52 protein-coding genes, 3 tRNA genes and 1 other RNA gene (2 of these 56 only partly in view) are annotated in these 55,903 nt (G+C 67.0%); 32 read left to right on the forward strand and 24 right to left on the reverse strand.

The window, feature by feature from the left end:
• The 3 genes from JHL17_RS10730 to JHL17_RS10740 all read left to right on the forward strand — a co-directional run.
• A protein-coding gene (locus JHL17_RS10730) for a leucyl aminopeptidase (protein ID WP_200192872.1) crosses the window boundary here: on the forward strand, positions 1 to 399 show its end. The gene continues 1,110 nt to the left of window position 1, outside the view; only the last 399 of its 1,509 coding nucleotides appear in the window; its start codon lies off the left edge, out of view; its stop codon occupies positions 397 to 399.
• Positions 400 to 648: 249 nt separating this feature from the next.
• Positions 649 to 1,098, forward strand: coding sequence for a DNA polymerase III subunit chi (locus JHL17_RS10735; protein ID WP_200193163.1), 450 nt, complete (start codon positions 649 to 651; stop codon positions 1,096 to 1,098).
• Positions 1,099 to 1,235: 137 nt separating this feature from the next.
• On the forward strand, positions 1,236 to 2,453 hold the full coding sequence (locus tag JHL17_RS10740; protein WP_200192874.1) for an ATP-binding response regulator: 1,218 nt from the start codon (positions 1,236 to 1,238) through the stop codon (positions 2,451 to 2,453).
• A 27-nt stretch (positions 2,454 to 2,480) separates the two neighbouring features.
• On the opposite strand, the gene JHL17_RS10745 is transcribed toward JHL17_RS10740, so the two are convergent.
• Together JHL17_RS10745 and JHL17_RS10750 are read right to left on the reverse strand one after the other, a co-directional pair.
• Positions 2,481 to 3,248: a class II glutamine amidotransferase gene (locus JHL17_RS10745; protein ID WP_200192875.1), complete on the reverse strand. Its 768-nt coding sequence runs from the start codon at positions 3,246 to 3,248 to the stop codon at positions 2,481 to 2,483.
• Between the two features lie 163 nt (positions 3,249 to 3,411).
• Complete coding sequence (locus JHL17_RS10750; RefSeq protein ID WP_247893447.1) at positions 3,412 to 4,467, reverse strand: DUF2125 domain-containing protein; 1,056 nt, start codon at positions 4,465 to 4,467, stop codon at positions 3,412 to 3,414.
• A gap of 130 nt (positions 4,468 to 4,597) precedes the next feature.
• On the opposite strand from JHL17_RS10750, the gene JHL17_RS10755 reads away from it, so the two are divergent.
• Complete coding sequence (locus JHL17_RS10755; RefSeq protein WP_200192879.1) at positions 4,598 to 5,203, forward strand: gamma-glutamylcyclotransferase; 606 nt, start codon at positions 4,598 to 4,600, stop codon at positions 5,201 to 5,203.
• Positions 5,204 to 5,276: 73 nt separating this feature from the next.
• Entirely contained in the window at positions 5,277 to 7,256 is a 1,980-nt protein-coding gene (locus tag JHL17_RS10760) for a M1 family metallopeptidase (protein ID WP_200192881.1), read from the forward strand.
• Between the two features lie 57 nt (positions 7,257 to 7,313).
• Here the strand turns inward: JHL17_RS10760 and JHL17_RS10765 are convergent, their stop codons facing one another.
• The 4 genes from JHL17_RS10765 to pdeM all read right to left on the reverse strand — a co-directional run bounded on the left by JHL17_RS10765 (position 7,314) and on the right by pdeM (position 11,519).
• The gene (locus JHL17_RS10765) at positions 7,314 to 8,516 is read right to left on the reverse strand and encodes a GTP-binding protein (RefSeq protein ID WP_200192883.1); all 1,203 of its coding nucleotides are present in this window, start codon (positions 8,514 to 8,516) and stop codon (positions 7,314 to 7,316) included.
• The gene (locus JHL17_RS10770) at positions 8,486 to 8,956 is read right to left on the reverse strand and encodes a Fur family transcriptional regulator (protein ID WP_200192885.1); all 471 of its coding nucleotides are present in this window, start codon (positions 8,954 to 8,956) and stop codon (positions 8,486 to 8,488) included. The genes JHL17_RS10765 and JHL17_RS10770 overlap by 31 nt, the downstream gene beginning before the upstream one ends.
• A gap of 288 nt (positions 8,957 to 9,244) precedes the next feature.
• Complete coding sequence (locus tag JHL17_RS10775; protein ID WP_200192887.1) at positions 9,245 to 10,714, reverse strand: cryptochrome/photolyase family protein; 1,470 nt, start codon at positions 10,712 to 10,714, stop codon at positions 9,245 to 9,247.
• A 67-nt stretch (positions 10,715 to 10,781) separates the two neighbouring features.
• Entirely contained in the window at positions 10,782 to 11,519 is a 738-nt protein-coding gene (gene pdeM, locus JHL17_RS10780) for a ligase-associated DNA damage response endonuclease PdeM (RefSeq protein WP_200192889.1), read from the reverse strand.
• Positions 11,520 to 11,643: 124 nt separating this feature from the next.
• Between pdeM and JHL17_RS10785 the strand changes: the two genes are divergently transcribed.
• Complete coding sequence (locus JHL17_RS10785; RefSeq protein ID WP_200192891.1) at positions 11,644 to 12,027, forward strand: 2Fe-2S iron-sulfur cluster-binding protein; 384 nt, start codon at positions 11,644 to 11,646, stop codon at positions 12,025 to 12,027.
• 23 nt (positions 12,028 to 12,050) lie between these two features.
• On the opposite strand, the gene JHL17_RS10790 is transcribed toward JHL17_RS10785, so the two are convergent.
• From JHL17_RS10790 to rpsU, 3 genes are all read right to left on the reverse strand, one after another.
• Entirely contained in the window at positions 12,051 to 14,552 is a 2,502-nt protein-coding gene (locus JHL17_RS10790; RefSeq protein WP_200192893.1) for a ligase-associated DNA damage response DEXH box helicase, read from the reverse strand.
• A gap of 211 nt (positions 14,553 to 14,763) precedes the next feature.
• A complete protein-coding gene (gene panB / locus JHL17_RS10795) occupies positions 14,764 to 15,594 on the reverse strand; it encodes a 3-methyl-2-oxobutanoate hydroxymethyltransferase (RefSeq protein ID WP_200192895.1) in 831 nt (276 codons plus the stop codon).
• A gap of 206 nt (positions 15,595 to 15,800) precedes the next feature.
• Complete coding sequence (gene rpsU, locus JHL17_RS10800) at positions 15,801 to 16,004, reverse strand: 30S ribosomal protein S21 (protein ID WP_012974546.1); 204 nt, start codon at positions 16,002 to 16,004, stop codon at positions 15,801 to 15,803.
• A 193-nt stretch (positions 16,005 to 16,197) separates the two neighbouring features.
• Between rpsU and def the strand changes: the two genes are divergently transcribed.
• Both def and JHL17_RS10810 read left to right on the forward strand, forming a co-directional pair.
• Positions 16,198 to 16,749, forward strand: coding sequence for a peptide deformylase (gene def / locus JHL17_RS10805; RefSeq protein WP_200192896.1), 552 nt, complete (start codon positions 16,198 to 16,200; stop codon positions 16,747 to 16,749).
• Between the two features lie 24 nt (positions 16,750 to 16,773).
• Positions 16,774 to 17,469 carry a COQ9 family protein gene (locus JHL17_RS10810; protein ID WP_200192898.1) on the forward strand — a complete coding sequence of 232 codons (696 nt, stop codon included), beginning with the start codon at positions 16,774 to 16,776 and terminating at the stop codon, positions 17,467 to 17,469.
• A 168-nt stretch (positions 17,470 to 17,637) separates the two neighbouring features.
• On the opposite strand, the gene JHL17_RS10815 is transcribed toward JHL17_RS10810, so the two are convergent.
• The 3 genes from JHL17_RS10815 to ssrA form a co-directional block, all read right to left on the reverse strand.
• The gene (locus JHL17_RS10815; protein ID WP_200192900.1) at positions 17,638 to 18,000 is read right to left on the reverse strand and encodes a TfoX/Sxy family protein; all 363 of its coding nucleotides are present in this window, start codon (positions 17,998 to 18,000) and stop codon (positions 17,638 to 17,640) included.
• An 11-nt stretch (positions 18,001 to 18,011) separates the two neighbouring features.
• Positions 18,012 to 18,509 (reverse strand): SspB family protein, encoded by a 498-nt coding sequence (locus JHL17_RS10820; RefSeq protein WP_200192902.1) that lies wholly within the window; start codon positions 18,507 to 18,509, stop codon positions 18,012 to 18,014.
• Positions 18,510 to 18,586: 77 nt separating this feature from the next.
• Positions 18,587 to 18,947, reverse strand: a transfer-messenger RNA (tmRNA) gene (gene ssrA / locus JHL17_RS10825).
• Positions 18,948 to 19,067: 120 nt separating this feature from the next.
• On the opposite strand from ssrA, the gene thyX reads away from it, so the two are divergent.
• The gene (thyX, locus tag JHL17_RS10830; RefSeq protein ID WP_200192904.1) at positions 19,068 to 20,009 is read left to right on the forward strand and encodes an FAD-dependent thymidylate synthase; all 942 of its coding nucleotides are present in this window, start codon (positions 19,068 to 19,070) and stop codon (positions 20,007 to 20,009) included.
• A 16-nt stretch (positions 20,010 to 20,025) separates the two neighbouring features.
• On the forward strand, positions 20,026 to 20,460 hold the full coding sequence (locus JHL17_RS10835; protein WP_200192906.1) for a tetratricopeptide repeat protein: 435 nt from the start codon (positions 20,026 to 20,028) through the stop codon (positions 20,458 to 20,460).
• Positions 20,461 to 20,513: 53 nt separating this feature from the next.
• Here JHL17_RS10835 and ruvX read toward each other — a convergent pair whose 3' ends face one another.
• Positions 20,514 to 21,059, reverse strand: coding sequence for a Holliday junction resolvase RuvX (gene ruvX, locus JHL17_RS10840; protein WP_200192908.1), 546 nt, complete (start codon positions 21,057 to 21,059; stop codon positions 20,514 to 20,516).
• A gap of 103 nt (positions 21,060 to 21,162) precedes the next feature.
• Between ruvX and JHL17_RS10845 the strand changes: the two genes are divergently transcribed.
• The 4 genes from JHL17_RS10845 (at position 21,163) to gatA (ending at position 23,990) form a co-directional block, all read left to right on the forward strand.
• Positions 21,163 to 21,678, forward strand: coding sequence for a GNAT family N-acetyltransferase (locus JHL17_RS10845; protein WP_247893448.1), 516 nt, complete (start codon positions 21,163 to 21,165; stop codon positions 21,676 to 21,678).
• Positions 21,679 to 21,815: 137 nt separating this feature from the next.
• On the forward strand, positions 21,816 to 22,133 hold the full coding sequence (locus JHL17_RS10850) for a hypothetical protein (RefSeq protein WP_200192912.1): 318 nt from the start codon (positions 21,816 to 21,818) through the stop codon (positions 22,131 to 22,133).
• A gap of 88 nt (positions 22,134 to 22,221) precedes the next feature.
• Entirely contained in the window at positions 22,222 to 22,509 is a 288-nt protein-coding gene (gene gatC / locus JHL17_RS10855; protein ID WP_042691134.1) for an Asp-tRNA(Asn)/Glu-tRNA(Gln) amidotransferase subunit GatC, read from the forward strand.
• Positions 22,509 to 23,990, forward strand: a complete 1,482-nt coding sequence (gene gatA, locus JHL17_RS10860; RefSeq protein ID WP_200192914.1) for an Asp-tRNA(Asn)/Glu-tRNA(Gln) amidotransferase subunit GatA — start codon at positions 22,509 to 22,511, stop codon at positions 23,988 to 23,990. Before gatC ends, gatA begins: the two co-directional genes overlap by 1 nt.
• A gap of 78 nt (positions 23,991 to 24,068) precedes the next feature.
• Here gatA and JHL17_RS10865 read toward each other — a convergent pair whose 3' ends face one another.
• Both JHL17_RS10865 and JHL17_RS10870 read right to left on the reverse strand, forming a co-directional pair.
• On the reverse strand, positions 24,069 to 24,269 hold the full coding sequence (locus JHL17_RS10865) for a hypothetical protein (RefSeq protein WP_200192916.1): 201 nt from the start codon (positions 24,267 to 24,269) through the stop codon (positions 24,069 to 24,071).
• Positions 24,270 to 24,345: 76 nt separating this feature from the next.
• Positions 24,346 to 24,540, reverse strand: coding sequence for a hypothetical protein (locus tag JHL17_RS10870; protein ID WP_200192918.1), 195 nt, complete (start codon positions 24,538 to 24,540; stop codon positions 24,346 to 24,348).
• A 161-nt stretch (positions 24,541 to 24,701) separates the two neighbouring features.
• On the opposite strand from JHL17_RS10870, the gene JHL17_RS10875 reads away from it, so the two are divergent.
• Entirely contained in the window at positions 24,702 to 24,944 is a 243-nt protein-coding gene (locus JHL17_RS10875; RefSeq protein ID WP_200192920.1) for a hypothetical protein, read from the forward strand.
• A 22-nt stretch (positions 24,945 to 24,966) separates the two neighbouring features.
• Here the strand turns inward: JHL17_RS10875 and JHL17_RS10880 are convergent, their stop codons facing one another.
• The 7 genes from JHL17_RS10880 to JHL17_RS10910 form a co-directional block, all read right to left on the reverse strand.
• Positions 24,967 to 25,446 carry a hypothetical protein gene (locus tag JHL17_RS10880; protein ID WP_200192922.1) on the reverse strand — a complete coding sequence of 160 codons (480 nt, stop codon included), beginning with the start codon at positions 25,444 to 25,446 and terminating at the stop codon, positions 24,967 to 24,969.
• A 131-nt stretch (positions 25,447 to 25,577) separates the two neighbouring features.
• Complete coding sequence (locus JHL17_RS10885; RefSeq protein ID WP_200192924.1) at positions 25,578 to 26,585, reverse strand: hypothetical protein; 1,008 nt, start codon at positions 26,583 to 26,585, stop codon at positions 25,578 to 25,580.
• 79 nt (positions 26,586 to 26,664) lie between these two features.
• Positions 26,665 to 28,170, reverse strand: a complete 1,506-nt coding sequence (locus tag JHL17_RS10890) for a hypothetical protein (protein ID WP_200192926.1) — start codon at positions 28,168 to 28,170, stop codon at positions 26,665 to 26,667.
• A 6-nt stretch (positions 28,171 to 28,176) separates the two neighbouring features.
• Complete coding sequence (locus tag JHL17_RS10895; RefSeq protein WP_200192928.1) at positions 28,177 to 28,551, reverse strand: hypothetical protein; 375 nt, start codon at positions 28,549 to 28,551, stop codon at positions 28,177 to 28,179.
• A 433-nt stretch (positions 28,552 to 28,984) separates the two neighbouring features.
• Entirely contained in the window at positions 28,985 to 30,292 is a 1,308-nt protein-coding gene (locus JHL17_RS10900; RefSeq protein ID WP_200192930.1) for a hypothetical protein, read from the reverse strand.
• Between the two features lie 8 nt (positions 30,293 to 30,300).
• Positions 30,301 to 31,710, reverse strand: coding sequence for a type I glutamate--ammonia ligase (gene glnA, locus JHL17_RS10905; protein ID WP_200192932.1), 1,410 nt, complete (start codon positions 31,708 to 31,710; stop codon positions 30,301 to 30,303).
• A 293-nt stretch (positions 31,711 to 32,003) separates the two neighbouring features.
• Complete coding sequence (locus JHL17_RS10910) at positions 32,004 to 32,342, reverse strand: P-II family nitrogen regulator (RefSeq protein ID WP_012974531.1); 339 nt, start codon at positions 32,340 to 32,342, stop codon at positions 32,004 to 32,006.
• 379 nt (positions 32,343 to 32,721) lie between these two features.
• Between JHL17_RS10910 and JHL17_RS10915 the strand changes: the two genes are divergently transcribed.
• From JHL17_RS10915 to JHL17_RS10970, 12 genes are all read left to right on the forward strand, one after another.
• Positions 32,722 to 32,797, forward strand: a tRNA-His gene (locus JHL17_RS10915).
• A 208-nt stretch (positions 32,798 to 33,005) separates the two neighbouring features.
• Positions 33,006 to 34,469 (forward strand): NAD(P)H-hydrate dehydratase, encoded by a 1,464-nt coding sequence (locus JHL17_RS10920; protein ID WP_200192934.1) that lies wholly within the window; start codon positions 33,006 to 33,008, stop codon positions 34,467 to 34,469.
• A 91-nt stretch (positions 34,470 to 34,560) separates the two neighbouring features.
• The gene (locus JHL17_RS10925; protein ID WP_200192936.1) at positions 34,561 to 36,090 is read left to right on the forward strand and encodes a malonyl-CoA decarboxylase; all 1,530 of its coding nucleotides are present in this window, start codon (positions 34,561 to 34,563) and stop codon (positions 36,088 to 36,090) included.
• 138 nt (positions 36,091 to 36,228) lie between these two features.
• Positions 36,229 to 36,313, forward strand: a tRNA-Leu gene (locus JHL17_RS10930).
• 91 nt (positions 36,314 to 36,404) lie between these two features.
• Positions 36,405 to 37,748, forward strand: coding sequence for a trigger factor (gene tig / locus JHL17_RS10935; RefSeq protein ID WP_200192938.1), 1,344 nt, complete (start codon positions 36,405 to 36,407; stop codon positions 37,746 to 37,748).
• A 112-nt stretch (positions 37,749 to 37,860) separates the two neighbouring features.
• Positions 37,861 to 38,487, forward strand: a complete 627-nt coding sequence (gene clpP / locus JHL17_RS10940; protein ID WP_098739527.1) for an ATP-dependent Clp endopeptidase proteolytic subunit ClpP — start codon at positions 37,861 to 37,863, stop codon at positions 38,485 to 38,487.
• A gap of 256 nt (positions 38,488 to 38,743) precedes the next feature.
• Positions 38,744 to 40,006, forward strand: coding sequence for an ATP-dependent Clp protease ATP-binding subunit ClpX (gene clpX / locus JHL17_RS10945; RefSeq protein WP_200192940.1), 1,263 nt, complete (start codon positions 38,744 to 38,746; stop codon positions 40,004 to 40,006).
• Positions 40,007 to 40,360: 354 nt separating this feature from the next.
• Positions 40,361 to 42,355 (forward strand): methyl-accepting chemotaxis protein, encoded by a 1,995-nt coding sequence (locus JHL17_RS37870; RefSeq protein WP_200192942.1) that lies wholly within the window; start codon positions 40,361 to 40,363, stop codon positions 42,353 to 42,355.
• A 207-nt stretch (positions 42,356 to 42,562) separates the two neighbouring features.
• Positions 42,563 to 44,977: an endopeptidase La gene (lon, locus tag JHL17_RS10955; protein ID WP_200192944.1), complete on the forward strand. Its 2,415-nt coding sequence runs from the start codon at positions 42,563 to 42,565 to the stop codon at positions 44,975 to 44,977.
• 196 nt (positions 44,978 to 45,173) lie between these two features.
• Positions 45,174 to 45,446, forward strand: a complete 273-nt coding sequence (locus tag JHL17_RS10960) for an HU family DNA-binding protein (protein ID WP_012974523.1) — start codon at positions 45,174 to 45,176, stop codon at positions 45,444 to 45,446.
• A gap of 95 nt (positions 45,447 to 45,541) precedes the next feature.
• Positions 45,542 to 45,616, forward strand: a tRNA-Val gene (locus JHL17_RS10965).
• Positions 45,617 to 46,071: 455 nt separating this feature from the next.
• The gene (locus tag JHL17_RS10970; protein ID WP_200192946.1) at positions 46,072 to 47,166 is read left to right on the forward strand and encodes a hypothetical protein; all 1,095 of its coding nucleotides are present in this window, start codon (positions 46,072 to 46,074) and stop codon (positions 47,164 to 47,166) included.
• Between the two features lie 66 nt (positions 47,167 to 47,232).
• On the opposite strand, the gene JHL17_RS10975 is transcribed toward JHL17_RS10970, so the two are convergent.
• Positions 47,233 to 48,420: a hypothetical protein gene (locus tag JHL17_RS10975; RefSeq protein ID WP_200192948.1), complete on the reverse strand. Its 1,188-nt coding sequence runs from the start codon at positions 48,418 to 48,420 to the stop codon at positions 47,233 to 47,235.
• 132 nt (positions 48,421 to 48,552) lie between these two features.
• Positions 48,553 to 50,859, reverse strand: coding sequence for a DNA topoisomerase (locus tag JHL17_RS10980; protein ID WP_200192950.1), 2,307 nt, complete (start codon positions 50,857 to 50,859; stop codon positions 48,553 to 48,555).
• Between the two features lie 18 nt (positions 50,860 to 50,877).
• On the opposite strand from JHL17_RS10980, the gene JHL17_RS10985 reads away from it, so the two are divergent.
• From JHL17_RS10985 to rpsM, 5 genes are all read left to right on the forward strand, one after another.
• Positions 50,878 to 51,675 (forward strand): trypsin-like serine peptidase, encoded by a 798-nt coding sequence (locus JHL17_RS10985; protein WP_247893449.1) that lies wholly within the window; start codon positions 50,878 to 50,880, stop codon positions 51,673 to 51,675.
• A 98-nt stretch (positions 51,676 to 51,773) separates the two neighbouring features.
• On the forward strand, positions 51,774 to 52,121 hold the full coding sequence (locus JHL17_RS10990) for a RidA family protein (protein WP_200192954.1): 348 nt from the start codon (positions 51,774 to 51,776) through the stop codon (positions 52,119 to 52,121).
• A 229-nt stretch (positions 52,122 to 52,350) separates the two neighbouring features.
• Positions 52,351 to 54,492, forward strand: a complete 2,142-nt coding sequence (gene fusA, locus JHL17_RS10995) for an elongation factor G (RefSeq protein ID WP_200192956.1) — start codon at positions 52,351 to 52,353, stop codon at positions 54,490 to 54,492.
• Between the two features lie 344 nt (positions 54,493 to 54,836).
• Positions 54,837 to 55,313 carry a tetratricopeptide repeat protein gene (locus tag JHL17_RS11000; protein ID WP_247893450.1) on the forward strand — a complete coding sequence of 159 codons (477 nt, stop codon included), beginning with the start codon at positions 54,837 to 54,839 and terminating at the stop codon, positions 55,311 to 55,313.
• 222 nt (positions 55,314 to 55,535) lie between these two features.
• Positions 55,536 to 55,903: the 5' portion of a 30S ribosomal protein S13 gene (gene rpsM, locus JHL17_RS11005; protein ID WP_200192960.1), read on the forward strand. Its footprint extends 1 nt past the window's final position; the window shows 368 of its 369 coding nt (coding positions 1-368); the start codon lies at positions 55,536 to 55,538; only part of the stop codon is in view: it crosses the right edge, with 2 bases visible at positions 55,902 to 55,903.

Raw genomic sequence — 55,903 nt, forward strand, 5'->3', positions numbered from 1 at the left:
CTGATGATCGACCTCGCCACCCTGACCGGCGCCGTCATCGTCGCGCTGGGTCATGAGCATGCCGGCCTGTTCGCCAATGACGACGACCTCGCCATGAACCTGACGGCCGCCGGCCTGAAGGTGGGCCAGCCGGTGTGGCGCATGCCGCTGGGCGACGCCTACGACAAGGAGATCGAGTCGCCGGCCGCCGACATGAAGAACACCGGGTCGGGCGGCGGGGCCGGCAGCATCGTCGGCGCGCAGTTCCTGAAGCGCTTCGTCAACGAGGTGCCGTGGGCGCACATCGACATCGCCGGCGTGGCCTGGGCGAAGAAGGACGGAGCGACCGTGCCGAAGGGGGCCTCCGCCTTCGGCGTCCGTCTGCTCGACCGGTTCGTGGCGGAATTCCACGAGGCTTGAGATGTGCCGTTCCGAAGCGGCCCCTCTGCCCCCTCTCCCCCCCGCTCACGCGCAAACTTCGTTTGCGCTGACGCGACAGGCGGACCATAGGTCCGCCGAAAGCGGGGAGAGGGGCGGGGTGAGGGGGAAGCATGGCAGGATCGATGGGGTTGAGCGGAGGCTTCGCGTGCTTTGCAAGGCCACGCAGCGCATCCCCCTCACCCCAACCCTCTCCCCGGGGGGGAGAGGGAATGCGTGCTTGGTCCGGCCATGACCGAAGTCCGCTTCTACCACCTGCAACGGCGCACGATGGAGCAGGCGCTGCCCAAGATCCTGGAGAAGGTTCTTGAGCGGAACTGGCGTGCCGTCGTGCTGGCCGGCTCGGCCGAGCGGGTGGACATGCTGAACCAGCATCTGTGGACCTTCGATCCCGGCTCCTTCCTGCCGCACGGGGCGGCGCGCGACGGCTTCGCCGACCGTCAGCCGGTGTGGCTGACCGATGCCGACGAGAATCCGAACGGCGCCACCGTGCTGGTCACGGTGGACGGCTGCGTCAGCGACCGGATGGACGGTTTCGACCTCGTCTGCGACCTGTTCGACGGCAACGACGACGAAGCGGTGCTGGCCGCCCGCCAGCGCTGGAAGGCCTGCAAGGCGGCCGGGCACAGCCTGACCTATTGGCAGCAAACCGATCGCGGCGGCTGGGAAAAGCGGGCCTGACGGGCGGCCGGATCGGGTGGCTTGTCGCATCACGATCATTATGCTCAACCATCTCGACCGATAATTTCAATTGCATTCGATTCGTTCAGAGGCAACTCTGTTTGCCTACTCGCGCGGTTCAAAGGTGCATGCTCCCGATGAACAGGAGCCAGATCGACCCGGCGCTCGCCCAGCAGGTCAAGGACGCGAGCATCCTGATCGTGGACGACAATCCGTCCAACGTCGAACTGCTGCGGGAAATCCTGAGTCATGACGGCTACAGCCGGGTGCGCGGCGAAACCGATCCGCGCCGGGTGCCGGATCTCTGCGCGGCGGAGCCGTTCGACCTGCTGCTGATCGACATCCGCATGCCGCACATGAGCGGCTTCGACCTGATGGAACTGCTGAAGCCGATCTTCGGCGACGATCACGTTCCGATCCTGGTGCTGACCGCCCAGACCGACCAGGAAACCCGGCGCAAGTCGCTGGAACTGGGCGCCAACGACTTCCTGACCAAGCCCTTCATCGCCTGGGAGCTGCTGCACCGTGTCCGCAACATGGTGGAGATCCGCAAGCTCTACCGCCGCGCCGCGGAACAGAACCGCGAACTCGAGCGCCGGGTGTCGGAGCGCACCGCCGAACTGTCGGATGCCCTGGAGGCGGCGTGCAAGGCCGACCGTGCCAAGCTGGATTTCCTGGCGGTGATGAGCCACGAGCTGCGCACGCCGCTGAACTCCATCATCGGCTTCGCCGACGTGCTGGCGGGCGAGGGGATGGGCAAGCTGGGCCATCCCGACTACCTGGAATATGTGAAGCTGATCGAGGAAAGCGGCCGGTCGCTGCTGACCATGGTCAACAACATCCTGGACTACACGCGCGGCTCCACCGGCTCCATCGAGATCCAGGAAAGCGACGTCAACATCCCCCAGCTGCTGGCCGGCTGCAGCGACATGCTGGCGCCGAAAGCGGCGGCGAAGCGGCTGACGGTGGCCGTCCGTCCCTGTCCGCCCTTCCGCATGCGCATCGACCGACGCCGGCTGCGCGAGATGGTGCTGAACCTGCTGGACAATGCGGTGAAGTTCACCCAGCCCGCCGGCCATGTCGCGTTGACGGTGGAGGATCGCGGCAACTTCGTCGGCCTGACCGTGCGCGACGACGGTCCCGGCATTCCGACCGAACTGATCGGCCGCATCTTCAATCCCTTCACCCAGGCCGAACGCTCGCTGGTCCGCCGGCATGAGGGGGTCGGTCTGGGGCTGCCCATCGTCCGGCGCTTCGCCGAGCTGCATGGCGGCGGGGTGGAGGTCGACAGCGCGCCCGGACGGGGCACGGCGGTGACGATCCTGCTGCCGAAGGAGCGGTTGCTGGAGGGGTGAGGCGCACCCCTGCCGATGGCCCCCGCATCAGTGAAAGGTGAACATCTCCGGTGCCGCGCCGATGCGCGCCACCAGGCCGCCGCTGGGCGGCACGCGGCGCCATTGGTCGCGCTGGGCGTCGACCGGCTCCGACACCACGATCAGGCCATTGTCGCCGCGGCGCCAGTAGAGGCTGGGCGGCTTGTCGTCGGACGCCCAGCGTACCGCCCACACCCGCTCGCCGTCGGTCCAGGTGGCGGTGAAGCGCAACGGCGCGGTGATGTCCAGCGCCCGCATCTCGTCGCGGACGGCATGCAGCACGCGCTGGAAGGCGCCGACCGAATCGCGCTCCAGCCCTTGGCCCAGGGCGGCCAGGAAGATGGCCTCGCTGTCGGTGGTGCCGGTGCGCGTGCTGTACAGCTCGTCCGGGATCATCGCCTCCACCCGGCGGCGCAGGCGGGGCCAGTCGCCGATCTGTCCATTGTGCATGAACAGGAAGCGGCCGGCCTTGAACGGGTGGCAGTTGGCCCGGCTGACCGCGGTGCCGGTCGCCGCCCGCACATGGGCGAAGAACAGGTGGGAGCGGACATGGTTGCAGATCGACTGCAGGTTCTCGTCCGACCAGGCCGGCCGGATCTCGCAATAGCGGCCGGGTTCGGTCCGCTCGCTGTACCAGCCGACACCGAAACCGTCGCCGTTGGTCTCTGTCTTCGCCTCCGCGGCGTGCATCGACTGTTCGATCAGGGAATGGCAGGGCGTGCAGACCAGTGTTTCCAGGAACACTGGCTCGCCGCAATAGGCAAGAAACCGACACATCGACCGACGCACCATGGCAGCCGCGACAGGGACTGCGTCAATTTGACCCGATGCGCCGTGTGAAACAAGAGGGCCGGTTCACGGAACCGTCATGTCGCCCGGCACCTGTTGCATTTCCGCCGGTCGGCGCCGGGACCGTCCGACGCTTGTCACGGCAGGGGGATCACCAGACCAGCTTGGGCAGGGCGGCGACGCGCAGCGGGCCGACGAACAGGGCGCGGTCCTGCACGGTGACCGGGGCGGTGACCACCGGCTCGCCGTTCGGGCCGGTCGGGCGGGCCAGCATCGCCAGCACGGTTCTGGCGATGGCCGCCTCGTTCGGGCGCATCATCGGCTTCATCGCGTCCAGGATCGCCGGTGCGCCGCGGATTTCCGCGGTGAGCGCCGCCTGCGGCTGCAACTGGGCGTCCAGCGCCAGCGTGCCCGACAGCACCGCGCCCAGCGGTCCCCAATCCAGCGCCAGCCGATCGACCTCCACCGTGCCGCCGTCGCGGCTCCAGGCCGACAGGCTGGCGGGTTCCGGCCGGGGCGGGGTTCCCATGATGCGCAGGGTCAGTTCCGTCCGCTTCACCTCGCGGCCCAGCGTCGGCGGCATGCCGTCGGGCAGGGTCAGGCCGTCGGCGGTCAGCGTCAGGGTCAGGCCGGCGGTCGTGCGCTCGGCCGGCGGCCGGTCCGGTTGGGCGGCTCCGATATCCAGGGCGGCGACCGGCACCGGCTGGCCGGCGACCTGCGCGGTCAGGCCGGTGAATCGCAGCGCCAGTCGCTCCAGCGTCCCCGACAGCCGCATGACGAGGTCGCCGGTGCCCCCCTGGGGGGCCAGGATGTCGATCGGCGGCTGGCCGGGCTGGACGACGGACAGCCGCTGCTCGCCGGGAAAGGCCAGGGCGATGCGGGTCGGGTTCCAGGGGGCCGCCTCCGCCACCAGGCGGGCGCCCTGCCAGTCGGCACCGCGGGTCGCCAGATGCGGCGTCTGCAGCTCGGCCCGCAGGGTGAAGGGGAAGCCATGGATCGTCAGTCCGCCATGCTCCACCACCGCTCCGTTGGCGCGCTGGTCGGCGACCCAGCTTTCCAGCCCGTCCCGCACGGAGCGGGCCGCCTGCCACCACCACAGCGAATAGGCCAGGGCGGGCAGCAGCAGCGCCATCAGCACCAGGACGGTCGCGATCCGGCGCCCGGTCAGCAGGCGGCGCGGTGCGGAAGGGGTGGGGGTGGGTCGCATCGGTGGCATGTCCGTTCCATCTCCGTCCCGTTATAGCGACCCCGGTACCCGCATGCTAGGCTCGGCCGTCGCCGATTCGCTTCCGGTTTCTCCGGCGACGCCACCATCTCCAGTCCATCGACCGGCTTCCATGGCTCCCGATTCACCGCTTCCGCTTCCTGCCTGGACCGGCGACATCGCCGTCGAACCCGGTACCGACCTGTGGGTGTTCGGCTATGGCTCGCTGATGTGGAACCCCGGTTTCGCCTTCGCCGAGCGCCATGCGGCAACCCTGCCGGGATACCACCGCAGCTTCTGCGTCGCCTCCCACCGCTACCGCGGAACGCCGGAGCGGCCAGGGCTGGTGCTGGGGCTGGACCGCGGCGGCTCCTGCCGGGGCATCGTCTTCCGGGTGACCGCGGCGGAGGTGCCGTCCACGCTCGATTACCTGTGGGAACGGGAGATGGACAACCGGGTCTATCTGCCGAGGATGCTGCGCGTGCGCCTGCGCGACGGCCGGTCGGCGGCGGGGCTGGAGACGGTCGACGCCTGCTGCTTCGTCGTCGACCGCAGCCACCCGCAATATTGCCGGGGCCTGGACGAGACCGCGGTCGTTTGCCGCATCGCCGGCTGTTGCGGCCAGCGCGGCCCCAACATCGACTACCTCGCCAACACGGTGGAGCATTTGAAGCAGCTGGGGATCTGCGATTCCCGGCTGTCGGATCTGTATGATCGGGTGCGCGGCCATCCGGGGTGAGGAGGCTTCGTCGCCGGGCGCATGGGTCGCGTCACGCTGGCACCCCGCCGGTCGGGCGCCCATCTTGAGGGCCATGACGTTCCTGCGCATCCGGGCTGTTGCCCTGGCGGCAGCGGCGCTGGCCTTGGGCGTGGTCGTCCCGGCCGCCGCCGCGCCGCTGCATCACGACATCGAGCTGACGCTCGATCCCGCCGCCGGCCGGATGGAGGCGGTGGATCGGCTGGCATTGCCGGCCGGGCCGCAGTCGCTGCGGCTGGATCCGGCGCTGACGCTGCAGGAGGTCAGGGCCGGCGGCCGGATCGTTCCGGTGGACCGGCGCGGCGACCGGCTGCGGCTGGTGGTGCCGGAGGGGAACGGGCCGGAAGGAGGCGAGCCGCTGACCATCCGCTATGGCGGCCGGCTGCCCGGCTTCACCGCCGGCACCGGTCTTGCGCTGGATGGGGAGGGCGCCTTCCTGCCGGGTCTCGGCGGCTGGCTGCCCGATCCGGCATCGGCAGCCGATGAGCCGCCGACTCTGCCGCCGACTTGGCGCCTGTCGGTGTGGGTTCCGGCACCGTATGTCGCGGTCGCCACCGGGCGGCTGGTGGACGAGACGCGCGACGAAGCCGGCTATCGCGCGGTGTTCGAGGAAAGCCGCAGCGTTGAGGAGCCCTCCGTCTTCGCCGGCACCTGGATCGTCGAGGAGCGGATGGCGGGAGGATTGCGCCTGCGGCTCTACCGCCATCCGGAGCAGGAGGGGTTGGCCGACGGCTATCTCGGCCTGTCGGAGCAGGCGATCGCCGCCGGCGCCACCCGCATCGGCCGCTATCCCTTCGACGGCTTCAGCATCGTCTCGGTTCCGCCGCCGGTGGGGCTGGGCTTCCCCGGCCTGACCGCCATCGGCCGCGCGGTGCTGCCGCTGCCCTTCATCCGCAGCCAGTCGCTGACCCACGAGATCATGCACAACTGGTGGGGCAACGGGGTGCGGGTGGGCGAGGGCGGCAACTGGGCGGAGGGGCTGACCACCTACATGGCCGATTATGCCGCCGCGCGCGAACGCGGCGCCGATGCCGCCCGGGCGATGCGGCTGGACTGGCTGCGCGACTATGCCGCCCTGCCGGCCGAGCGCGACCGCCCGCTGACCGCGTTCCTGTCCAAGACGCACGACGCTTCGCAGATCGTCGGCTACGGCAAGGCGGCGATGCTGTTCCACATGCTGGAGGCGGAGGTCGGACGGAGCGCCTTCGACGCCGGCATCCGCCGCTTCTGGAGCGACCATGCCTTCGGCAACGCCGGCTGGTCGGACCTGCGGCATGCCTTCGAGGCATCGTCGGGCCGCGACCTGGGGGGGCTGTTCGCCCAATGGGTGGAGCGGCGTGGAGCACCGATGCTGACCCTGCTCGATGCCCGTGCCGACGCCGGCGGCGTATCGTTGACCCCGCGGCAGGACGCGGACGCGCCCTATGCCTTGACGGTGCCGGTGCGGCTGGAGACCGCGGCCGGGGTGGAGGAGCATGCCGTCCGCTTCGACGGCCGGCAGGCGACGCTGCGCGTGCCGGCCGCGGCGGCGGTGCGGGCGGTGTCGGTCGACCCCGGCTTCGACCTGTTCCGCCGCCTGGCGCCGGGAGAGGCGCCGCCGATCCTGCGCGACGTCACCCTGCGCCCCGGCGCGGAGCGGGTGATCGCCGCCGACGGCGACGCGGCGGAAGCGGCGCGGACATTGGCGGGCAGGCTGATGGACGGTGCGGCGCGGGAGGGCGGCGAAGGAAGCGCTCCCGTGCTGCTGGTGGGCACCGATGCGGCGGTGGCGCGGGAGTTGGCGACGCGCGGGCTCGGACCGGTGCCGGCGGAACTGGCCGGCCGCGGCAGTGCGCGGGTCTGGGTGTCGCGCGCGGCGGATGGGCGGACGGCCCTGGTGGTGGCGGCCGCGGATGCTGACGCCCTGCGCGCCCTTGTGCGGCCGCTGCCCCATTACGGGCGGCAGAGCTGGCTGGTGTTCGATGGGGCGAAGGCGGCGGACCGCGGGGTGTGGGCGGTCGGCGACAGTCCGTTGCGGCGTGACGTGGGTCGGTGAGCCGCCTCCGGCCCGACCGTCCCGCTCGGCAGGAGGTCGGGCCGGAGGCCGTTCATCTCACCCCTCGGTCTTTCCCTCTCCCCAGACCAACCCGTTGAACAGCGGCTCGATCACCGGCTGGCCGACGTCGCGGGTGATGAAGACCAGCTTGGTGCGATGGTCGTCGCTGGGCCAGTCCTCCAGCCGGACCGGCGGGTGGAACATGTGCTGGACGCCGTGGACCACCACCGGCAGTTCGCTTTCCTGCACGTTCAGCAGGCCCTTCACCCGCAGCAGGTTCTCGCCCGCCTGGGCGATCAGCGCCTCCATGAAGTCGACGAAGCCGTTCCAGGGAATCGGCCGGTCGATCACCATGCAGAAGGCGCGGATGTGGTCGTCATGGCGGTTGGCGTCGCGGTGATGGTGATGGCCGTCGTCGTGGTCATGGCCGCAGCCGGGGCCGCAATGGTCGCCATGGTCGTGATCGTGGCCGTGGTGGTCGTGATGCTCATGCCCATGGTCATGCCCGTGATCGTGATGCCCGTGCGCCTTGGCCTGTTCGTCGCGATAGGCCTCCTCGCGCAGCCAGCGGGCGACGTCGGGGCTCTTGGTTTCCGGATTGTACAGCCCGGCGTCGAACAGCTTGGCCGGATCGATCTCGCCATGGGCGGCGGGGATCATCGGCGCGGCCGGGTTGATGGCGGCGAGGCGCTGCATCAGGGCGGCGGTGGCGGCCGGGGTGGCGACGTCGGTCTTGGTCAGCACGATGCGGTCGGCCACGGCGGCCTGCTTCACGCTTTCCGGCTGGCGGTCGAGCTGGAGCGAGCCGTGCGCCGCGTCGACCGTGGCGATGACGCCGTCGAGGCGGAAGCGGGCGGCCAGCAGCGGGTCGGACATCAGCGTGTGGATGATCGGGGCGGGGTCGGCCAAGCCGGTCGTCTCCACCACCACGCGGTCGAAATCGGGGATCTCGCCCTTCACCCGTTTCAGGAACAGGTCGCGCAGCGTGTCGACCAGATCGCCGCGGATGGTGCAGCACAGGCAGCCGCTGTCCATCAGCACCATGTTCTCCGACGCCTTGGCGACCAGCAGATGGTCGAGTCCGACCTCGCCGAACTCGTTGATGACGATGGCGGTGCGCGCCATCGCCGGGTTGCGCAGCAATGCCTGCAGCAGCGTGGTCTTGCCGCTGCCGAGGAAGCCGGTCAGCACCGAGACGGGAAGGCGGGCGGGAGGGGCGGCGGGTGCGCTCAACGGGGAGTCTCCTGACAGGATTTGCACAGGCCGCGCACCTCGACGGTGGGGCGCTGGACACGGAAGCCGCGCTCGGCCGCCGCGGCGGTGATGGCGGTGCCGACGCCGGGATCGTCGATCTCGGCGGCGTCGCCGCAGGCCTCGCAGACCAGGAACTGGCCGGAATGGACATTTCCGGGCGCGGCGCAGCCGACATAGGCGTTCAGCGATTCGATACGGTGGACCAGCCCCTGTTCGACCAGGAACTCCAGCGCGCGGTAGACGGTCAGCGGGGCCGCCGCCTTGCCGTCCTGCTGGCTGAGATCCTCCAGGATCGCATAGGCGCCGCGCGGCCGGTGGCTGGACCACACCAGCTCCAGCACGCGGCGGCGGAGCGCGGTCAGCCGCGCGCCCCGTTCGGCGCACAGCGCGTCCGCACGGGTGAGGGCATCGGCGATGCAGTGCGTGTGGTCGTGGAGCGAAGACATGGGTGTTACTTTATAACGCTTCGGCCGCCGATGCAACGCGGCACGGAAAAAGCGGCCCCGGGGGTGCCGGGGCCGCCTTGCCGAGTGGCGGTTGTTCTTTTTGGGGCCGGGCCTTTTGTAAGGCCGGGACGTCCGTCGACTGCGGGGGAGCGGTCTTGCGTCCTTATGGCTCTGACCCGAGAGAGGCTGGACGGGACAGGGCGGCCGCACCGGGCCGCCGAAGGCAGACTAGCGGCCGGGCATGACCGTTTGCGGGCGTGCCGGTGACTCTTCGATGAAGATCGCCGATCACGATTCGGCTTCGGCTTTTCCCTTCCGCTCCCTGTAATGGGCCAGCGCGCGGTCGCGGGCGACGGCATGGTCGAGAAACGGGCGCGGATAGTCGTCGCCCAGCCGGACGCCGGCCTGTCGCAGCACCTCCGTCGGGGCGGCCCAGGGCTGGTGGATCCAGCGCGGCGGCAGCCGGTCCAGCTCGGGCACGTAACGGCGGACGTAATCGCCCTGGGGATCGAACTTTTCACCCTGAAGAATCGGGTTGAAGACCCGGAAGAAGGGGGCGGCATCGGCACCGCAGCCAGCCACCCACTGCCAGTTGCCGGCATTCTGGGCGAGGTCGGCATCGACCAGCGTGTCCCAGAACCAGCGCTCCCCCTCCTGCCAGGGCAGCAGCAGGTCCTTGATCAGGAAGGAGGCGGTGATCATCCGCACCCGGTTGTGCATCCAGCCCGTCTGCCAGAGCTGGCGCATGCCGGCATCGACGATGGGATAGCCGGTGCGCCCGCGCTGCCAGGCCCGCAGGCCGGCCGGATCCTCGCGCCAGGGGAAATCGGCGAAGCGGCGGTCGAGCGGAGTGTCGGGCAATTCCGGCGCATGGTGCAGCAGATGATGCTGGAACTCGCGCCAGCCGATCTCGCGCAGGAAGGCGTCGATGCCGGGCGCCAGTTCCGGCCGGGCATCGGCGGCATGGCGGGCGGCATGCCAGACCTGCCGGGGGCCGATCTCCCCGAAGGCCAGGCGGGGCGACAGGGCGGAGGTGCCGTCATGGTCCGGCCGGTCGCGTTCCGTCGCATAGGCGCCGACCGGCCCGTCGAGGAAATCGGCCAGATGGGACAGCGCCGCTGCCTCCCCCGGAACCCAGCGCCTGCGCAGCCCCGCCGCCCAGTCGGGCTTGGCCGGCAACAGGCCCCAACGGTCCAGCGCGTCGCTGGCCGGTGCGGTCCGCGGCGCCTTCAGGGCGGAGGGCGCGCGGGTCGGCATCGGCGGGTCCAGCGTCGCCGACAGATGGCGCCAGAAAGGAGTGAAGACCTTGAAGGGGCCGCCGCTTTTCTTCTCGACGGTCCAGGGTTCGGCCAGCAGGCCGGCGTTGAAGCTGCGCGCATCGACTCCGCGCGCCTTCAGCCGCTCCTCGACCGCGGCGTCGCGTGCGCTCCAGGTCGGCGCATAGCGCCGGTTCCACAGCACGCAGTCCGCTCCGGTCTCCGCCACCAGCGCGTCGATCACGGCGCCCGGCTCGCCCCGCCGCAGCACCAGCGGCGAGCCGAGGTGGGCGCAGCGGGCGGCGAGCCGCTCCAGGCTGCCGTGCAGCCACCAGCGCTGCGCCCCGCCGAGCGCCCAGGGAGTGGCGTCCTCGTCCTCCAGGACATAGAGCGGGATGACCGGGGCGCCGCGTTCAGCCGAGGCCTGGGCGGCGGCGGTCAGCGCCGGGTTGTCGGCGAGGCGCAGGTCGTTGCGGAACCAGACGATGATGGGGGCTGACATGCGCGGCGCTCGGTTGGTCGTCTCCGGACCCACCGATATAGGCCGCGCTCACGCTGCGGCCAGCGGCTCAGCGGGCGCGGTCCGGCGACAGGCGGGCGCAGGGGAAACGGTAGATCCGGCCGCGGACGGTCATCAGCACCTCGAAGGCCGGGCCCAGCAGCCCGTCGAAGGCGGTGTCCAGCACGTTCAGCCCGCCGGTGAAACTACCGAAGGCCGGCAGGATCAGCTTGGCGCCGTCCTGGGCGAAGCAGCGCTCGCGCACCCGCCGTCCGGCCAGCGCCAAGGCCGCGGCCGGGTGGAGGTGCCCCGAAAGTTCGCCGACCGCGCCGGGCTGCGCCTCGTGCCGGAAGGTCAGGGGACCGACGGACAGCTCCGCCGCCACCCGGCCGCCGAAGCCCTGCGGCGGTTCGGGGTCGTGGTTGCCGGTGATCCACACCCAGTCGGCGGTGGCGGCGGTCAGTGCGCGCAGCCGCTCGACGTCGGCCCCATCCATCCGTTCCGCCGCACGGCGGTCGTGGAAACTGTCGCCCAGGCACAGCACCCGTGCCGGCCGGTAGCGCCCGATCAGTTCGGCCAGCCGGTCCAGCGTCGCCCGCGTGTCGTAGGGCGGCAGCATCCGGCCGCGCGCGGCGAAGGCGGAGCCCTTCTCCAGATGCAGGTCGGCGACCGCCAGGATGCCCTCTGCCGGCCACAGCAGCGCGCCCGATGGATCGGCCAGCAGCTCGGCGCCGCGGAAAGTCAGGGCGGCCCGTCTGTCATCGCCCTGACAGGCAGAGCCGTTGGCTTGGGAGGAAGCTGACAACATTCGTTTACCGGCGATCATCGGAAAGGGCCAATAACCATGTAAATTTTGCGGGCATGATGTTTGCAGCCGGATGGGCCGCCGCCGTGGAGGCATGGCGGATGACAACCATACCCGGAGGATACCCATGGCCACAGTGACGTTCACCGGCCTGACCATGCCCAAGGACATGACCGTCTACGCGGTCGCCGGCGATACCGGCACTCTGCTGGCGCTGGCGAAAAAGCACGACATCCCGATCCCGTTCCAGTGCCAGGACGGCGAGTGCGGGTCCTGCCTCGTCAAGGTGACTTATCTCGACGGGAAGACTCCGATGGCCATCGATCTGACCGAAAAGGAGAAAGTTACCCTGTCCGTCAACGGCAAGCTGAACAGGGACCTGTTGGAGGCGGCCGAGAACGCCCACCGCCCGCCGCCCTACCGTCTGGCCTGTCAGTTCATCGTCCGTGACGAGACCATTCTTGTCGAGTTCAGCGGCGAGCCGGGAGTGGAGCCGGAGCTGCGCAAGTAACCTGCGATCGGCATGGGGCGGTGTCACAACGACAACCGCCCCTGCTGCGGGCGTCCCGTTTCCAATTTCGCAGGCCGTGGCGGCGCCAGTTCCGGCATCGCCTCGGCCAGCAGTTCGGCCTCGGCGGCAGCCAGCAGCTCGTCGGTGGCGCTGCCGTCCACCCGCTCGCGGCCGATCTCCAGGATCACCGGCACCGCCAGGGGGGAGATGCGGTCGAGATCCTTGTGGGTGATCCGCCCGCGCACCCGCGCCAGGAAGTCCGACAGGCGGCGGATGTCGGTCAGTCCGCCGGCCGCATCGGCCCGTGTCGCCCGCAGCAGCACATGGCCGGGGTCGTGCTTGCGCAGCACGTCATAGATCAGGTCGGAGGAGAAGGTGACCTGCCGCCCGGTCTTCTCCTGCCCGGGATGGCGGCGATCGATCACCCCGGCGATCAGGGCGACGTTGCGGAAGGTCCGCCGCAGCATCGACGATTCGTCCATCCAGGCTTCCAGATCGTCGCCCAGCATGTCCTGGTCGAACAGCGCGTCCATGTCGGTGGGCGAGCGCAGCGACCAGATCGCCAGCACGTAGTCGGTGGCGACGAAGCCCAGCGGCCCCAGCCCGACCCTTTCCATCCGCCGGGTCAGCAGCATCCCCAGCGTCTGGTGGGCGTTGCGCCCCTCGAAGGCGTAGGCGACGAGGAAGCGCTTGCCGGCCTTGGGGAAGCACTCCACCAGCAGCCCGTCGCGGTTGGGCAGGACGGAGCGGGTGCGCTGCAGCCGCAGCCATTCCTGCACATCCTCGGGCAGCCCGTCCCACTGGCGCGGATCGGCCAGCATGGCGCGCACGCGCTCGGCCAGATGGGTGGTCAGCGGCAGCCGCCCGCCGGCATAGGCGGGCACCTTCGGATCGCCGCTGCCGCCCTTGGCGACCTGCGCCTCCATCTCGCGCACGCCGAGGAATTTCAGCAATTGGCCGGCGAAGAGGAAGGTGTCGCCGGGGGTGAGGCCCTGGATGAAATACTCCTCGACCTCGCCCAGCACCGGGCCGCGGTTCAGGCGGACGCGCAGCAGCGCCTCCTGGGTGATGGTGCCGACATTCATGCGGTACTGGCGTGCCACCGCCGGGCCGGCCACCGCCATCCGCCCGTCCTCGCCCAACTTCAGGCGCTGGAAGCGCTCATAGGCGCCGAGCGCATAGCCGCCGGTGGCGACGAAATCCAGCACGTCGTCGAACTCGTCGCGAGTCATCGCCGCATAGGGGGCGGACGAGACCACCTCCTCATAGAGCGCGTCCGGCAGGAAGGGGGCGGCGCAGGCCATGCCGAGCAGATGCTGGGCCAGCACGTCCAGCCCGCCCGGCCGCGGCGCCTCGCCGTCCAGCGTGTGGTCGTGGACGGCTTCCAGCGCGGCACGGCACTCCAGCACCTCGAAGCGGTTGGCGGGGACCAGCAGGGCGCGGCTGGGTTCGTCCAGCCGGTGGTTGGCGCGGCCGATGCGCTGGACCAGCCGGCTCGATCCCTTGGGCGCGCCGATCTGGACCACGAGGTCGACCGCCGCCCAGTCGATGCCGAGATCCAGCGAGGAGGTGGCGACCACCGCCCGCAGCTCGCCGCGCGCCATGGCGCCTTCGACCTTGCGGCGCTGCTCCACTGCCAGCGAGCCGTGGTGCAGCGCGATGGGCAGGTTGTCGTCGTTGACCCGCCACAGCGCTTGGAACACCAGTTCGGCCTGCGCGCGGGTGTTGACGAACAGCAGGGTGGTGCGCTGGCGGCGGACTCGCTCGTAGATCTCCTTCATGGCATGCATCGCCATATGCCCGGCCCAGGGCACCCGTTCCTGCGAGGTCAGGATCTCGACTTCCGCCTGGGCGCCGGAACGGCCGAGGACGAGGCGCACGTCGTCGGAGTCCGTTCCCTCATGCCGGCCGCGGCGCGACAGCCAGGCCAGCAGCCGCTCCGGCTCCGCCACCGTGGCGGACAGCCCGACCCGGCGGGCGGCGGGGGCGAGGCGTGACAGCCGCGCCAGCCCGAGCGCCAGCAGGTCGCCGCGCTTGGTGCCGGCCAGCGCGTGAAGCTCGTCGATGATGACGCAGCGCAAGGATCGGAACAGCCTGTCGGCGTCGGTGTAGGACAGCAGCAGCGCCAGGCTTTCCGGCGTCGTCATCAGCATGTGCGGCGGATGGGTGCGCTGGCGCCTGCGCTTGGCCTCCGGCGTGTCGCCGGTGCGGGTCTCCGCCCGGATCGGCAGCCGCATCTCGGCGATCGGCTGTTCCAGGTTGCGCTGGATATCGACAGCCAGCGCCTTCAACGGAGAGATATAGAGGGTGTGCAGCCCCTCGCGCGGCCGCTCGGCCAGTTCGATCAGCGAGGGCAGGAAGCCGGCCAGCGTCTTGCCGCCGCCGGTCGGCGCGATCAGCAGCGCGCTTTCCCCGCGCTCGGCGGCCTCGACCATGGCGACCTGATGCGGGTGCGGCGCCCAGCCGCGCGACCGGAACCAAGCGGCGACGTTGGGCGGTATCAGGGCGGGGGAGGGGGCTTCCATGGCGACCGGACTGTAGCGGATCGCCTGGAACGGAGGAAGAACGAACTGCGCGGAAAGTCTCCCTCTCCCGCCCCGGGAGAGGGAAGGAGCCCATGCGTAGCATGGGAAGGGTGAGGGGTCGGGCACGAAGCCATGCGGTTCGGGGCCTTGGTCTACCCCTCACCCTCCCCACTTCGTGGGTCCCCTCCCTCTCCCAGGGCGGGAGAGGGCGTTAAACGGCCGCCTTCTTCATCCCGAAGCAATGCTCCGGCCCGGGGAAGGCACGGGTCCGCACCTCGGCGGCATAGGCGGCGGCGGCCTCGCCGACCGTCTCGCCCAGATTGGCGTAGCGCTTGACGAATTTCGGCTGGAAGGCGCCGAACAGGCCCAGCATGTCGTCGGTGACCAGCACCTGCCCGTCGCAGGCCGGCGAACCGCCGATGCCGATGGTGGGGATCGCCACCTCCTCGGTGATGCGGCGGGCAAGCTGCTCCATCGTGCCCTCGATCACCAGGGTGAAGGCGCCGGCCTCGGCGATTGCGCGGGCATCGGCGGCGATCCGTTCGGCGGCTTCGGCATCGCGGCCGACCGCCTTGTAGCCGCCGAGCGTGTTCACGGATTGCGGCGTCAGCCCGACATGGCCCATCACCGGGATGCCGCGGGCGGTCAGGAAGGCCACCGTTTCCGCCATCTCCATTCCGCCTTCCAGCTTGACCGCCTGGGCGCCGGTCTCCGCCATCACCCGGGCCGAGGCGCGGAAGGCCGTCTCCTTGCTCTCCTGGTAGCTGCCGAAGGGCAGGTCGACGACGACGCACGCGCGTTCCGACGCGCGCACCACGGCGGCGCCATGGGCGATCATCATGTCCAGCGTCACCGGCAGCGTGCTGTCCAACCCATAGACCACCATGCCCAGCGAGTCGCCGACCAGCAGGACATCGACATGCGGATCGAGCAGCCGGGCGACCGGAGCGGTGTAGGCGGTCAGGCAGACGATCGGCTCGCCCCCCTTGCGGGCTCGCAAGGCCGGGACCGAGTGGCGGGCAGTGAGGTTGGAAGCGCTCATGATCGTGCCTTTCCGGTACCGGGCCGCGGCGTTTCGGCTCGCTGGCCGTTCAATACGCTTGCCCGACGCACAATCGGGCCGAGCAGAATGACGCAGATACACCAAAACCGCCCACGCGAATTTCGCGGGACGGTCGGGTGCAAGACACAAGGGGTCTTGGGCGCGCGTCACACGCGCCCTTCGCAGCCGCTAAGCGCGACCGACGATTAGTAGCCCTCGCGTTCCATCCGCTTGCGGAGCAGCTTGCGGGTGCGACGCACCGCTTCAGCCTTCTCACGCGCACGCTTCTCCGAGGGCTTCTCGTAGTTGCGACGCAGCTTCATTTCACGGAAAATGCCCTCGCGCTGCATCTTCTTCTTGAGCGCGCGGAGGGCCTGATCGACGTTGTTATCTCGGACCAGAACTTGCACGTTTACCGTCACCCTTCCAAGTGAAGCATGTTGCGCAAAGGCAACAAATAGGCATGCGCGGCGGGCGCACCCCTTGTGTGGGCGCAGTGTGTAGCATGCTCCACCGCCTTTGTGAAGGGGAGTCTTGTCCACAAGCATGAACCGGGCAGGAAGGCGGTTGCTCCGGCCCCGTCCACACTCCAGATATAGCGGCATGCCAGTGCTTCCAATCGCCCGAATGGGCAATCCCGTGCTCCGCGAGATCGCGGAGCCCATCGCCGATCCGACCGACCCGGCCGTCGCCCGGCTGGCCGCCGACATGATCGCGACCATGCTGGACGCGCCCGGAGTCGGTCTCGCCGCGCCGCAGATTTCGGAGTCGCGCCGGATCATCGTCTTCCGCGTCCCCGCCGACCGCGGCGAGGGGGAGGAGGTGGCGAACACCGTCCTGGTCAATCCGGAGATCGAACCGCTGTCCCATGACAAGGTCCTGGGCTGGGAGGGCTGCCTGTCGATTCCCGGCCTCCGCGGCCTGGTGCCGCGCTATGCGCGCATCCGCTACCGCGGCTATGGGCTGGACGGCGCCCGGATCGACCGCGAGGCGTCGGGGTTTCACGCCCGCGTGGTCCAGCACGAGGTCGACCACCTGGACGGCGTGCTCTATCTTGATCGCATGGACGATCTGCGGCTCCTCGTCTGCACCGAGGAGATGCATCATCTCAACGCCGCGCTGGCCGCGGCCAAGGACGCGCCGTCCCGGGACTGACGGGGCGCGCGGGGAGAGTGAGCGATGACCATCGATACGCTTCGCGACGAGATCCTGGTGGCGAGCCTGCCCAACGTCGTCTTCGACGGCTGGAGCCTGCAGTCCTTGCGCGACGGCACCCAGATGGCGGGACATGAGCCGTCGGCCCTGCTGCGCGCCTTCCCGGGCGGCGTCACCGATGCGGTGGAGCATTTCGCCGATTGGGCCGACCGCCAGATGCTCGACCGGCTGGAAGCCCAGCCGTTGGCGGAGATGAAGGTGCGCGAGCGCATCTCCCTCGCCGTCCGCACCTATTTCGAGGTGCTGGAGCCCTACCGCGAGGCCAAGCGTCGCCAGCTCTCCTATCTGGCCCTGCCGCAGAACGTGGCGCTCGGCCTGCGGCTGCTGTACCGCACGGTGGATGCCATGTGGTTCGCCGCCGGCGACACCTCCACCGACCACAACCACTATACCAAGCGGGCGCTGCTGGCCGCGGTGGTCAGTTCCTCCACCTTCTACTGGCTGGACGACAAGTCGGACGGCCATGCCGAGACCCGCGCCTTCATCGACCGCCGGCTGGCCGACGTGATGGCCGTGGGCAAGGCGACCTCGTCGGTCGGAAAGATCGGTTCGATGCTGAACTTCCTCCCCAACCCCCTGCGCTTCGCCCGCCAACTGCGCCAGCGCAGCGCCGGCGCCCAGGCGAGCAACGCGACCATCCACATGGCCGAGAATATCTGAGGGGGTCGAGAAATTCCCTCTCCCGCCCCGGGAGAGGGAAGGGGCCCATGCGGAGCATGGGAAGGGTGAGGGTTTAGACGAGGATCAAGATCCATGTTCGGATAGCCCCTCACCCTCCCCACGCCTTCGGCGCGGGTCCCCTCCCTCTCCCGGGGCGGGAGAGGGCGCTTACCTCCGCTTCGACTTCGCGGCTTTCTTCGCCGCCGCCCGCAAGGCCGCATCGAACCCCGAGCGGGCCCAGACCAGCAGGTCGTCGCGGTCGTCCAGCGCCGAGTCGGGAGGCGGGTAGTAGGAGAGGGTGGTCGGTTTGTCCGGCATCGGCCGGAAGGGCTCCAGGCCCAGCTCGGCGAAGGACGGGCGATTCCCGTCATCCGCCTTGAAATACAGCGTGTCGTCGGCGACCAGCGCGAAGGTCAGGCCGTCGATGGACAGGCCGTAGCCGCCGAACATGCGGCGCGCCCGCACGTCACCCAGCGGCGCCATCATCTCGCAGAGCGTGGCGACATATTCGCTGGGCGGCCGGGCAGGCATCCGTACCGAGGTTACTTCTTGCGGAAGGCGTCCAGCGCCACGACCTCGCCGCGCTTCGGCTCCTCGGCCGGGGCGCTTTCCTCCGCCTTCTCCTCGGCGCGCTCGGCGGCGGGACGGGGCGGCATGGCCGAGACCTCCGCCGATTCGGCGGCGGCCAGGGGCTGGAACTGCAGAGCGAAATTCACCGACGGGTCGGCGAAGGTGGTGATGGCGGCGAAGGGGATCACCAGCCGCTCATGCACGTTGTTGAAGCTCAGCGTGACCTCGAAATGATCGTCCGTGATGTCCAGCCCGTAATACTGGAACTGCAGGACGATGGTCATCTCGTTCGGATACTGGGACGACAGGTATTCCGGGATCTCGACGCCGGGGAAACCGGTGCGGAAGGTCAGGTAGAAATGGTGATTGCCCGGCAAGCCGCGCTCGGCAACCTCGGTCAGCGCATCGCGGACAACGCCGCGCAAAGCGGTCTCGACCATCCGGTCATAGCGGAGCTGCTCTTTCGGCATGCTTGGGCGGGTCCCTGATAACGCGATCGGTCTTACGTCCCGCCGCGGCCAGGGCCGGCACGAAACGCTGGGAAAGAGGTGTGGGCCTTCTGTTGCTAGGCGGCCCACGGCCCCACCCTTAGGCGCTAACCCTCGGGGATTAGGTTTAGGCTACCAGCCGCCGTTAGGCAGCGAGGCGAGCCTGAGCAACGTTGTCGTTGGCAACTATTGCAACGGCCCGATAACGGCGGAACCATGCCGAGCGAAAACCATGCCTTTACCACGCGTGTCGATCCTGTTTCGCCCCCAACGACCCCGGTCAACGAGTCCGGTGTATGGTTGGTGGAGGCGCCGGGTACCGCCCCCGGGTCCACAACGCTTATTCCACAAGGCGTTTATCGCCATAGTCGGCGAACCGACGACGCGAATATAGGCACTCCCGTCGGGCAAGGGAAGGGGGTGTGTGATATCATCGCCGAATGCGTTGCGATGACGCGGGCGGGCCGGGTGCCAGAAAGGCGTCTTGCACCCTTGTGCCGCACTGCTTAAGAGTCCGGCCGTTGCAGCCCCGGAGTCACCATGCCGATCACGCCCGAGCAGCGCGACGAAATCGATCGCCTGCGCGCCGTCACCGCCACCACCCGCCGCGCCACCGTCCCGGCCCTGGAGGACATCCTCTATCAGCCGCTGGAGGTGCTGGACCACGGCTTCGTCCGCGTCGTCGACTATATGGGCGACGATGCGGCGGTCGTGCAGGCGGCGCGCGTGTCCTATGGCAAGGGCACCAAGAAGGTCAGCGAGGATTCCGGCCTCATCAAGTATCTGATGCGCCACCGCCACTCGACCCCGTTCGAGATGTGCGAGATCAAGTTCCATGTGAAGCTGCCGATCTTCGTCGCCCGCCAGTGGATTCGCCACCGCACCGCGAACGTGAACGAATATTCGGCCCGCTACTCCATCCTCGACCGGGAATTCTACGTGCCGGCGCCGCAACAGCTGGGCGCCCAGGCCGTGGTGAACCGCCAGGGCCGCGGCGACGTGCTGGAGGGCGAGGAGGCGGCCGACGTCATGCGGCTGCTGCGCGAGGATTCCGAACGCGCCTATGATCATTACGAGGAGATGCTGAACCACCGCGAGGACGGCACGGTCATCGACCCCACCCGCCAGGGCTTGGCGCGCGAGCTGGCGCGGATGAACCTGTCGTTGAACTACTACACGCAGTGGTATTGGAAGGTCGACCTCCACAACCTTCTCCATTTCCTGTCGCTACGCGCCGACGCCCATGCCCAGTACGAAATCCGCGTCTATGCCGACGCGATGCTGGACGTGGTCAAGCGCTGGGTCCCGGCGGTCTACGAGTCCTTCACCGAATACCGCATGGGCGGCGCCCATCTGTCGCGCACCGGCCTGGACGTGGTGAAGCGCCTGCTGGCCGGCGAGCCGGTCACCCAGGAGGCGAGCGGCCTGTCGAAGCGCGAATGGCGCGAGCTGATGGACCAGCTCGGCCGCAGCGATTCGTAAGACCGGATTGCAGACGATGACGCCGGATCAGGCCGAAAGCATCTACCGCCAAGGCCTGATCGCCGCGCAGGCCGGCCGCTGGACCGAGGCGCGGGAGGCGATCGCCCAGGCCATCACCGCCCGGCCGGGCGTTCCCGTCTGGTGGGCCACCTATGGGCTGGTGCTGGAAAGCCAGGGCGATCTGCCGGGGGCGGTGCAGGCCTTCGCCGGGGCGCTGAACCTCGACGGCGATCTCGCCATGGCCATGGACGGCCTGCTGGCGGCGGCGGAGACGCTGACCGATGCCGGGCGGACCGATCTGGCGGAGGGGTGCTACTGCCGCGCGCTGGCGCTCACCCCGGACACGCCGGCCGCTCTGGCCAAGGCCAGCGTCCTGCTGCGCGCGCAGGGACTGGATCCGTCGAAGCTGCTCCGCCGCGCCGCGGTGCTTCGACCGGACCGCTATGCCTGACTGGATGGGCCGCCTGATTGGAAGGCCCGACTGAACGGCGGCCGCGACCGGATTCAGTCCCGGTCGTCCTCTTCGTCGTCTTCGTTCCGCTCGTCCTCTTCCGCTTGCGCGGCAAGGCGGCGCTGGTTCGCCAGCATGTCGAGCGCGCCCTGCAGGATGTAGGCGGCGGCCATCTTGTCCACCACCTCGTCGCGGCGCTTGCGGGTCATGTCGGCCTCGCCGATCATGAAGCGCTCGACGGCCGAGGTGGACAGCCGTTCGTCCCAGAAGGCGATCTCCGCCTCCCAGCCCAGCAGGTCGGAGCGTTCCAGCAGGTTGTTGGCGAAGGCGCGCACCGACTCGGCGCGCGGCCCTTCCGTCCCGTCCATGTTGAGCGGCAGTCCGACCACCAGCCCGCCGATGCCGTAATCGCGGATGGTCTTGCCGAGCTCGCGCGCATCCTGGGTGAACTTGGTGCGCTTCAGCGTGCCGATCGGGGATGCGACGATCAGCCCCGGATCGGCGACCGCCAGCCCGACGGTCTTGGTGCCGACGTCAAGGCCAAGCAAACGTTGGTTTTTGCCCAGCCGGGCCGCGAGTTCGGAGAGGGTGTGGATCATGGCCCGACCATAGAACCGCGGCCTTGTCACCGCAAGGTCGCTTGAGTTGATGCGCGAGATACTTATTCTTCTAAGCATGAGCAGCGCAACGTCACACACAGCCTTGTCGAACCGGCCGCTCGCCGACGCCGACATCCCTGCCATCTGCGGCTTTCCCCGCAACGCGGAGGAGCTGTATTTCCTGTTCCCGCGCGCCGTCTGGCCCCTGACCCCGGATCAGGTGCGGGCGACGCTGGGCGTCCGCCGCGATCCGACCGTGGTCACCCTGACCGTGGATGGGCGGGAACGGGTGGTCGGTTACGCCAACTATGCCACCTTCGAGGACGGGTTCACCGCCAGCATCGGCAATGTCAGCGTCGACCCCACCCTGCGCCGCCGGGGCATCGCCGAATATCTGGTGCGGACGATGATCGACCGCGCCTTCGGCCGGCATCACCTGCCCGAACTGACGCTCTACTGCTTCAACACCAACACGCCGGCCCTGCTGCTCTATGCCAAGCTCGGCATGGTGCCGGTCGCGCTGGAGACGCGGGTGACACCCTGGGGCGAGCCGATCGCGCTGTTCAAGCTGCGGGTGGGCCGTGCCGACTGGAACGCGGACTCGTCGATCGCCGCCTGACCATCCGGCTTTCCAATGCCGGCTTTCCAATGCCCGCTTTTTAATGATCGGGCCACCGGTGGGCGGTGTATACTCCGTCCCTGCGGGCGACGCCCCGACAGGGCGGACGACCAGGTCGGATCAAGGGGAGCAGGCGGATGAGCAGGACGATGACGGTTGCAAACCGGCGTGCGGTGCTGGCCGGGCTGGCCGCCGGCGGTGCCGGCCTGTTCGTGGCCGGCGGGGCGAAGGCCATCACCGCGCAATCCAGTTCGGATTACGGCGCCATGCTGGACGCGGCCTGCGGTGCCGGCGCCGACCACAAGCGCCAGATCGCCGCGGTGGAGAGGACGCTCGGCGCGGTGCTGCCCGATGCGCGGGTGGTCGAAGTGCTGCAGCGGACCCAATGCCCGTCCTGCGGATGCCCGCTGGCGCTGACCGCCGGGCTCGTCAAGGGCGATCCCGGCGCCTTCTGAGCGGGGCGGCGGCCGCAATCGTTGCGGTGGGCGTGCGCGGGTGCTAGCTTCGCGGCCGATTTCCAATGTTTTGGAAGAGAGTAGAGGCATGTCGCTCGACAAGGCCACGGTGGCCAAGATCGCGCATCTGGCCCGCATCAAGGTGCCGGACGAGGAACTGGAATCCCTGGCCGGGGAACTGAGCCAGATTCTGACCTTCGTGGAACAGCTCAACGAGGTCGACACGAAGGACGTGCCGCCGATGACCAGCGTCGCCGCGCAGAAGCTGCGCCGGCGCAAGGACGAGGTCACCGACGGCGGTTACGCCGCCCAGGTCCTGTCGAACGGTCCGGAAACGGCCGAAGGCTTCTTCGTCGTGCCCAAGGTGGTCGAGTGATGACGGCGCTCACGCAGCTGACGATGGCGGAGGCCCTGGACGGCCTCGCCAAGAAGGAGTTCACCGCGGTCGAACTGACCGAGGCGCATGTGCGCGCGGTCGAGGCCGTGCGCCCCTTCAACATCTTCATCACCGAGACCCCCGACGCCGCGCTGTCGATGGCCAAGGCCAGCGACGAGCGCCGCGCGAAGGGAGAGGCCGGGCCGATGGACGGCCTGCCCATCGCGGTGAAGGACCTGTTCTGCACCAAGGGCGTCGCCACCACTGCCGGCAGCCGCATCCTCGACGGCTTCACGCCGGAGTATGAATCCACGGTGACCTCCCAGCTGTGGCGCGACGGCGCCGTCATGCTGGGCAAGGTGAACCTGGACGAATTCGCCATGGGCTCGGCCACCATCACCGCCCACCAGGGCGAGACGGTCAGCCCCTGGAGCCCCGGCGCGCCGGGCGCCTGGGAGAGGAAGATCGTCGCCGGCGGTTCGTCGGGCGGCTCCGCCGCGGTGATCGCCGCGCGCGCCGCGCTGGGCGCCACCGGCACCGACACCGGCGGCTCGATCCGCCAGCCGGCCGGCTACACCGGCACCGTCGGGATCAAGCCGACCTACGGCCGCTGCTCGCGCTGGGGCATCGTCGCCTACGCTTCCTCGCTGGACCAGGCCGGGCCGATGACCCGCACGGTCGAGGACGCGGCGATCATGCTGCGCTCGATGTGCGGCTTCGACCCGAAGGACTCGACCTCCGTCGACATGGCGGTGCCGGATTTCCGCGCCGCGCTGACCGGCGACATCCGCGGCCTGCGCGTCGGCATTCCGAAGGAATACCGGGCGGAAGGGCTGTCGGCGGAGATCGCCGCGCTGTGGGACCAGGGGATCGCCTGGCTGAAGGAGGCCGGCGCCGAGCCGGTCGAGATCAGCCTGCCGCACACCAAATACGCGCTGGCCGCCTATTACATCATCGCCCCGGCCGAGGCGTCGTCCAACCTCGCGCGCTATGACGGCGTGCGCTACGGCCTGCGGGTCGAGGGCGGCAACCTCAAGGAAATGTACGAGAACACCCGTGGCGCCGGCTTCGGCAAGGAAGTGCAGCGCCGCATCCTGATCGGCACCTATGTGCTGTCGGCCGGCTATTACGACGCCTACTACAACAAGGCCCGCCAGGTGCGCACCCGCATCAAGCAGGACTTCGACGAGGCGTTCAAGAGCTGCGACGTCATCCTGACGCCGACCGCCCCCAGCACGCCCTTCGCCATCGGCGAGAAGATGGACGACCCGGTGCAGATGTACCTGATCGACGTCTTCACCGTTCCGGTCAACCTCGCCGGCCTGCCGGCGATGTCTGTCCCGGCCGGCCTGGGTGCCGACGGGCTGCCGCTCGGCCTGCAGCTGATCGGCCGCCCCTTCGACGAGGAGACGCTGCTGCGCGTCGGCCATGTCGTCGAAAAGGCCGCCAATTTCACCGCGACCCCGCCCTTCATGGGGTGACGCGGCTGGGTTGACAGCGAAAAGGGCCGGCTCGCAGGAGCCGGCCCTTTTCATTGGTGCCAGTGGTGAATGATCGCCTCACGCCCCGCCGATTCCCTGCACATAGGTCTCGCCGGTCTTAGGGTCGATGGTCTCGCCCGTCCCCGGCGTGCCCGGCGGGGCTTCGTCCTTGTCGCTCATCGGCTCGACCGCCGGCTTCACCGGAACGGGCTTGGCCGCGGGGCGGTCCTGGTCAGACCGATCATTCCGCGACGGGTCGGCCCTGTTATCCTCGGTCATGGCGGAAGTCTCCCTCTGTCGGATCGGTTCACCCACACCAACAGGGCTTCGGTCGCTTCGTCACTGTCCAACCGCGCTATTCCGCGGCCTCCAGCGCCACCCGCGCCAGTTCCAGCAGCTTCTTCTCGACCTCCTCCTCGTCATAGCCGGGATTGTCGGCCAGCGAGTCGCGCAGGCGCATGGCGATGAACTCACCGGTGTGGTGCTTCTCGTAGAGGTGGACGTCGCCCAGCGCCTTGGCGACGCGGTGCAGCCGATCACGATCCATCATGCTCTCCCGTCTTGATCACTGCCGTGGCAACAGCCAAGCCGGCGCATCATTCCTGCGCCCGGCCAGACCCATGCGCCGTACTGCACTTGGATGGCGGAACAGGAGGCGGCTTTCCAGCGTCCCTGTTCCTGTCGGCAATCATGGCGATTGGGGGCGAAGGCATGGACCCGGGGCACGATCAACGGCGCGAACTGCTCACCCGCGTACGCCATGTCGTGGAGCATTACGAACGCTACAGCACCGCCGGTCCCGCCATCATGCGCGGGGTACGCTACGACCTCGCGGTGCGGGCGACCGACCTGAATGGCGACGGCTGCCTGTTCCCATCCTGCACCTGCGCCAAGGCCGATTGCGCGGAGCGGGCCGGCTGCGCATCGCCGGATGTCGGGGTATGGCTGAAGTGACGGGGATGGCGTCGGCTGGCGATCAGGACGCGTAGAGCCCCGGCGGTCCGAACCGCGTGGAGCCGTCGCGGACGATGTGCCGGCCGACCGCCTCGCCGACCTCCAGCCGTTCGGGCTGCCAGACGCCGGCCGGCGACTTGCGCAGGCCGATCGACAGCGCGATCGCCGAGCTGCCGTCGGCCGAGCCGAGCCAGCCGGTGAAGACCGCGCTGTCCGGCGAGGCGGCGCGGCGGCCGAGCTTGAGCTCGGTGTGTAGCGAGAACTGATGCGTTCGCGCGAAGGCCTCCAGATCGGCGAGGGTCTGCCGTTCGCGGAAGCCGGCGCTGGTGCGTTCATACGCCGCCCGGTAATCCTGCCGCCGCAGCAGTTCCAGCCATGCGCGGGTGGCGTCGAGCGCCGGGCCGGTCCGGTTGACGGTGTAGAGGATGCCGCCGCCGACCAGCAGGCCACAGAACAGCAGGAAAAGCAGGACCATCGTCTGTAAGGAGAACTGGAAGGACATGAGCAGCGCCCCTAAGCAGGTTTCTCCAGATCGGGCCACAGGCCCGGCCTGGAGAAACCTGCGGACTCTATGGTTTTGCAGGTTTTCCGAGCCCGCCCATGTGTGAGCGGGGCGGAGTTCGGAAAACCTACTTAGCGCCCCAGCGATCCGAGGACGATGCCGAAGGCCCTGCGGTTTCGCGTCCAGACCTGGAAATGGTCCACCCGGTCGGGGGTGACGAGGAAGACCACCACATAGCGGTCCTTGTCTTCGAGGACCGCCAGCCAGATCTCCTGCGGCAGGTCGGCGCTGGTGTGCGCCTCGAACACCTGGAGGAAGCCGCCGGTGAACGGGGTTCCCTCCAGGCTGATTCCGGTGTTGGCGATCAGGCGGGACACCTGCAGCCCATCCCTGGCGAGGGCGTCCAGCGTCGTCTGGACCTGGAGTTCCATGTCGGTCGGCAGCTCGCGGGAGACGGTCTTGACCCGCATCCAGCCGGTGAGGGCATCCGCGACGGTCAAGGTCAGGTCGATCCCGGCGATCCCCTGCGGCGCCCTCGCCGGAATCGCGGTCCAATGCGGTGGGCAGGAGAATGGGACCGTGCCGGCCGACAACGTGACCCAGGGCTCGACGCCGGGATGGCTCGGCGGCTTGGCCGGCTTGAAGGAGGCGACGGCGACCCCGAAGCTTTCCGCCAGCGCCTGGTACCGCTCCGCCGGGGCGAAGCCGAAGATCATGAACAGCCGGTCGTCGACGACCCGGGCGGCCAGCCTTCCGGTGAATTCGACGTCCGAGATCGAGAAGTCGCACAGGGAATCGGCGAACACCGGCGACAGCTCGCGCATTGCCCGAGGCCGGTAGCCGGCCTGGATCATGTAGAACCGGAGCCAATGCTCGGCGGAAAGATCGTATTCCAGCCGGACCGCCTGCACCTGCAGATAGGCACCGCCGTCCGGTTCGGCGAGCAGGACCAGCGGCTTCATCGTGGTAACGGTCAGGTCCGGCGTCTCCGCGGTCGCCGCATCCACCCGCCAGCCGTTCGGCACCAGCAGGCGCAGGGCGAGGTCGGGGTTCTCATAGGGGACGGCGTCGTACCAGAGGAACAGCCGACTGATCTCCTGCGGCGAAAAGGCGCGGCCCGTCGGCAGAGTGTCGGTCATGTCCCCGTTCCAGCTTGGTGTTTGAGAGTTGGCCTGAGTTCGGCCCGAAGTCCGGCCGGCCGCCGCACGGCGGCGCCGGCTAATCCAGGATCAACCCAAAGGTCGCGGAAAGTCCAGCCATCGGACCGGCGCCGAGCTTGGCGCCGACGTCGACGCTCGCCTTCTTCAGGTTTACCTCGGCATTCGCCTTGGCGGCCGCACCGATGCCCGCCTCCAGCCCGCCGCCGACGAAAATACCCTTGGTGGTGTATTTGTTGGACGGCAGCTCCTTCCATTCCGGCTTGAAGGCGCCGACCACCTTGCCCAGCGTGTTGGCGTAGACGGTGCGCGGCGTGATGTTGATCTGCCCGCCGACGGCGCCCTTGACCAGATTCGCCTCGGCGCCGACCTCGGCCTTCGCGCCGACGAAATCGGCCGACCTGACCATGGCGAAGGTGCCGCCGGCCTTGGCCGAGATGGCTTCGATCTGTCCGGAGACCTCCGCCCCTTCCCCGAACTTGTGTTTCCCCTGCGCGGTGGCGACCGCCACCTGCTTCTCGGCGACGACGCCGAGGATGTCGCGGTTGTTCTCGAAGTCGTGTTCATAGCCGAGTGCCAGGGTGTCGTCGTTCACCCCGACCCGGACGTTGTTGTCGTCCGAACCGTAATAGAGAAGCTCGTTCTCGGTGGTCCGGGCGATTTTCATCTCGGCCTTGGGGGCGACGCCGGGAACGCCGCCCGACTCGCTGCCGTAACCGGAGTAATTGCGCCCGTCATATTCGGCGCCGCGCTTCCCTTCCACCTTCCATTTGCCGTCCGGATTGGCGAGCTTCTTGCTCTCCGAATTCTGCAGCCCCTGGTTATAGCGGGCGCGGACCGCATCCATTCCCTTCTGGGCCGCCGAGCAGGCGACATGGGCGGCGCCGACGGCCTTGTCCTCGGCGGTCTTGGCGGCGGCGCGGAACGCCTGCTTCGCCTTGCCGGCGGCATCCGCCGCCTTGGCCCGCAGGGCATCGGCGGCCTTCTGCGCTTCGGCGCGGGCGCGGTCCATCTCCTGCCGGGCCTGCGTCATCGCCGCCTCGGCGGTCTTCTGCGCCGCCTGATAGGCTTCGCCGGCCTTCTGCCGGGCCGAGTCGACGAACTGCTCGGCCTTCTGCTGGGCGGCGCGCGCCATGCTCGCGGCTTCCTGGCGGGTCCGCTCGGCGATGTCCCGGGCTTGGGACTGGGCGGCGGCAGCCAATTGCCTCGCCTTGTCCTGGGCGGCCGACAAGCCTTGCGCCGCCCGGGCCTGGGCCTGCTTGACCTCGCTCTGCAAGGTCTGGCGTGCGGTTTCCAGCGTCTGGCGCGCCGTGGCTTCGGCCTTCCGGGCCTTGTCGACGATGGCGCCCCCGGCGGCGACCATCTTCTGCTTGATGTGCTCCCGTGCCTTCTCGCCCTGTTCGCCGGCCCATTGGGCGACGCTCTTGGCGGCATCCCGCGCATGGCGGGCGGCTCCGGCCGTTTCGTTCCCGACCCACTCGGCACCGGTGGCCACCGAGGCGGCGGCGGAGCGGGCGGCGTCCGTCGCCTGGGCGAAGGCCGATTTGAAGGCGTCGCCGAAGCCCATGGCGGCTCAACCCCCCATCTTGGACGAGGAGGGAGCCAGCAGCTTGAACATCCGGACCGTCCAGTTCTCCAGCCAGTCGGCCTTTTCGGCCGGCGTGTAGTCGGGCGATGCCAGCATGAAACGGGCCGCGGGAAATTCCGCGTCGAACTCCAGCCCGAGCAGCCACCCGGTCACGATGTAGGCGAGCGCCTGCGGTTCCATCACGAGGCCGTAGCCCAGCGCCTTGTCGGTGAGGACCTCGATGGGACCGTTCAGGTCGCCGTCCGGAACGGCGGCGGCCTCCTCGAAGCGGGAGCGCAGGAGCCTGTCCGCCCGCCCGATGAAATCGGCCTGCGACAGGGCGGACAGATGGGTGATCTGGTCGTCCGTGATGATCAGCATCGACGCGGAAGCCTTCCCCGGGGCGCAATCGGATTGAGCGTAACCGAAAGTTACCGATCTTTAGGAAGATACCGAGCCGGAAGCAATCTAAAATATCGGGTTCCGCCAAAGGGGGAATGGACGTGAGCCGGTAACGCGATGCTGAGTAGGGTGAGATATAATACGAAGAAAGCACCACGGAAAATCCAAGGGTGAGTTTTTTGGAAGATGTAACTTCCTTCCACCATCCATTCTCGGGAGTTGTGAAAATAGAGCTGTATCAAAAAACAACCCAATGAATAAAGTCATCGCATAAAATTAATAAAAATAACTATAATCCAGTTCGTTTTAATCTTTCTAAAATGTGGTTGCTGTATTTTTTTTTGCATAATAGAAAATTCCTAAATATATATTCTACTCAATTATATTTTGTATATATTTTTAAGAATAATCTTTATCTTTTGCCCTCAGTCATTGCGGTAAATTCTTTTATCTCAGTGACGTCACTCCGCTGGAATACGATAATTCCTTTATAGGATACTGAGAAGACGGTTGGCTCAGTTAAGCTTTTACGAGTCACGCAATTCCCCGGGATTTTTTCTGCTTTAATCATAACCGTCGTACTGGTTTGCAAAATGAGGCAGCCTGATAGTAGCTCAGGTTTTATATCTTTATTGTTTTCCTGAAATCGCTTTACCATTATTGTAACTGGAACGCCACCTCCAAAGCCAAGATTCCTTAGAGATGTCGATGTCAATGATATGGCACCAGGAGAATGGGAGAGTAATAGAAAAATACAGAAACAAAACAAAAGAAAAATAAGCTTCGGCGATGTTCCCCATCTGCTAAGCCCGACATGTGATATAGTTGTGGTTAAGAATGTTAAAGATAGCAATACTGATATCTTTATATATTCTGGTATATCTAGTTTATTTAAAAAAACTCCAAAATCATCATATGTTGAAAATAGATACATGACAAAAAAATATATCCAGAAAAGAGAAAATAAATTTGAGAACAGCTTGAACATTATTACGTCAGATACATCTGTGCGCCCTCTTGCTTTAAAACGGACGATTTCGATTGTCGTTGATATTGATAAAACAATAAATATGTTAAAGAAAGCCTCAACCGTTCCGGACTCAAGAAAAGAAAATGGAGCCGTTATCAATAATAAAAACATCGGATAGTAAAGAAGAATATAGGAGGATAAAAATTCTTTCAGAGATCCTTTCCCATTATTGGGGTCGCGAAATAATCCCTGAAAATGAGTTCGAGTGGAGGCGCTTGCAAGAAATTTGGAAAGGGCAGGTAGGGCAAGCCAAAAAGTTATCAAAGTTAATCCAGATGCAAGCATCATCATAAAGACGATCAGCATTATAGCTGTACCAGAGTCGCTGGCTGGAAACGGGGCGCCGACGCTGGATAAATACAGAGAAATTAGAGGGCCCCCAAAGACGGTTGAAGCAACGACAGAAAGTTTAACTATATTCGTCGCTAAGCTCGCCGTATTATTTACTTTCTCTGTTATTTTATCAAACAAGTTTAGCTTCTTGTTTGGTCCAATTTTTCTCAAAGTGGAAACTTCTGGTTTGAATTTCATTCGATATCGCAATACTTGCAGGTTTTGGGAAAAATGACAAAAAGAACAAAGCCTTAGAAGGCAGAAAGACGCAACTTCTGAAATATAAATAGCTTTCCAGATAAAGCCGGACTGCTGATTCGTCAATGAACTGACAAAAATCAACAATCCGGACTTCATCAACTACGTCAGACCGAGTAGTACATCTTGTACTCGATCGGGTGCGGCATGGTCTCGAAGGCCATCATCTCTTCCGTGCGGAGGTCGATGTAGCCGTCGATCATGTCCTGCGTGAAGACGTCGCCCTTGCGCAGGAACTCGTTGTCCTCGCGGAGCGAGTTCAGGGCTTCGCGCAGCGAGCCGCAGACGGTCGGGACCTTGGCCAGCTCTTCCGGCGGCAGGTCGTACAGGTTCTTGTCCATCGCGTCGCCAGGATGGATCTTGTTCTGGATGCCGTCGAGGCCGGCCATCAGCATGGCGGCGAAGGCCAGGTACGGGTTGGCCGACGGATCCGGGAAGCGGACCTCGACGCGCTTGCCCTTCGGCGAGGCGACGTACGGGATGCGGCAGGACGCCGAACGGTTGCGGGCCGAGTAGGCCAGCAGGACCGGGGCCTCATAGCCCGGGACCAGGCGCTTGTAGCTGTTGGTCGACGGGTTGGTGAAGGCGTTCAGCGCCTTGGCGTGCTTGATGATGCCGCCGATGTAGAACAGCGCCAGCTCCGACAGGTCGGCGTACTGGTTGCCGGCGAACAGCGGCTGGCCGTCCTTCCAGATCGACTGGTGGCAGTGCATGCCCGAACCGTTGTCGCCGAAGACCGGCTTCGGCATGAAGGTCGCGGTCTTGCCGTAGGCATGGGCGACGTTGTGCACCACGTACTTGTAGTACTGCATGTTGTCGCCGGTGCGGACCAGCGTGTCGAACTTGATGCCCAGCTCGTGCTGGGCGGCGGCCACCTCGTGGTGGTGCTTCTCGACCGGAACGCCCATCTCGGCCAGGACGCTCAGCATCTCGGCGCGCAGGTCGTTGCAGCTGTCGATCGGGGCGACCGGGAAATAGCCGCCCTTGGTGCCCGGGCGGTGGCCCAGGTTGCCGTCCTCATACTCCTTGCCCGAGGAGTAGGAGCCTTCGTCCGAGGCGAACTCGTAGGACACCTTGTTCATGTCGACGGAGTACTTGACGTCGTCGAACACGAAGAACTCGGCTTCCGGACCGAAGAAGACGGTGTCGCCGATGCCGGCCGACGCGGTGTACTTCTCGGCGGCCTTGGCGATGCCGCGCGGGCAGCGGGCATAGGCGCCGCCGGTGCCCGGATCATAGACGTCGCAGAGGATGTTCAGCGTCGGCTGGGCGGCGAACGGATCCATGACGGCCGTCGTCGGGTCCAGCTTCAGGATCATGTCCGACTCTTCGATGCCCTTCCAGCCGGCGATCGAGGAACCGTCGAACATGATGCCGTCTTCGAACACGTCCTCGTCGATGGTCGAGACGTGCTGGGCCGTGTGGTGCAGCTTGCCGCGCGGGTCGGTGAAGCGCAGGTCCACGTACTTGACGTCGTGTTCCTTGATCAGGTCGAAGACCTTGCTGATGTCGGACATGTCTCTTTTTCCACGCTTTAAGAGGGTTGGATCCCGCTGCGTCAAGCCGCTGCCGCTGCCCCATCGGGGCGTCGGCGGCGGAGGGCGGCGCTCGCGGCGGACGTTATCTCACGCCTTTCTTCCCCAGACAACGCGCCAGCCCAAAAACTCGCACGTTCGCCATAGGCGGCCATCGGCCGTTCGGCGAGGGGTGCGGCCGGGGCCGGCATGAGGGGGCGGGGAAAGCGGCGCATGTTGGCGGGTGCTGGTCGGAAGGGAGCCGTCGGAAGGGCGGAGCCGGGAGCCGGATGCGATCAGATCGCGTCGGCACCCTTTTCGCCGGTGCGGATGCGGACCACTTCCTCCACGGGCGTGACGAAGATCTTGCCGTCGCCGATGCGGCCGGTATGCGCGGCCTGCTGGATCGCCTCGATCGCCCGTTCCACCAGGGAATCCTCCATCACCACCTCGATCTTCACCTTCGGCAGGAAGTCCACGACATATTCCGCGCCGCGGTAAAGCTCGGTGTGGCCCTTCTGGCGGCCGAAGCCCTTGGCTTCGGTGACGGTGATCCCCTTGATCCCGACTTCGTGAAGGGCTTCCTTCACCTCGTCGAGCTTGAACGGCTTGATGATGGCTTCGATCTTCTTCATGGGTCTCTCGTGTACGAGGTGCCAACGCCGGCAGGCACCGTCCACGGCACTGCCGACAGCGACGACGATAAGCATGGAGCGTGCCACATTCGGCCGATCCGATCCGGCGGCATCGACGCTGGTCATAAGACGGTCGGATGCCGTCCGATGGGGCAGGGTGCTGCCGAAGGATTTGGCGGAGTGAACAATATTTGTGCAATTGGCGCAAGCGATCCGCGCAGAACCGGCGCTCCGCAGGGCCGAGGGCGGCCGGGACCGGCCGTAACGGCGGGTGAAACGGACCGCGCAAAGTTTTTTGGCATTCGTGAAAAAAGGCGCTTGACCGGAAGTCCCCAGCTGGAGCATAACGCGGCTCCCGACGGCGGCAACGCTGACGGCGGCGGTGGTAGCTCAGTTGGTAGAGCTCTCGGTTGTGGTCCGAGCGGTCGTGGGTTCGAGTCCCATCCATCGCCCCATCTTCTTCTCGTACACATGTTGTTGTACGCGTCTTGGAAAATCCGGTCTTATGAACGTCCGCACGGCTGGCCCGCCGTTTTGCGGACGTTTATGCTTGTCCGCATGGTTTGTTCCGGGTGAAGACACTGCCTACGGGTAGAGCGGGCATGCGCATCTTCGCCTGTTCGAAGCCTTGCCAACGCAAAGCCAGGGTCGGGGGAGTGGGGGATGGCTGAGCTTCTGTCCGTCGCGGAGATGTATCGGGCCGACCAGCTGGCGATCGCCGCCGGCGTTCCCGGCCCGGCCCTGATGGAGGCCGCCGGCGCCGCCGTGGTCCGCGCGGTGTGCGAACGCTGGGCGCCGCATCCGACCGCCGTGCTCTGCGGCCCCGGCAACAACGGCGGCGACGGCTTCGTGATCGCCCGGCTCCTGCTGGAAGCCGGCTGGCCGGTGCGGCTGGCGCTGCTCGGCACGCGGTCGGCGCTGACCGGCGACGCCGCGGTGGCGGCCGAACGCTGGCCCGGGCCGATCGAGGCGGCCGATCCCTACATCCTCAAGGGCAATCCCCTGGTCATCGACGCGCTGTTCGGCGCCGGCCTGTCCAGGCCGCTCGATGGTCTGGCCCGCACCGTCGTCGAGGCGATGGAGGGGCGCACCGTGGTGGCGGTCGACGTGCCGAGCGGCCTGCACGGCGACAGCGGCCGGGTGCTGGGCACCGCTCCCCAGGCGGCGCTGACGGTCACCTTCTTCCGCCGCAAGCCCGGCCATGTCCTGCTGCCCGGCCGCACGCTGTGCGGCGAGGTGGTGGTGGCCGACATCGGCATTCCGGAGCGGGTGCTCGACGGCATCGCCCCGCAGACCGCGGTGAACGAGCCGTCGCTGTGGCGCCACCGCTTCCCCTGGCCGGCCCTGGACGGCCACAAATATGCGCGCGGCCATGCCGTGGTGCTGGGCGGCGCGCGGATGACCGGGGCCGCCCGTTTGGCGTCGGTCGCCGCTTTGCGTGCCGGGGCCGGGCTGGTGACCATCGCCTGTCCGCCGGAGGCGTTTCCCGTCTATGCCGCCGGCTGCGCCAGCGTGATCGTCGATCCGCTGGAGGACTCCGGCGCCTTCGCCCGGCTGCTTCAGGACTCTCGCAGGAACGCGGTACTGATCGGGCCGGGGGCGGGCAGGGGGGCGCAGACCCGCGCCGCGGTGATGGAGGCGCTCGATGCCCGCCGGGCCTGCGTGCTGGACGCCGACGCGCTGACCAGCTTCGCGGATACGGCCGATGAGCTCTTCGACCGGCTCGACAAGCGTTGCGTCCTCACCCCCCATGAGGGGGAGTTCGCCCGGCTGTTCGGCGAGTCGATCGGAATGGATGGCGACAAGTTGTCGCGGGTGCGGGCCGCCGCCGCGCGGTCGGGCGCCGTCGTGGTGTTGAAGGGGGCCGACACCGTGGTCGCCGCTCCCGACGGCCGGGCGGTGGTCAACATGAACGCGCCGCCCGATCTGGCGACCGCCGGCACCGGCGATGTGCTGGCCGGCATCGTCCTCGGGCTGCTGGCGCAGGGGATGGACGGATTCGAGGCCGCCTGCACTGCGGTCTGGCTGCATGGCGAGGCGGGGCTGGCGCTCGGCCCCGGCCTGATCTCCGACGATCTGGCGGGCGCGCTGCCCGGCGTGCTGAAGGCGCTGAAGGCGCAGGGCTGAAGCCGCGTCGCCGTGGCGTCGGCGGTACTCCTGACGACGGCGTCCGCACACCCCCTTGCGACGGCGCTCCGGGCGGGCCAGACTCCGGAGTATGAGCGACGCACCCGACACCACCACCCTGGAGCCTGTGCCGCCATCCCCGGCCGCCCAGCCCAATTTCTTCGACCGTGCGCTGGACAACCTGCGCACCCGCTGGCGCGAGATCGCGGCATCGGCCCGCGGCGCCGTCGGCGCCCCGCCCCGCACCCATCTGCCCAAGGAAGACGCCGAACGGCTGAAGGAGCAGATCGAGGCCTGCCTGGAATCGCGCGGCGGCGAGGTTTCCGCCCGCGCCCGTGCCGCCCAGCTCGGCCGCACCTATCTGGCGCTCGATCCGCAGGGCCGCCGCAATTTCCTTCTGATGCTCGCGCGCGACTTCGACGTCGACCGCGACGCGGTGGCGGAGGCGATGGCGACCTTCCAGGCGGCGGCCGATCCGGTCGCCCGCGGCCATGCCGAGCGGGCGCTCCGCCGCGCGCTCGAGCCGCCGCGCCTGCGCCTGCTGACCCAGTTCAACGCCCTGCCGGAAGGGGTGAAGTTCCTGGTCGACCTGCGGGCCGAGCTGATGGAGATGGCGCGCGGCGAGCCGCTGCTGCAGGCGCTGGAAGACGACCTGAAGAACCTGCTGCGGGCCTGGTTCGACGTCGGCTTCCTGGAGATGCACCGCATCACCTGGGACAGCCCGGCCTCGCTGCTGGAGAAGCTGATCAAGTACGAGGCGGTGCATGAGATCAGCGGCTGGCAGGATCTGAAGGACCGGCTCGATTCGGATCGCCGCTGCTTCGCCTTCTTCCATCCGCGCATGCCGCACGAGCCGCTGATCTTCGTCGAGGTGGCGCTGGTCCAGGGCATGTCCGACACCGTGCAGGCCCTGCTCGATCCGACGGCGCCGGTCTGCGATCCCAAGAGCGCCGACAGCGCCATCTTCTATTCCATCTCCAACGCGCAGGTCGGGCTGGCCGGTATCAGCTTCGGCAATTTCCTGATCAAGCGGGTGGTGGACGGGCTGGCGACCGAGTTCCCCAACATCAAGTGTTATGCCACGCTGTCGCCGATTCCCGGTTTCCGCCGCTGGTTCGACCGGATGCTGGACGGCGACGGCGATGCCCTGCTGACCGGCGCGGAGGCCGAGCGCATCGCCGAGCGTCTGACCGAGCTGGACCAGGTCGACGATGCCGGGGCGCCGACGGAGGGCGGCGTCGGCATCGACGAGTCGCCGCTGCTCGCCCGGGTCCTCTCCCGTCCCGCCTGGGTGGAGGACGAGGAGCTGCTGAAGCGGCTGCGCGGACCGCTGGCACGGATATGCGTCCAGTACCTGACGTCGGTCCAGGAACCGAAGGGCCATGGCCGTGCCCGCGCGCTGGATCCGGTGGCGCATTTCCACCTGACCAACGGCGCCAGGATGGAGCGGCTGAACTGGCTGGCCGACCGCTCGCCCAAGGGGCTGAAGCAGTCGCTGGGCATGATGATCAACTACCGCTACCGCCTGGGCGAGATCGACGCCAACCACGAGGCCTACACCGGCGAGGGACGCATCATCACCTCGTCGGCGGTCCGCGCGCTGGGCAAGGCAGGCGGCTGACGCGAACAGGCGATCGGTCACTCGGTTGACGGGGCCATTTTGCCTGTTTGCTTCCGGCGCGCTGTGCTATAGACCGGACTTCGCCGGCGGTCCGGCGGGTGTTTGCGCACCCGTCGCGGCTGCCTTTGCCATGAGAACGCGGGCGTGGCGGAATTGGTAGACGCGCTGGATTTAGGTTCCAGTGACTTCGGTCGTATGGGTTCAAGTCCCTTCGCCCGCACCATGGCAACACCTTGGACCGCATGGACAACACGGATTCGGGCCGCCCGGACGGGCGCCGCCGGGCCGGACCAACGAGATAGGCTTTCGTTCCGATGAACATCACCGAGACCAGCACCGACGGCCTCAAGCGCGAATTTCAGGTCGTCATTTCCGCCAAGGACATCGAAGAGAAGGTGAACGGCAAGCTGGAAGAGCTGCGCCGCACGGTCCAGCTGCCGGGCTTCCGTCCGGGCAAGGTGCCGGTCACCGTGATCAAGCAGCGCTATTTCGGCGGCGTGCTGTCCGAGGTGCTGGAGGACGCCATCTCCGACAGCTCGCGTCAGGCCCTCAGCGAGCGCGGCCTGCGCGTCGCCCTGCAGCCGAAGATCGAAGTCGAGAAGTACGAGGACGGTGGCGACCTGACCTACAAGATGGCGGTCGAGCTGCTGCCCGACGTCGAGCCGGGCGACTTCTCCGGCATCGAGCTGGAGAAGCCGGTCGCCGAGGTCACCGACGAGTCGGTGGAAGAGGCGATGGCCCGTCTGGCCTCGGCCCATTCGACCCAGGCCCCGGTCACCGAGGACCGTGCCGCCGAGACCGGCGACATCGCGGTCATCGACTTCGCCGGCACGGTCGACGGCGAGGCGCTGGAAGGCATGGACGGCAAGGACTACCCGCTGGAGCTGGGTGCCGGCCGCTTCGTCCCCGGCTTCGAGGAGCAGCTGGTCGGCGTCAAGGCCGGCGAGCACCGCACCGTCAACGTCACCTTCCCGGAAGACTACCCGCACGAGCGCCTGAAGGGTGCCGCGACGGTCTTCGAGGTCGACGTCAAGGAGCTGCGCAAGAACGTCCCGGCCGAGGTCAATGACGAACTCGCCAAGGAGTTCGGCATGGAGAGCCTGGAGAAGATGCGCGAAGCCATCCGCGACCGCATCAAGGGCGAGTATGACGGCCTGTCGCGCCTGCGCGTGAAGCGCCAGCTGCTCGACAAGCTGGCCGAGGCGCATTCGTTCGAGGTGCCGGCCGGCATGGTCGACATCGAGTTCGAGGGCATCTGGGCCCGCCTGCAGGAAGAGCTGAAGAACGGCACGGCCGGCGAGGACGCCGACAAGCCCGAGGACGAGCTGAAGGCGGAATACCGCTCGATCGCCGAGCGCCGCGTCCGCCTGGGCCTGCTGCTGTCGGAAGTCGGCCGCCGCAACAACATCCAGGTCACCCAGGACGAGGTGAACCGCGCCCTGATCAACGAGGCCCGCCGCTTCCCCGGCCAGGAGCGCCAGGTGTTCGAGTTCTTCAAGCAGAACCAGCAGGCCCTGGAGAACCTCCGCGCCCCGATCTTCGAGGACAAGGTCGTCGACCACATCCTCGATCAGGCCAAGGTGACCGAGAAGACCGTCAGCGTCGAAGAGCTGAGCAAGGACGAGGACGAGGCCGGCAGCGAGTCTGCCGCGGCCTAACTCCCCAAAAGGAGTGGGGGCGGGCTACCATCCGCCCCCAAAGGTTCCTATATGTGGTTCCGTGCCGGCAACGATCACCGGTTCAGCCAACTGCGGGGGCAGGGAAGAACACATGTACGACTTCGAGCCGAAGATGAATGCTCTGGTCCCGATGGTCATCGAACAGACCAACCGGGGCGAGCGCGCGTACGACATCTATTCGCGCCTGCTGAAGGAGCGGATCATCTTCCTGATCGGCGGAGTGAACGACGCCGTCGCCAGCCTGATCTGCTCGCAGCTGCTGTTCCTTGAGTCGGAGAACCCGAACAAGGACATCGCGATCTACATCAATTCGCCGGGCGGCTACGTCTCGGCCGGCCTCGCCATCTACGACACCATGCAGTACATCCGTCCGCAGGTGTCGACGGTGTGCATGGGTCAGGCGGCCTCGATGGGCTCGCTGCTGCTGGCCGCCGGCGCGCCGGGCAAGCGTTTCTCGCTGCCCAACAGCCGCATCATGATCCACCAGCCGTCGGGCGGCGCCCAGGGCCAGGCCTCGGACATCGAGATCCAGGCGCAGGAAATCCTGAAGCTGCGCTCGCGCCTGAACGACATCTACGTCAAGCACACCGGGCAGGACCTCGACACCATCGAGACCGCCATGGAGCGCGACAAGTTCATGTCGCCGGAAGAGGCGAAGGCCTTCGGCCTGATCGACGAAGTGGTGGAAAAGCGCCCGGGCGTCGACCACCATTCGTGAGCCGCCTGTCCTCGGCCCTTCCAACAAAGGGTTGATCGGGTCGTGACGCTGTTGTTGAATGGCAGTGACACGATCCGGTCATCAGGGGAAGCCCGCGAGGGATTACAGGTGTGCGGATCGTGATGCGTCACTATATAGGCGCATGACCCTGTCGCGGACGCCGTCCGCGATAACCTGAGTAGGACCGGCGTCGGGGGGCGCCGCGAACGGGTATGGTTCCCAAGGACCACGCCTCCCGCGAGATGACGGAGTACCGATGAGCAAGTCCAGCAGCGGCGATTCGAAGAATACGCTCTACTGCTCCTTCTGCGGCAAGAGCCAGCACGAGGTCCGCAAGCTGATTGCCGGTCCGACGGTGTTCATCTGCGATGAATGCGTCGAACTGTGCATGGATATCATTCGCGAGGAGAACAAGACGACCCTCGTGAAGTCCCGCGACGGGGTTCCGACTCCGCGCGACATTCATGCGGTACTCGACGATTACGTCATCGGGCAGTCCTACGCCAAGCGCGTGCTGTCGGTGGCGGTCCACAACCATTACAAGCGCCTCGCCCACGGGACGAAGCACAACGACGTTGAACTGGCGAAGTCGAACATCCTGCTGATCGGCCCGACCGGCTGCGGCAAGACGCTGCTGGCCCAGACCCTGGCCCGCATCATCGACGTTCCCTTCACCATGGCCGACGCCACGACGCTGACCGAAGCTGGCTATGTCGGCGAGGACGTCGAGAACATCATCCTCAAGCTGCTCCAGGCCGCCGACTACAATGTCGAGCGGGCGCAGCGCGGCATCGTCTACATCGACGAGGTCGACAAGATCAGCCGCAAGTCCGACAACCCGTCGATCACCCGCGACGTGTCGGGCGAGGGCGTGCAGCAGGCCCTGCTGAAGATCATGGAAGGCACCGTAGCCTCGGTGCCGCCGCAGGGCGGACGCAAGCATCCGCAGCAGGAATTCCTGCAGGTCGACACCAGCAACATCCTGTTCATCTGCGGCGGCGCCTTCGCCGGGCTGGACAAGATCATCGCCCAGCGCGGCAAGGGCACCAGCATAGGCTTCGGCGCCGATGTACGTTCGGCCGACGAGCGTGCCACCGGCGAGATCCTGCACGAGGTCGAGCCCGAGGATCTGCTGAAATTCGGTCTGATCCCCGAGTTCATCGGCCGTCTGCCGGTGCTGGCCACCCTGTCCGACCTGGACGAGGGCGCGCTGGTCGAGATCCTGAGCAAGCCGAAGAACGCCCTGGTCAAGCAGTACCAGCGCCTGTTCGAGATGGAGGACGTCCATCTGGAGTTCTCCGAGGACGCCATGAGGGCCATCGCCCACAAGGCGATCGCCCGCAAGACCGGCGCCCGCGGCCTACGGTCGATCATGGAATCGATCCTGCTCGATCCGATGTTCGACCTGCCGGGCCTGACCGGCATCGAGAGCATCCTGGTCAACAAGGAAGTGGTCGAAGGGCGCGCCAAGCCGCTCTACGTCCATGCCGAACGGCGCAGCGAGGCGCCAGGCGCCTAGGTCGTCTACAGCTTTTGATAGGTAAGAGAGGGGCGCTCCGGCGCCCCTTTTTCATTCTCGGTAGTATTGTTGAGTTCTTCCAAGCTCAGACGGTCTTTGAATGCAGGAAGCGCAACCCGGTTTCAGGCAATGCCATGATCCCGGAATTAATGAATCGAAAAATATAAGCTGATAGGTTTAGCTCGAAAGTTTGGAAGCGCAAGAAAAGCCACGTCGCTCCGGCTCGTGCTTCGGCGATTCCGACCGCTTGGACAAGAAAATTGCGGTGGGCGAGCAATGAAAATACGGAATTTCCTCTACGTTTGCCTGACATGCGTCGGAGTGGTCGCTGCCGTTCCCGCGATTTGGCTCGCGGTGCAGGAGAGCGCATCGGCCGGACGGGCCGCCGACGCGCGCGGCATCGTCGACGTGCTGGGAGCCGCCACCGGGTTCGGCGAGACGATGGCGCTCGAACGCGGTGTGGTCAACCTGCCGCTGACGGCCGGGAAGCTCCTCGACGACGCCACCCGCGACTCGCTGTCGAAGGTGCGCTCCCAGTCGGATGCGGCACTCGCCCGCTACCTTGCCGCCGTCAAGGCTTTGGCGGACCCAAAGGCGATCTCGGAGAGCGCCGGGCTGGCGGACCGCCTGTCGGAAGTCCGCAGCCGGACCGACGGTTGGCTGGCGAAGGAGGCATCCGCCCGCCCGGCCGACGCGTCGGCGCAGTTCTTCGCCGGGATGGTCAAGGTGGCCGAACAGATCGCCGTGACGACGAACCGTCTCGGCCATCGTCTGAACGACCTCGACGCGGCCGTCGGCGACCGGGCGGACATCGCGATCCGCGCCGCGGCGCTGCGCGAGCAGGCCGGCCAGCAGTCGGTCCTGTATCTCCGGGCCCTGGGCACCGGCAAGCCGATGACCCCCGAGGCCGAAGCCGAGGCGATGACGCTGGAGGGGCGGATCATGGCCAACTGGACTTCGGTGGCCGACGACATCGTCGCCGGCGACATGGAGCCTCCGCTGCGCGCGGCGCTGGAAACCGCGCGCAAGGGCTACATCCAGGGCTTCGGTGCCTTCAAGGCCCGGGTTCTGGCGGCATCGCGGGCCGGCAAGCCCTATGACCTCGACGGTGCGGAATGGCGCCGCTCGGCCTCCCCGCTGCTCCAGGATCTGCTGGTGATCCGCGACGCCGGCATCGCCGTCGGCCGGGAAATGGCATCCGACCATCATTCCACGGCGTTCAGCCGCATGTTGCTGGCCATCGGCGTGATGGTGGCCGGATTTGCCGCCCTGATCGGCGTTGCGGTCGCGATCACCCGGCGGGCGTCGCGGCCGATCGTCGAACTGGCGGGCGTCGTCGGGCTGATCGCCGGCGGACGGCGCGACGTCGAGGTGCCGCACCGGCAGCGCAGCGACGAAATCGGCGAGATGGCCGCAGCGATCGACGTCCTGCAATCCCGGGCCCGGGAGGCCGATGCCGCCGAGTCCCGGCGCCGCACGGACCTGGAGGAGCGCGAGGAGAACCGCCGCATCATGGAGCAGGTGACCAAGGAGTTCGTGGCCCAGCTCGAAACGGTGGTCGGCCATCTTTCCACGACGGCCGAAGCCGTGCGCGGCAATTCGGAACAGCTGACCTCGGCGGCCGAGAGCGCCTCCTCGCTGACGTCGTCGGTGGCCTCCGCCTCGGAACTGGCGAACGGCAACATCCAGACGGTGGCGGCGGCGGCCGAGCAGCTCCAATCCTCCATCGGCGAGATCAGCCGGCGGATCGACGACGCCTCGCGCGTCGCCCAGGAGGCCGTGCGTGAAGCCGGAAGCACCGCCGGGATCGTCGCCACCCTGGCCGACCGGGCGGCCGGCATCGGTTCGGTCGTGGACATGATCAGCTCGATCGCCTCCCAGACCAATCTCCTGGCGCTGAACGCGACGATCGAGGCGGCGCGCGCCGGCGAAGCGGGCAAGGGCTTCGCCGTCGTCGCCAGCGAGGTCAAGAACCTCGCCGGGCAGACGGCCAAGGCGACGGAGGACATCCAGCTCCGCGTCGGCGAGATCCGCGACGTCAGCGGCAGCGCAGCCACGGCGATCAACGCCATCAGCCGCACCGTCACCGCGATCAGCGAGGCCGCCTCGGCCGTCGCCGCCGCGGTGGAGGAGCAGAATGCCGCCACCCGCGAGATCGCCCGCAACATCCAGGCGGCGGCCCAGGGCACCGTCGAGGTGTCCGGCAGCATCGGACAGGTCGCATCGACCGCGGAAAGCACGCGCGTGGCGTCGGGAGAGCTGCTGAGCGCGTCGCGCGGCCTGTCGCACGAGGCCGGAAGCCTGCGAACGACCGTCGATGCCTATGTGAACCGCCTCAGAACCGCCTGATCCGGCGAAAAAGGGGAGGGAAGCGGCGGTTTCCGGCTGCGTTGCGGCTTGGAAACCGCCTGTGGGACATTTCAGCCCCCTTGAAGGCCGCAGGGCCGTGTGCCACGTTAGTCGGGTGCCGTAGGCGATTCCCGTGCTCACCCCGAGGCGGGGGCTGTGTCAGGCCCATTCCGGGCTGGCGGCGATCCATTCATTGAGGCCCTGCCCATGATCGAACTCTCCCGTGGTGCCCTCTACCCCGTCCTGCCGCTGCGCGACATCGTGGTCTTCCCCCACATGATCGTGCCGCTGTTCGTCGGGCGCGAGAAGTCCGTGCGCGCGCTGGAAGACGTGATGAAGGATGACAAGCAGATCCTGCTCGTCACCCAGAAGAACGCCGCGCAGGACGATCCGACTCCGGCCGACATCTACAGCGTCGGCACCGTCGGCACCGTGTTGCAGCTCCTGAAGCTGCCGGACGGGACCGTCAAGGTGCTGGTGGAAGGCGGCCAGCGCGCCGCCATCACCAAGTTCGCCGACAATGAGGAGTTCTTCCAGGCCCAGGCCGAGCTGGTCGAGGAAAAGACCGGCGAGAACCAGGAGCTGGAGGCGCTGAGCCGCGCCGTCGTCTCCCAGTTCGAGCAGTACATCAAACTGAACAAGAAGATCCCGCCGGAAGTGCTGGTCTCGATCAACCAGATCGAGGAAGCCGGCAAGCTGGCCGACACCGTCGCCTCGCATCTGGCGCTGAAGATTCCGGAAAAGCAGCAGCTTCTGGAATGCGCCACCGTGTCCGAGCGTCTGGAACGCGTCTATGCCTTCATGGAAGGCGAGATCGGCGTGCTGCAGGTGGAAAAGCGCATCCGCAACCGCGTCAAGCGGCAGATGGAGAAGACCCAGCGCGAGTACTATCTGAACGAGCAGCTGAAGGCGATCCAGAAGGAACTCGGCGAGACCGAGGACGGCCGCGACGAATCGGCGGAGCTCGAAGAAAAGATCAACAAGACCCGCTTCTCCAAGGAGGCCCGCGAGAAGGCGCTCGCCGAGCTGAAGAAGCTGCGGTCGATGAGCCCGATGTCGGCGGAAGCCACCGTGGTCCGCAACTACCTGGACTGGATGCTGTCCATTCCGTGGAAGAAGCGCACCAAGGTGAAGCGCGACCTGAAGCTGGCCCAGAAGGTGCTGGACGACGATCATTACGGTCTGGAGAAGGTCAAGGAGCGCATCCTCGAGTATCTCGCCGTCCAGAACCGCATGAACAAGGTCAAGGGTCCGATCCTCTGCCTCGTCGGTCCGCCCGGCGTCGGCAAGACCTCGCTCGGCAAGTCGATCGGCAAGGCGACCGGCCGCAACTTCGTCCGCATGTCGCTGGGCGGCGTCCGTGACGAGGCCGAGGTGCGCGGTCACCGCCGCACCTACATCGGCTCGATGCCCGGCAAGGTCATCCAGGGCATGAAGAAGGCGAAGTCGTCGAACCCGCTCTTCCTGCTCGACGAGATCGACAAGCTCGGCGCCGACTGGCGCGGCGACCCGTCGTCGGCCCTGCTGGAGGTCCTGGATCCGGAGCAGAACGGCACCTTCAACGACCATTACCTGGAGGTCGACTACGACCTGTCCGACGTGATGTTCGTCTGCACCGCCAACACGATGCGCATGCCGCAGCCGCTGCTGGACCGCATGGAGATCATCCGCGTCGCCGGCTACACCGAGGACGAGAAGGTCGAGATCTCCAAGCGCCACCTGATCGAGAAGCAGATCGAGGCGAACGGCCTGAAGAAGGGCGAGTTCACCATCTCCGACGACGCGCTGCGCGATCTGGTCCGCTACTACACGCGGGAAGCCGGCGTCCGCTCGCTGGAGCGCGAGATCGCCAACCTCTGCCGCAAGGCGGTCAAGGAGATCCTGCTGAAGTCGGGCGGCAACGCCAAGGTCGCGGTCACCCGCCGCAACCTCGACAAGTATGCCGGCGTCCGCCGCTTCCATTACGGCGAGGCGGAGCTGGAGGATCTGGTGGGCGTCACCACCGGCTTGGCCTGGACCGAAGTCGGCGGCGAACTGCTGTCGATCGAGGCCGTCGGCCTGCCCGGCAAGGGCCGCGTCACCACCACCGGCAAGCTGGGCGACGTGATGAAGGAATCGGTCCAGGCGGCCGAGAGCTACGTCAAGTCGCGCGCCGTCGCCTTCGGCATCAAGCCGACGCTGTTCGAGAAGAAGGACATCCACGTCCACGTTCCCGAAGGCGCTACGCCGAAGGACGGCCCGTCGGCCGGCGTCGCCATGGCCACCTCCATCGTCTCGGTGCTGACCGGCATTCCGGTCCGCAAGGACGTGGCGATGACCGGCGAGATCACGCTGCGCGGCCGGGTCCTGCCGATCGGCGGCCTGAAGGAGAAGCTGCTGGCCGCCTTGCGCGGCGGCATCAAGCATGTGCTGATCCCGAAGGACAACGAGAAGGATCTGGCGGACATCCCGGACAACGTGAAGCGCGGTCTGGAGATCATGCCCGTCGGTACGGTGGACGAAGTGCTGCGCAACGCGCTCGTCCGCCCGCTGGAGCCGATCGAGTGGACCGAGCCGGAGGTCGACGCGGCCGCGGCGAAGGCCCAGGAGAAGGGCGCCGACGGCGACGCCCTGCGTCACTGACCGGGATGGCGGCCGCGATCACCTTGCGGCCGCCGCCGGTTGCGTGACTTTTGGGGAGATGAGGAGCTTTGCCGCCCGGCGGGAATTGACGGGCGGCAAGCGCTGTGCTTATCCTTTGCTTCCAAAAAGTCGTGGACGAACAGTCCTGGGGCGACTTTTGTCGTTCAGTATTTGCTGAATTTCGAAGGGGGATTGCGTGAACAAGAACGATCTCGTGGCGCATGTTGCCGAAGCGTCCGGTTTGTCCAAGACCGACGCCACGAAGGCCGTCGATGCCGTGTTCGACAGCATCGCCGAATCCTTGAAGAACGGCGATGAGGTCCGTCTGGTCGGCTTCGGCACCTTCGCGGTGGCCGAGCGCCCCGCGACCGAAGGCCGCAACCCGCGCACCGGCGAGAAGATCGACATCCCGGCGTCGAAGCAGCCGAAGTTCAAGGCGGGCAAGACCCTCAAGGACGCCTTGAACTGAGCTTGAAGTGAGGCCCGCTGTCAGGGCATAGTGCCGCCGGCCGGGCATTCACCCGGCCGGTTCGTATTTCGGGCCGGCCTGCCTTCCGGTCCTTCGGGCGATTAGCTCAGCGGTAGAGCGTCTCGTTTACACCGAGAATGTCGGGGGTTCGATCCCCTCATCGCCCACCAATCTTTTCAACGATTTAGCTGCGATGCCCAGGCCCCTCCGAGGGGCCTTTGTCGTATCTGGCCGGCAATCGGGTGGTTGGGGGCCGACGATCCCGCCGGCGTTTCGGCGATGGCCAGCCGCGGATTTGCGGTTTCCTCAGCGCTGCGCTCGGCCGGATGTCGGGCAAAGCGGGGCGGGGACAGGCGAGGAGGCCCAGGATAAACTCCCTCTGACGATGCGGACACTCAACCTCCAGGTCTACGCCCGCCGCTCGCTTCCCATCCATCCGTAGACGCGAAGGGGCCTACCTCCCAAAAAAGGGTAGGAAAGGCGGTCAATCCACCCATCCGATGGAGCTGTTGATATCCGAATGTGTTTTGGGCACGGATTGCGTGTGGAATGCTCCCGACTTAGCCAGTGCCGTCGGCGTGGCCTGCCGGGATCGTCGACCCTCAACTCGAAAGGCGATAGCCCCGTGTCTGCGCTTGCTCTTCCCAACCGCCCTTTGGGGCTGGCGCGTGATGTGATTTCCACCCCGCGCGCCTATTTTTGGGCGACGCCCGTCATTCTGGCGCTGACCATATTCATGCTCGTCTGGGAAGGCCCCGGCGTGGTCCGCGACTTCCAGATCAGCCAAAATCCCCTGGTGCTCGAAGACGGGGATGTGCGGAACGGACAGTGCAAGACGCGCAAGGCCATCTTCACCGACTGCGAGGCGCAGCTCGTCTACAGCTACAAGGGGCGGAACTACAGCAGCGACGTCGAGGTGATGTTCGTCGATTTCCATGTCGGGGATTATGAAACCGGCTTGGTGATCTCGGCCGACCACCCTGAACTTGCGACGATGACCCTGGCCCTTGACAAGCTGTGGAACCGGATCATCACGCTGGCGGTGTTCGTCGTGCTGCTGGGCGGCTCGAGCTTGGCGATGGTGTTCCTGGCCCTGCGGATCTGGCGCGTCAGGCGGCAACTGCGCCAGCCGGCGAGGCTGACGGCCGTTCCGGTCGAGATCACGGCGTTCGACCGGAAACGCAACATCCTGTCCATCACCTACAACGACAAGATCGCCGACGACAAGACGGGCCGGTCGGCCTACACGCGCATGAGGAGCGGAGAGGAGCCTCTCGTCATCGGGGAGGCCAACGGCAAGGCGGTGGGGCTGGCGGTGAGGCATGGGAATACGGCTCTGCCCGTGCTTCTGGACGACCGCTTGCAACGAATCGATCTCTCCGCCGAGGAGCGGGCGACCGCGCTGGCTCCGTTCGCCCATCAGCGGGAGGACGGCCGGACCGCCCCGGTGCTGATCGAGGAGCCCGGGAAGACGGTGCCGCTCCGGAAACGTCTCCGGGCGTTCTTCGCCACGCTGCTTCTGATCGTCGCCGGCGTGCTCGGATTCTGGCTGTGGTACGTGACCAGTTCACCCACGCAGTTCCAGTCGCCCGGCATGGACATCAACAACCTCATGCCGGCGCCCTTGAACCGGTGGGGATGCGACCAGCTCAAGAAGAGGTTCGGACAGGACCGCGCCCCGTTCGGCTGCGTCGCCGGCGATTACACGAGCTGGAAGTAACGGCGACTGACGAGCGGCCGGGCCGCGCGGGCTGCAGCCGGGGACATCGGCCGCAGCCCGCGCCGGTCACGGTTCGCCGCAGGGGTTGGGCTGATCCTTCAGGCCGACATAGCCTTGTTTCGCATCGTACAGGAACTGGTATTGGCGCAGGAAATGACGGCCGGTGTTGATGAAGGGCGCTTTCCTGACGGCGGGCGGGGGCGGCTCGGTGCTTGACGGGATCACCTGCACCGGCTCGTTCGGTGCGCCACCGCCGATGACGAAAGCGTCGGTGGCGATCGGGTTGGCGGAATCCGGGATGTGGACGGCGACCGAGGTGCGGGGAGCCAGCACACCCACCGTCTTGTCGGGTTCGCTCTTGTCCGGCTGCCGGATCGTCTCGAATTTGATCGAGGGCGGCACCGTCATGTAGCTCTGCGGAATGCCGGTATCGACCAGGACATTCGCAGGCGTGCAGATCGGACCGTCGGCATCGCGGTTCTCGTCCGGATTCACGGCGATGCAGCCGCGCGGCATCATCCAGTCGCCGGGATACTGCGGGTAGGGTTCCAGCTTGGCGAATCGGAAGCCCGCCGTATTGGCGGCGGTCAGGCCGACCTGGATGCCCTGCCGGCCGATGATGTAGCCGGTGTTCAGCGTGCCGTCGGCGACGGGCTGGCCGTTCACGCTGCGCAGGTTCAGCAGGACGTTCTTGTCGGGGGTGCCCTGGGGCTGGAAATCGGCCTCCTGCCCGAAGCCGACCCCCATGTACAGCACCGGCTTTTCCGGTGGGGGCAGGTTGGGGCAAATCTGCCGGTCGGTCTGATAGCTGTCGCAACGGCCGGATTTTTCCACGCCGAGGATGAACACGTCGGACGTCGCGACCGGCTTGTCGCCGCGGCCGTACAGGGTGACCGTCATCGGGACCCAGGTGCCGACCCACAGCACCTTGCTGCTGGACAGGAACTGGGTACCGGGCTTGGCCCCCGGTGCCGTCTTCAACCGGTCATAGCCGGGGATGTTGGTGGCGGACATGGCGACGCCGACCGATCCGGTGTCCATCGTCACCGTATGGATCGTGCCGGACCCGGCGATGCCGAACCTGAGTTGGGGCGGGTCGGTGAAGGACACCGGCTGGAAATTCGCGAAGGGAATGCACTGCGTGACGCTGGCGCCGCCATAGTTCGGCACACTCTGGGCCAGCGCGGGCGCGGCGGTCGCCAGCGTCAGCAAAGTGGCGGAGACGATGCGCGAGGTCCGACCGGAGACTCTCATGGGGATGCCCGGAAAAGATTGAGACATTCCCAAAAATTACAGGCTGCGCGAGCGGCGTCCAGCAACCTTTATCGCCAAAATGGCGCGATTCTTTCCAGACCTGCAACCTTGGGCCGGGCGATCGGGGGCATGTCAGCGGGCATGCTGATCCAGAAAGCTGCGGCACTGGTCGAAGTCGCGCAGGCACGGGTCGGGCAGGGCGATGCCCTTGCGGTCCGCCAGGCTACGGGCGAAGGCGACCATCCGCTCGGTTGGCTCTCGTCGGCGTCGGGAGTCCGGAGCGGGGGAGCCCGGACTGGACGTCTCGCCGACCGGCGCGCCTTGCGCAACCACCGCAACCGGCGGCGCATCGCCAACCGCCTTCGCCTTGCGGGTGCGGCGCGGCTTCGGGGCCGCGGGCTCTTCATCGGGAGATACGGGGGCAGGCAGGGAAGCGGAGGCGGCGGCTTTCCGCGTGCGGCGGCGCACCGGTTTTGCCGCCTCGCCGGTCGCCGCAGCCGTGCTCCGGACCGCGCTGCTTCGCGGTGCCGTGCCACGCCCGGCGGCGCCGCGGCGGGCGAATCGAATCTTGGCGGCGGGAAGGCCGAGGTCGAGCGCCGCGCCGCGCTGCCCGACCAGGGCGCCGATCAGTCGTTCCGCCTCCGTTGCGATGGCGTCGATCACGCGGCGGAAATCGGCACGGCCGGTCACCACCTCGTCCAGCTTCATCTCCCACAGCGCGGTGGTGCCGGGATCGACCAGGGTCGGAGCGGCGGCCCGCAGGGTTTCGAACAGATGCAGGCCGGCCGGGGTGGGCACCAGCCATTTGCCGTCGGCGCCCAGCAGGTTCTGCTTGCGCAGCCCCTTGATGACTTCGGCGCGGGTGGCGGGGGTGCCGATCCCCTTGGCTTCCTTCAGCCGGTCGCGCAACGCCGGATCCTCGACGAAGCGCCAGGCGTTCTGCATGGCGTCGACGAGCGTGCCCTCATTGTAGCGCGGCGGCGCCTGGGTGCGCTTGGCCTCCACCTTGGGGTCGCTCAAGGTCGCCATCTCGCCGTCGGCGAGCGGCGGCAGCGTCTGCTCGGCCTCCTCCTCCGGCTTGCCATCGGATTCGGCGGAGCCGAAGGCGGCTTTCCATCCCAGCTTCAGCGGGATGCGGCCGACGGCGCGGAAGGCGACCGGTTTCCCCCCGACGGGCACCGGCAGGGTGACGCTGGTCTGGCGGTATTCGTAATCCGGCATCACCGCGGCGAGATAGGAGCGGCAGACCAGCGCGAACAAACGCTTCTCGTCGTCCGTCAGCCGGACCAGACGCGATTCGAGATCGTCCAGCACATTGACGTTGGGAATCACCGCATGGTGCGACACCCCCTCCAGTGCCTTGTCGCAGAAATGGCCGGACTTGCCCTTGCGGATCACCGGCCGCCGAACATCCATGTGGGTGTCGAGATGGGCGAAGCCGCGCAGCCGGGTCAGCGCGCCGACGATGGCCGGCGCGTCGGCGATCTGGTTCTCCGACAGATAGCGGGCTTCCGCGCGCGGATAGGTGATGAGCTTCTTGCCGTCGCCGTCATACAGCTCCTGCGCCACCGCCAGCGTGCGGTCGGCGGTCCAGCCCCAGCGCTGGCCGCAGGTCTTCTGCAGCGACGGCAGGTCGTACAGCTTGGGCGGCGCCTGCCGCTTCTCCTCCACGGTCACGGTCAGCGGGCCGCGATGGTCGGCGGCGGCGCGGGCGATGGCCTCGGCGGCGGCGCGGTCCTTGATGCGGTCCTTCGGCGCCGGGGCGTGGCGCATCTGGAAGCTGCCTTCCGCCACGGTGGCCGTCGCCACCACCTCGAAATAATCCTCCGGCTTGAAGTTGCGGATCTCAAGCTCGCGCAGGCAGACGATGGCCAGGGTCGGGGTCTTCACCCGACCGATGCCGATCACCCCGCGGGTGCCGGGGGCCAGCAGGGTCTTGGTCGCGGTGCGGGTCAGCGACAGGTTGAAGATCTGATCGGCCTGCTGGCGCGCCACCGCCGCCTCGTAGATCGGCCGCATGCTGTCGTTGGGCTTCAGCGTGGCGAAGGCGTCGCGCAGCGTCTTGGGGTCCTGGGCTGTGAAAATCGCGCGCCGCACCTTGCCGCGATAGCCGACATGCTCCAGGATTTCCTGGCCGATCAGCTGGCCTTCGCGGTCGCAGTCGGTGGCGAGGATCACCTCGTCGCAGGCGCGCAGCGCCGCAGTGATCGCCTGGAGCTTCGCCGCCTTGTTGCCGCCCTGGTCGGGCCGGGTGGGATAGAGTCCGTCCGGCTTCAGCAGGGTCGGCGACCAGCGTTTCCAGGCGGGATCGACCTCGTCCGGCTCGGCGAGCCGCAACAGATGGCCCTCGGCCGGCAGGATGCGGCCGTAACGGTCGCCCAGGGCCGCGCGCAGGTCCTTCGCCTGGCTGGATTTCTCGGTGATGATCAGCGTCGCCATGCGCCGGAGGATACGGGATTGAGAGAAACGGAGCAAGAACATGCGCGTGGCCGGCGCCCCGGGCTTGGAGCCGCCGCGCTTGCGCTGGCACTTCTGGCCGGCGCCGCTGCCGGCGATGCCCATGCGCAACGGCCGTTGCTGCCCGGCGTCGGACCCGGCGACCGCCGGGCGCCGGTGGATGCGACCGTGGCGCCCTGGCGCAGCGTCGTCCGGGTCCAGACCAATCTGGCCGGCCGCTGCACCGGCGCGCTGGTCGGCAGGCGCACGGTGGTGACCGCCGGGCACTGCCTGTTCAATCCGCGCACGAGGCGGTTCCTGCAGGCGTCTTCCCTGCATGTCCTGTTCGGCTACGACAGGGGAGAATTCACCCGCCATGTCACGGTCGCGCAGGTCGCGACCGACCCCGCCTATGATCCGGCTTCCGCAACGCCCATGGCCGCCGCCGACTGGGCGGTGCTGACCCTGTCCGAACCGGCTCCTGAGTCGGTGCCGCCGCTTCCCGTCGATGCGGACGCGCTGCCGGCCGGCACCCCGGTGATGCTCGGCGGCTACAGCCAGGATCGGGCGCAGATTCTGATGGCCGACCGCGACTGCCGCTTGCTGGGCGGCAGCGGCGGGCTGCTGGTGCATGATTGCGACGCCACGCGCGGTACCAGCGGCGGGCCGCTGCTCGTGCGGGCGGCGAGGGGGGAGGGCTGGGCGGTCGCCGGAGTCGGCGTCGCCGCCGGGAACGCGCCGGTCGTGCGCAATTTTGCCGTCCCGTCGGCGCGTTTCGCCGCACTTTTGGCGAAGGATGCCGCTGCGGGGCAGCCGTGAGCGGGGGAGTCGCATTTTTTTCTTCGCGCGCGGCTCCGAATGGCATAGACGTACCCGCGTCTCTTTCGAGCCCCCCCGGAACCCGGAGTCTTTCCGCAATGTCGATCCAGCGCTTCCACACCGGACCGCGCATGAGCCAGATGGTCGTCCACAAGGACACGGTCTATCTCGCCGGTCAGGTCGCCGACGAGCCGACGCCCGACGTCGAGCGTCAGACCGCCCAGATCCTGGCCCAGATCGATGCCTTGCTGGCGGAAGCGGGCAGCGACAAGAGCAAGCTGCTGTCGGCCACCATCTATCTGGTGGACATCGCCAGCTTCGGCGCGATGAACAAGGCGTGGGAGGCCTGGGTCGACCCGGCCAATCCGCCGGCCCGCGCCACGGTGGAAGCAAAGCTGGCGGCTCCCCAGTATCTCGTTGAAATTCAGGTCACCGCCGCCAAATAAGGCGGCGAAAACGGGGCGACCCGGCAGCCTCGGTTGGGGTGTGCCGGCGTGGCCCGAACGCTGTCAGGGCCGCGCGCTTCAATAACCCGACAAATTCGCTTGTCGGTTTACGGAATGTTAATGACGCCTTAACAGATCGCCCGTAAAACCCCGACCAACCTCTGCCGCCGAAGCGGACGACCCTGACGGTCGCGCTTCGGTTGTCGCGTTACTGCAATGGAACCGCAACATGCCGCGCCAAACGCCACTGTCTGACATTCGGAACATCGGCATCATCGCCCACGTCGACGCGGGCAAGACGACGACCACCGAGCGTATTCTGTACTACACCGGTCGCAAGCACACGATCATCGACGTCCACGAGACGAAGGATCTGAAGACGTCGACCACGACCGACTACATGGAGCAGGAGCAGAAGCGCGGCATCACCATCCAGTCGGCCGCCGTTTCGACCTTCTGGCGCGAGAAGAAGATCAACGTCATCGACACCCCGGGCCACGTGGACTTCACCATCGAGGTGAACCGCTCGCTCCGCGTGCTCGACGGCGCGGTCGTGGTGTTCGACGGCGTCGCCGGCGTGGAGCCGCAGTCGGAGACCAACTGGCGTCTGGCCGACAACTACAACGTGCCGCGTATCTGCTACGTCAACAAGATGGATCGTTCGGGCGCGAACTTCCAGCGTTGCGTCAGCATGATCAAGGCTCGCCTGAACGCCCGCCCGGTCTGCATCCAGGTCCCGCTCGGCTCGGAAGACAACTTCCGCGGCATGGTCGATCTGGTTGAGATGAAGGCGTATGTCTGGTTCTCGGACGACAAGGACGCCAAGTGGGAGAGCTGGGAGATCACCGACGATCTCGCGAGCAAGCTCAACCTGACCGTCAAGGAAGACCTGGACAACATCGCCAGCATCCCGGCGCTCCGCGCCGAGCTGGTCGACACTGCGCTCGAGCAGGACGACGCGGCGATGGAAGCCTATCTGGAATCGGGTGAGGACCCGTCGCCCGACGTGCTGCGCGCCTGCCTGCGCAAGGGCACCATCACCAGCGCCTTCACTCCGGTCCTCTGCGGCTCGTCCTACAAGAACAAGGGCGTCTGCCAGGTTCTGGACGCGGTCGTCGACCTGCTGCCGGCCCCGACCGACGTCGAGGCGATCAAGACGGTGGACGAGGACGGCAACCCGAACGGCGAGCGTCTCAGCTCCGACGACGCGCCGTTCTCGGCGCTGGCCTTCAAGGTGCTGAACGACACCTACGGCTCGATGACCTTCGTCCGCGTCTATTCGGGCGTGCTGACCAAGGGCATGTCGATCCTGAACTCGACCCGCGGCAAGCGCGAGAAGATCGGCCGCATGGTCGAGATGTACGCGAAGGACGCCAACCCGATCGAGGAAGCCCGCGCCGGCGACATCATCGCGCTCGTCTCCCTGCAGGAGACCGAGACCGGCGATACGCTGTGCGACGCCTCCGCGCCGGTCATCCTGGAGCGCATGCGCTTCCCGGACCCCGTGATCAGCGTGTCGGTCGAGCCCAAGACCAAGGGCGAGCAGGAGAAGTTCTCCATCGCGCTGGGCAAGATGGTCCGCGCCGATCCGTCGCTCCGCCTGGAGACCGACCGTGAAACCGGCCAGACCATCCTGCGCGGCATGGGCGAGCTGCACCTCGAAGTGACGCTCGACCGCATGCGCACGGAGTTCGGCGTGGAAGGCAACATGGGCAAGCCCCAGGTCGCCTACCGCGAGACGATCACCAAGCCGGTCGAATACACCTACACCCACAAGAAGCAGACCGGTGGTTCGGGCCAGTTCGCCGAGGTCAAGATCGTCTTCGCGCCGCGCGAGCGGGGCGAGGGCTTCGAGTTCCTCGACGAGACCGTCGGCGGCACGGTTCCGCGCGAATACGTGCCCTCGGTCAAGAAGGGCCTGGAGATGCAGAAGGAAGACGGCGTCCTCGCCGGCTATCCGACCGTGGACTTCAGCGCCCGCCTGGTGGACGGCAAGTACCACGACGTCGACTCGAACGCGCTGACGTTCGAAATCGCCGCCAAGGCCTGCTTCCGCGAGGCTCTGCCCAAGGCCGGCCCGATCCTGCTCGAGCCGGTGATGAAGGTCGAGGTCGTGACGCCGGATGACTACCTCGGCGACGTGATCGGTGACGTCAACCGCCGCCGCGGCACGGTGCTGGGCCAGCTGGAGCGTGGGTCGAACATCGCCGTGGAAGCCAACGTCCCGCTGAACGAGATGTTCGGCTACATCGGCCAGCTGCGCGGCATGACCTCGGGCCGTGCGTCCTACACCATGGAGTTCAGCCACTACGAGCCGGTGCCGCGCAACGTCACCGACGAAATCGTGGCCGGCCGCAACAAGGCCGCCTGATCGCCGATCCGGCAATCGGGAATTTGGTAAAGCAGACGGCCGGCGGAGCGATCCGCCGGCCGTCTGCCGTTCTGGGACATGGGAAATCGTCATATGACGGCCCTGGGCACCGATCCGTCGGAGCACTGCCGTCTGCACCGACGCCATAGAGGGCATAGGTCGGGGGCTGTAAGGCCGGTCAGCGGTCCCTCCGACCAATTCGTTAGCGTTTTGCAACCAAAAAATAGTTGGCAGGCCGTCGATTCCGTGTCCAAATTTGGGGCATGATGATTCGACGCTTCTTTTCCTTGACTGTGCTTTTGCTGATGACCCTTGGGGTGCCGGCCGGGGCTGGACAGGGGAACATGCGTCTCGACAGTCTTTTCCAGGCCTTGCATGCCACCAGCGACGCGGCCTATGCCGAATCGGTGGAGGAGCATATCTGGGACTTCTGGCTGGATCATCCCGATCCGGTGATGCTGCGCGACATGCGCGCAGGCGTGTCCAGCCTCAACGGCGACGATTACGAATCGGCACTGCACGCCTTCGATTCGGCGGTCGCCCGCGACCCGTCCTATGCCGAAGGTTGGAACAAGCGCGCCGCCACCCATTACATGCTGGGCGACTACCGCTCCGCCATGCTGGACCTGCACCATGCCTTGTCGCTGGAGCCCCGCCATTTCGGGGCGCTGGTGGAGATGGGGCTGGTCTACCTGGCGCTCGGCGACGAGAAGCCGGCCCTGCGTGCCTTCGATGCGGCCTTGAAGATCAATCCGCATCTCGCCCAGGTTCGGGCACAGGTCGACGCGATCCGGCAGCGGGCGGCGGGGACCGAGCTGTAACCGCTCGTCCGCGCGTCCCGATTGGGTCGTTGCCGCCATCGCCGCAGCGATCGGCCTTGACAAGTTCCGGGGTTTTCCTATAGTCGCACCCTCTCGTCGCCCCGCAAGGGTGGCGGGAAGCATTGTGCGTTCCTGGTTCCGGCGTGGTGCCGGACGGGATTTGCTCGGTGTGTAGGTGGCCCGACGGGCTGCCGTTGAGATATCGAGATCGAGGAGAGTAGCGTGGCGCGTATCGCTGGCGTCAACATCCCCGCGCAGAAGCGTGTGGAGATCGGGTTGACCTACATCCATGGCATCGGCCCCTTCAAGGCCAAGCAAATCTGCGCGAAGCTGGAGATCCCGGCCGAGCGTCGCGTGAACGAGCTGACGGACGACGAAGTCCTGAAGATCCGCGAGACCATCGACGCCGATTACCGCGTCGAAGGCGATCTTCGTCGTGAAGTCGCGATGAACATCAAGCGTCTGATGGATCTGGGCTGCTACCGCGGCCTGCGTCACCGTAAGGGCCTGCCGGTCCGCGGCCAGCGCACCCATACGAACGCCCGCACCCGCAAGGGTCCGGCCAAGCCGATCGCCGGCAAGAAGAAGTA

The sequence above is a fragment of the Azospirillum endophyticum genome, from assembly GCF_016595245.1.
Taxonomy (GTDB): domain Bacteria; phylum Pseudomonadota; class Alphaproteobacteria; order Azospirillales; family Azospirillaceae; genus Azospirillum; species Azospirillum endophyticum.

Coding starts and splice junctions, on each gene's coding strand:
- JHL17_RS10910 (WP_012974531.1), bottom strand. CDS start 32,342: ATGAAGAAGATCGAAGCCATCATCAAGCCGTTCAAGCTCGACGAGGTG.
- lon (WP_200192944.1), top strand. CDS start 42,563: ATGATCGAACTCTCCCGTGGTGCCCTCTACCCCGTCCTGCCGCTGCGC.
- gatC (WP_042691134.1), top strand. CDS start 22,222: ATGTCGCTCGACAAGGCCACGGTGGCCAAGATCGCGCATCTGGCCCGC.
- JHL17_RS10755 (WP_200192879.1), top strand. CDS start 4,598: ATGGCTCCCGATTCACCGCTTCCGCTTCCTGCCTGGACCGGCGACATC.
- JHL17_RS10745 (WP_200192875.1), bottom strand. CDS start 3,248: ATGTGTCGGTTTCTTGCCTATTGCGGCGAGCCAGTGTTCCTGGAAACA.
- JHL17_RS10750 (WP_247893447.1), bottom strand. CDS start 4,467: ATGCGACCCACCCCCACCCCTTCCGCACCGCGCCGCCTGCTGACCGGG.
- JHL17_RS10770 (WP_200192885.1), bottom strand. CDS start 8,956: ATGTCTTCGCTCCACGACCACACGCACTGCATCGCCGATGCCCTCACC.
- JHL17_RS10870 (WP_200192918.1), bottom strand. CDS start 24,540: ATGATGGATCGTGATCGGCTGCACCGCGTCGCCAAGGCGCTGGGCGAC.
- JHL17_RS10885 (WP_200192924.1), bottom strand. CDS start 26,585: ATGACCGACACTCTGCCGACGGGCCGCGCCTTTTCGCCGCAGGAGATC.
- JHL17_RS10820 (WP_200192902.1), bottom strand. CDS start 18,509: ATGCCGAAAGAGCAGCTCCGCTATGACCGGATGGTCGAGACCGCTTTG.
- ruvX (WP_200192908.1), bottom strand. CDS start 21,059: ATGATCCACACCCTCTCCGAACTCGCGGCCCGGCTGGGCAAAAACCAA.
- clpX (WP_200192940.1), top strand. CDS start 38,744: ATGAGCAAGTCCAGCAGCGGCGATTCGAAGAATACGCTCTACTGCTCC.
- JHL17_RS10740 (WP_200192874.1), top strand. CDS start 1,236: ATGAACAGGAGCCAGATCGACCCGGCGCTCGCCCAGCAGGTCAAGGAC.
- JHL17_RS10900 (WP_200192930.1), bottom strand. CDS start 30,292: ATGAAGTCCGGATTGTTGATTTTTGTCAGTTCATTGACGAATCAGCAG.
- JHL17_RS11000 (WP_247893450.1), top strand. CDS start 54,837: ATGCGTCTCGACAGTCTTTTCCAGGCCTTGCATGCCACCAGCGACGCG.
- clpP (WP_098739527.1), top strand. CDS start 37,861: ATGTACGACTTCGAGCCGAAGATGAATGCTCTGGTCCCGATGGTCATC.
- JHL17_RS10920 (WP_200192934.1), top strand. CDS start 33,006: ATGGCTGAGCTTCTGTCCGTCGCGGAGATGTATCGGGCCGACCAGCTG.
- pdeM (WP_200192889.1), bottom strand. CDS start 11,519: ATGTTGTCAGCTTCCTCCCAAGCCAACGGCTCTGCCTGTCAGGGCGAT.
- JHL17_RS10875 (WP_200192920.1), top strand. CDS start 24,702: ATGGACCCGGGGCACGATCAACGGCGCGAACTGCTCACCCGCGTACGC.
- JHL17_RS10735 (WP_200193163.1), top strand. CDS start 649: ATGACCGAAGTCCGCTTCTACCACCTGCAACGGCGCACGATGGAGCAG.
- JHL17_RS10865 (WP_200192916.1), bottom strand. CDS start 24,269: ATGACCGAGGATAACAGGGCCGACCCGTCGCGGAATGATCGGTCTGAC.
- JHL17_RS10815 (WP_200192900.1), bottom strand. CDS start 18,000: ATGCCTGCCCGGCCGCCCAGCGAATATGTCGCCACGCTCTGCGAGATG.
- JHL17_RS10975 (WP_200192948.1), bottom strand. CDS start 48,420: ATGAGAGTCTCCGGTCGGACCTCGCGCATCGTCTCCGCCACTTTGCTG.
- gatA (WP_200192914.1), top strand. CDS start 22,509: ATGACGGCGCTCACGCAGCTGACGATGGCGGAGGCCCTGGACGGCCTC.
- JHL17_RS10925 (WP_200192936.1), top strand. CDS start 34,561: ATGAGCGACGCACCCGACACCACCACCCTGGAGCCTGTGCCGCCATCC.
- tig (WP_200192938.1), top strand. CDS start 36,405: ATGAACATCACCGAGACCAGCACCGACGGCCTCAAGCGCGAATTTCAG.
- JHL17_RS10810 (WP_200192898.1), top strand. CDS start 16,774: ATGACCATCGATACGCTTCGCGACGAGATCCTGGTGGCGAGCCTGCCC.
- JHL17_RS10835 (WP_200192906.1), top strand. CDS start 20,026: ATGACGCCGGATCAGGCCGAAAGCATCTACCGCCAAGGCCTGATCGCC.
- JHL17_RS10790 (WP_200192893.1), bottom strand. CDS start 14,552: ATGGAAGCCCCCTCCCCCGCCCTGATACCGCCCAACGTCGCCGCTTGG.
- JHL17_RS10990 (WP_200192954.1), top strand. CDS start 51,774: ATGTCGATCCAGCGCTTCCACACCGGACCGCGCATGAGCCAGATGGTC.
- JHL17_RS10785 (WP_200192891.1), top strand. CDS start 11,644: ATGGCCACAGTGACGTTCACCGGCCTGACCATGCCCAAGGACATGACC.
- panB (WP_200192895.1), bottom strand. CDS start 15,594: ATGAGCGCTTCCAACCTCACTGCCCGCCACTCGGTCCCGGCCTTGCGA.
- def (WP_200192896.1), top strand. CDS start 16,198: ATGCCAGTGCTTCCAATCGCCCGAATGGGCAATCCCGTGCTCCGCGAG.
- fusA (WP_200192956.1), top strand. CDS start 52,351: ATGCCGCGCCAAACGCCACTGTCTGACATTCGGAACATCGGCATCATC.
- thyX (WP_200192904.1), top strand. CDS start 19,068: ATGCCGATCACGCCCGAGCAGCGCGACGAAATCGATCGCCTGCGCGCC.
- JHL17_RS10775 (WP_200192887.1), bottom strand. CDS start 10,714: ATGTCAGCCCCCATCATCGTCTGGTTCCGCAACGACCTGCGCCTCGCC.
- glnA (WP_200192932.1), bottom strand. CDS start 31,710: ATGTCCGACATCAGCAAGGTCTTCGACCTGATCAAGGAACACGACGTC.
- JHL17_RS10980 (WP_200192950.1), bottom strand. CDS start 50,859: ATGGCGACGCTGATCATCACCGAGAAATCCAGCCAGGCGAAGGACCTG.
- JHL17_RS10880 (WP_200192922.1), bottom strand. CDS start 25,446: ATGTCCTTCCAGTTCTCCTTACAGACGATGGTCCTGCTTTTCCTGCTG.
- JHL17_RS10760 (WP_200192881.1), top strand. CDS start 5,277: ATGACGTTCCTGCGCATCCGGGCTGTTGCCCTGGCGGCAGCGGCGCTG.
- JHL17_RS10890 (WP_200192926.1), bottom strand. CDS start 28,170: ATGGGCTTCGGCGACGCCTTCAAATCGGCCTTCGCCCAGGCGACGGAC.
- JHL17_RS10895 (WP_200192928.1), bottom strand. CDS start 28,551: ATGCTGATCATCACGGACGACCAGATCACCCATCTGTCCGCCCTGTCG.
- JHL17_RS10850 (WP_200192912.1), top strand. CDS start 21,816: ATGAGCAGGACGATGACGGTTGCAAACCGGCGTGCGGTGCTGGCCGGG.